Raw genomic sequence first — 55,057 nt, forward strand, 5'->3', positions numbered from 1 at the left:
CCGCCACGGCCGATGCCTGACGGGCGCTCCGCGGCGTCGCGGCCTTCACACACGACGGAGGCCGCGACGGGAGCCGGAGCGACCACGTACGAACCGTCGTCTGCGTCACTTGCGTCCGCTGGATCAGGAATCTCACGCAACGGTCCACTCGTTCGTCTGAGCCGCGAGCTCAGCCGGTCGCGTTCACCAGGGAGGGCGGGACCCCGCCGGGAGGTCCCGCCCTCCCATCTTCAATGGGTTATGCGGAAATGGACCACGCGACCGGGCTCAGAAACGGTCCGGGGCACGCTCCGGGAGCGGAGACCCGGGGAGCACGTCCCGCTTCTGGTTCTTCCGTGCCTCTGCGTTCGAGTCGGCCGTCGCCTTGCAAGTCACGTCCTTCGCCGGGAGCTTGCCGGTGAGCAGGTAGGCGGTGACCGTGCCGTCCGTGCACGCGTTGCCGTTCGGGTAGACGCCATGGCCCTCGCCGCCGAGGACAGTGACCATTTTCGAGCCCTTCAGGTCGGCGTGCAGGGCCTGACCGCTGGGCAGCGGAGTCTGCGAGTCCCACTCGTTCTGGACGACCAGGGAACCGACCTTGTTGTTCACCTTGGTTGCCGGTTCCAGGGACTTGTCCCAGAATGCGCAGGGCTTGATGCTGGACGCAAAGTCACCGTAGAGCGGGTAGCGGCCCTTGTCTTCGATGGCGTCCTGCCGGTAGCTCTCAGGATCGCGGGACCACGCGGCCGAGTTGTCGCCGCACACCACGGCCCAGAAGCTCGCCGTCATGTTGTCGGACGGCACCTCGGCGGCATCGGAGACGCCTGAAGTCCCGGTCCCCTCGGATCCGGCGAACGCCGCGAGCTTCTTCGCGGAGGCGGGCTCGCCGGCCGCGGCCTTCTTCAGCTCCACGAACCCCTCGGTGGCGTACTTTGGGCTGAAGACCGCCCCGCGCATACCGCTCCGGATGTCATCACCATTGATCGGCTGCCCGTCCAGCTCGATGGGCTTCTCGTCGGCCTGCGCGACCAGGTCCCAGAAGGTCCGGTCGACCTGCTTCGGGGTGTCACCGAGGCCGTACTTGTCTGAACGCTCGGCGGCCCACGCAGTCCACCGGTCGAACGCGGGCTCGGCGCCCTCCGCCCACCACTGGATCATCCCTCGCCAGGCGCGCGCCGGATCGACCGCGCTGTCCAGCACGAACCGGTCGGCCCGGTCCGGGAAGAGCTGGGTGTAGACGGCGCCCAGGTAGGTGCCGTACGAGTAACCCACATACGAGATCTTCTTCTCACCGAGGATCGCCCGGAGCAGATCCATGTCGCGTGCGGTGTTGCGCGTGGTGATGTGCGGGAGCACGTCGCCCGCTTTCTCCTTGCACTTGTTCGCGACATCGCGTGCCCAGGCGACGTCCTTGTCGAACGTCTCCTCCTTGTACGGCCGCAGCCAGTTCTCCTCCTCCGGATCCAGATCGCAGGAAACCGGGCTGCTCTGTCCCACACCGCGCGGGTCGAAGCCGATGAGGTCGTACTTCTGCTGTGCGGACTCGGGGAGGCTCTCCTGCATCCCCAGCGGCATGTAGAGCCCCTGTCCCCCCGGGCCGCCGGGGTTGGAGAACAGGACACCGTGCCGCTTGTCGGGCGCGGTGCTCTTGATCCGGGATATGGCTAAGTCGATCCGCTTGCCCCAGGGAACCCGGTAGTCCAGCGGAACCTTGATCGTGGCGCACTCGAACTCCGCCGGAGAGGCGGCCTCGCACCGCTTCCACTGCGGCTTCTGCTTCACATACCGGTTCAGCGCGCCCGTGGCGGCGGACGAGGAGACGGTCGACGGGGTGGCGGCCGGAGCGGCGGTGGCCGTCGAGGTGGCGAGCGCGGGAGCCAGCGTTGCCATGACACTCACGGCCAACAGGGGTGCGAGACGTCGTCTGCGCATGATATCGATCCTTCCGGTCGAACGTTCGGACAGGAAAGATCTTTCAGGAACCGGCCACGCATGCGGATCCCTCGCCGGGCTGCATCTCTCCTCCACCCTGGGGATGACACAACAGCCTTGGGTGGTCCCGGAGTTGTAGGAGAGGAAGCTCTCTCAGCGATCCGCCAGCCGATCGGGTGCCACCCGGGCGACCCTGAGAATTCGGCCCCCGTGCCGAACTTGGTCCTCAGGAAAACAACCGCTCGACCTCGCCCAACCCGCTCGCCGCTACGCCATACCCGGCAACCGCTGTGTCCCCGCATGACACCGTCCTGTAACCCGAGCTGCTCCTGGACGTGCTGTTCGGCATGGCGTGCTCGGGAGGTCGCGGGCGCAGCGCAGCATCCTCACGGTCAGGCGGCACACGACTGCATGCGGCTCAAGGGCGGAGCCTGGTTGAGCTCGTCGAAGTCGGCGGACCGCAGCTTCGGCGTGTACGCGGCGGTCACTTCATCAAAGCCGATGCCGAGGACGTGGGACGAGTTGCCCAGCCGACCGCCGACCGCCGACCGCCGACCGTGTCGGCTGCGCCGCCGGACATGTGCTCACCGCTCGTTACCAGGCCGCTCGTTATGGTCCGCGAGGAAGTGTTCTTCGCGCTCAGCATGTCTCATGAGACAGAAGGTCGGTCACGAGTCAAGCGCTCGACCTGGAGGTTAGTGACGTTGACGAGGGCCTGGGGAGCACAGGGCCGCAACGGTCGGCTGACACAGCTTGATGTCGGCCCTTTGAGGACCGACATCACTGGTATCTCCATGCCGTCTTACTCGTCCTGGCGCTGCCCTTCATCGCCCGCATTCAGCAAGCGAGTCCGCCCGGCCCAGGTGCGCGAGCCTTGATGTGAGGACTGGTGAGCCCGCGCCAGGAGGCGGATTGGGACGTGCGGATGATGTCCAGGTCGGTGGCGAACGCACCCTTGCAGAAGGCGCGGTCCGCGACGCGGCACCGACGGCCGGCGTGATCGACTCGCAGTCCGTCGAGGCGGACGCCGTCGTCGGGTCGGACGGCCACCGCGAAACCCCAGGTCAAAAACACAATCTGAGATCTCTACCGAACCCGGGGCGGTTCACGTAGACGTGCGGCGGCATCTGGACTGGTTCGCCGCGAAGGGGGCTGGCGGGCTCCTGTTCGTCGGCGGGCGCGATGCGCCCTTCCGCCGCTCGATCTTCGACCGGACGTGCGCCGGCAACACCCTGTTCGAGAGGTCGCTGCCCTGACCGGGTTCAGCCGGGGCTGACGGTGTACGTGAACGTCTGCGAGGAGTCGCTGCCCCCCGTGCTGGTGACGGTGACGGGGACCGTGCCCGTGCCGCCCGGGGAGTAGGCGACGATGGTGGTGTCGTCGATGACGTTGTAGGAGGTCGAGTCGGGGCCGTACGACACGTCCACGACATCGCTCAGGTTGGTGCCGATGATGGTGGAGGCCGTGCCGCCGTAGTCGGGTCCGGTGGTGGGGGTCATGCTGGTCACCGTCGGAGCGCCTACATAGGTGAAGGTGAGCCCGTTGGTGGTACCGCCAATCGTCGTGACGCTGACTCCGACGGTCTGCGGAGTGGTCACGGGCGGCACCGTGACGTTCAGTGTGGTGTCGTTCACGACCGTGGGAACGACGGAGTTGGAGCCGAAGGACATCGACGTGGCGGTCGTCAGACTCGAACCGGTGAGGGTGATCGGGATGCCGTCGAGCGGTCCCATGGTCTCACTGAGGCTCGATTTGGACGGGAACGAGATGTAGTAGTACCAGGCCGGGGCTGACGTTCCGGCCGGCGTGGTGACGATGACCTGGACCGCGGCGTTGTTCGATGGTGCGACAGCGGTGATCTGGGTGGCGCTGTCGACCGCGAAACTGGCCGACTTGGTTCCGAACTTCACGCTGGTGGCGCCCGTGAAGTTCGTTCCGGTGATGACGACCTGGTTACCACCTGAGGTGGGTCCCTGGTGCGGGTTCAAAGTGACCATGAGGCTTCTCTTTCGCGCTGGGTGCTTTCTTCTCCGGGAAGGCCGCCCCGCATGAGGGAGCAAGAATGGGCCTATTGGGCCTCGGCGCCATTTCAATGAAGATGGATTCTCGTGCAGGGCACCCTTTGTATTAGAAATTGAAGCAGACGTTCCATGGATGGAGCAGGGCTCATATGATGCACTGAGTGGTGAATATTATGATATGAATTGCTTCCTGGCGACCAAATGAGCGCCCGCGTGCTCCGGTTGACCACTTACATCGAGTCGCGGCAGATGGAACAATCCGGGGACACGTGGAATCCACTCCTGAAATCGCGAGCGCCAGGCTATTGAATCTCAGGGCATGAAATCCTCAACTCGCTCTGACACTCACCGAATTCGGGAGTCCGGTCGAAAGGAGCCAGCATGTCCGTCAGCAAAGCCCCGCCGGCAGTCCAGGAGCTCGGGAGTTCCTCGTCCGCCGCCCTGTCCTTGGTGGCCGACGCCGACACTATCCCGGTGGGACCGGCACCCCACTCCATCGCCATGCGGCCCGACGGACTGCGCTCCTATGTGACCAACTCGGGTAACGACACGCTGAGCGTGATCGACACCGCCGCCGGCGCCGTCGTCACCACCATCGGGGTGGGGCTCGGCCCGTGGGCCGCGGCGGTCGCCCCCGACGGCCGGTACGTCTATGTGACCAGCCCCGGCTCGGGGACCGTCGGCATTGTCAGCACGGCCACCGACACCCTCGTCGGTACCGTCAGCGGCCTCACCGCGCCGCGCGGGCTGGCCGTCACCCCCGACGGAGCCCGCCTCTATGTCGCGAACTCCGGTGCCAACACGGTGAGCGTCGTCAGCACGGCCACCAACACTGTCACCGGCACCATCACCGTGGGGAACAGCCCCCAGGCGATCACCATCCGTCCCGACGGTCTGCGCGCCTACGTCAGCAACTCCGCCGACGGCACCGTGAGCGTGATCAACACGGTCAGCAACACCGTCGTGGCCACCGTGACCGGGCTCAACGTGCCCCTAGGCGTGGCCGTCACCCCCGACGGGGCTAACGTGTACGTGGCGAACTCCGGTGCCAACACGGTGAGCGTCATCAGTACGGCCACCAACACCGTCACCGACACGGTCACCGTTGCGAGCAGCCCGGTCTATCTGACCGCCTCCCCTGACGGGACGCTCGTCTACGTGTCGATGACCGGCGCGGACTCGCTGACGGTGATCAACCCGAGTAGCAACAGCGTCACCGAAACGATCCCGGGATTCGTCGAGCCCCACGAGGTGGCGACCACACCGGACGGGGGTTACCTCTATGTCGTCGACCACGGCGACAACACGGTCGGCGTCCTGAGAAGGCCGGCCAGCATCTCCCCGAGCAGCGGCCCCCGTGGCGGCGGAACGACTGTGACCATCAAAGGCAGGGGCTTCCTCGGGACCACCGCCGTGCGCTTCGGTATCCGGCCGGCCAGGAACTTCACCGTGGTGAGTGACACCACGCTGACCGTCGTCACCCCTTCCGCCATCCGATCTGCCGTACCGGTGACCGTGACTGCCAGCGGCGGAACAGCCATCATCGGTCACTTCTACTACCGTCGGCTGCCCGTCGTGAACCAGATCTCGTCCTCTTCCGGATCGGCGAACGGGGGAAACGTCGTCACCCTCACCGGACTCAGGTTCATCGGTGTCAAGTACGTACGGTTCGGCACCGTCCAGGCGGCCGCCACCGTCCGGTCGGACACCGAGCTCACCGTCACCGTCCCACCGTCGGCCCTCGCCCGCACCGTCCCCGTCTACACGGTCAACGCAGGAGGCGTCTCCAACAGCCTCGCCTTCACCTACGTCGGCGACCCCACGATCACCAGCATCAGCCCGGCCTCGGGGCCGCGGACCGGAAGCCGTATCGTGAACATCAACGGCACATTCCTGTCCCAGGTCACCACCATCACCTTCGGCGGCGTCCCGGTCCTCTCGTTCAAGGTCATGTCCGCCATCAAGGTTCAGGCGGTAACACCGCCGACGTCCACCCCCGGGCCCGTGGCCGTGGCCGTTCAAACCTCCACCGGCGCCACGGCCTCCTCCCCCGTCCCGTACACGTACACCTGACAGCAGCCGACCGAGCGGGCTCGGGGCTCGCCAGTCCCGCCGCCACGGAAGCAGTGCGCCGGACGCTGCGCCTACGGCGTTCACAAAGCTGCGGTGGCCTTCCAGAGTATGGAGTTGCCCTCCGGTGGTCAGGTTCCAGACGATGGCAGTCTTGTCGGCGCTGATGGCAATCGCCACAGGATGGGTATCGGGCAAAACTCCCGCGGCAACGGCATATGACTGAAGGGGGCGGCCTGGTCAGTGGGCTGATTCAGTTGCATGGAGGGTAGCTGTCGCCCAGCTCTTCGACCTCGTGGCTGGCAACTGGACCGCCGTCGTGTCCGAGCGGCGCCCTTCCGCCTGGGTCTGGGAAAGACACCCCCGCGCCGTCGCCAGCCTCAACGCGCAGCACTGCCTGCCTCCGCACGGCGGCAGTCTGACCCGCTGCCCGCTGTTGCTGGCCCGGTCGGGATCGTGAGCTGCCGACGCGGGGCTGCGCCCCGACCGGGCCAGCGTTGACGGCCGGGGAACTCGCTGCTGTTGAGACTCTCGGCTGCCATGAGGTGGGTTGTCGGCAGGCTCCGGGGAGGTGTCCCACGAGTGCCGCTGCGGACCCAGCTGTCAGCGACCCCGCCGTATCATGCACCCGCGGTGCGCAAGGACGCCCAGAGCGGCCGAGGGTCACTCGACGGAGCTGTCCTGTCGCAGTGCATCTGTCAGATGGCGAGCCGTTGACCTGATGGGGTGCCATGCTGATTGAGAACGCTGGCCCTCGGTGTTCTCAACTGACATGGCTTTCACGGAATCGTGCTGACGGGCGGGACAGCTGACTCAGCCGTCTTGCTCTTCGGTGAAGCTGCCCATTGAAGCTTCCCCTTGATGTTGGACACCTGGAGACTGGGACGTGAGGTTCCTGCTTATCTAGACCCGTACTTCGCGGGTCGTTGATTCGTATGGTGTGACCGGTCCGGGGGTGTCCCGGGCCGGTGGTGTGGCGTTGGGTGGGGTGTGTCGAAGTCTTCCCGGTCCCCGCGGCCACGGTCCCAGCGTCAGCGCTTTGAAGTAGCGGTGACCTCCGTGGTGGAGAAACGTCTGGGCGCTCTGCCTGTCGTTTCCGAGTTCACTCGCCGGCTGGATCTGTCCGGGATTGTCGATGAGGTGTGTCCGGGCGGTGCGAGCGCGCTGGTGACGCACGGGCAGGTGATCGAGGCGCTGGTGGCCAATCGGCTGACCGCGCCCGCACCGTTGGTGCGGGTCGGGGACTGGGCCCGCACCTGGGCGGTGGAGGAGGTCTTCGGGATCGAGGCCGGCCTGCTCAACGACGACCGGCTTGCCCGGGCCCTGGACGCGATCGCCCCACATCTGGAGCACATCGCCGGGACCGTCGGGGCGCGGGCGATCGGCGAGTTCGGCATCGATGTGTCCCGCCTGCACTGGGACATGACCAGCATGTCCGTGCACGGCGCCTACCCGGCCGAGGGTCAGGACGAGGGCTTCCCCGTCATCGGCTACGGGCATCCCAAGGACCGGCGCACGGACCTGAAGCAAGTCCAGGCCGGACTCGCGGTGGCGGCCGATGGCAGCATCCCGCTCCATGCCCGGGTCTTCGACGGCCCGGCGGCTGAGGTCTCCCAGATCGTCGGCGCGATGAAGGATCTGCGCACGATGGCCGGGCCCTGCGACTTCCTGATGGTCGCCGACTCCAAGCTGGTGTCCTACGCCAACGTCACCGCTCTGCTGGCCGCCGGAGTGCAGTTCGTCGCTCCGGCACCGGCCGCGCAGGTCAGGGGCGAGGTCTATGCCGCCCTCGACCTCGAGCAGGCGAGCATCGTGGACTGGGTGCCCGACCGGGACGCGGACAAGCCGGCCGAGCAACGGGAGAGCTACCGGGTGCTGGAGGACACCCACACCTTGAGAGGGCCGCGGAAGAGTGATCCCGTGCTCACCGTGCGGCGAATCCTGGTCCACTCCACCGCGAACGCCGCGGGTCAGCAGGCCGCGAGGGACAAGCGCCTGGCCAAGGCCACTGAGGAACTGAACAAGCTCGCCGGATCGGCCGGCGGACGGCACTACAAGAGTGCCGAGAAGATCATCGCCCGCGTCGGTGTGATCACCTCCAAGCGCCGGGTCACCTCCTGCCTGCGCTATCACGTCACCGAGGACGACAGCGGCGTTCCCGCTCTGGAGTGGCACTTCGATGACGGCGTCCTTCAGGCCGAGGCCGCCGTCGACGGCTGGTACGCGCTGCTGACCACCCTGCCCGCCGAGCAGGCCGATCCGGGCCAGGTCCTGATCCACTACAAGGGGCAGGGCGCGGTCGAGCGCCGCTACCACGACTTCAAGGGGCCGCTCGCGGTCGCACCGGTCTTCGTGCAGCACAACCGGCGCGTCGCCGCCCTGATCCAGGTCATCTGCCTGGCCCTGCTGGTGTTCTGCCTGATCGAGCGGCAGGTCAGACGGGCCCTGGGACCGGAACAGACCATGACCGGGCTCTATCCCGACAACCGCCGCGTCCGCCCCACCGGCCGTATGATCTTCTATCACCTCGGCGAACTCACCCTGCGGATCGGCCATATCACCGACCCACCCACCGTCCAGATCACCCGTGGTGTTCAACTCCACCTCCTCGATCTCCTCGACACCGACATCGGACAGACCCGCTGGCCACCGACCTGAAACGGTGACCCGCGCGAAGTCCGGGCCTAGACGACTGCACGCCTCGGTACACATGCCCCGCATCGGCTGCGGCCTGGCCGGCGGCACCTGGGACCGCGTGGAACCCCTCGTCACCGATGCGCTGTGCGCCCGGGACGTCCGTACGGTCGTCTACGACCGTGCGTAGCCGTGCCCACGGGGCGGCGGGCCGGTCAGCGGACGTCGTCGTGGAACACCGGTTCCCCCGCCAGCAGCCGGTCGAACAGCTCGTACCGGTCCAGGCGCAACTCGTCATCACCGTCGCTGTCGTCGTCCTTGGTGAAGACCTCGTCCACCAGCAGCGCGCGCAGCTGCTCCCGCAGGCCCTCCCGGTCGTCCCATCCCAGGCGGTAGGTGTCGTAGTCGAGGTGGATACCGGCGTCCACCGTGGCAGCCCCGCGATCCCCCGGGTCCTCCTCCAGGACCAGCCGCGCCCGGACGGTGCCCGTGGCGGTCGTACGGGGGTCGAGGCAGACGCAGGAGACGATGTCCGCTCCGAGATCGCCCCGGACCAGCAGGTCGCCGGCGCTGAACACCGCGCGCGCCGTTAGGTTCCCGCCGACGACGATCCGGGAGCCGTCCTCGCGGTCGGACAGGCAGCCGCCGACGGTGAGCGAGCCGGTGACCACGATCGCCGTCGGCACATACAGATGGCCGGTGACGACGAGGTCGCCATGGTGGAGCAGCGGCTCCCACAGCTCCTGATCGCCCGTCAGGGGCCGGGCTGAGCCATGATCGCTGCGCACCTTGGTGCCGCGCTCCAGCAGCCGCCAGAACGCGTCGGGACCGCCGTCGTGGTGATTCAGATCGGTGAGGATCTGCCCGACACCCCGGGTGGCGGTCGGCAGCTCCCGGCCGCCTTCCGCGCCCCGACGATCGGGATCGCTCTTCATCGGGTCAACGGGGTCAACGGGGTCAACTGCCATGCGGAGCAGGGTAGTGTCCTGCACTGACAACCGGCCCGACGTGGACGAGGCAGGCGAGGCCGACTGTCACAGGCATCTCCTCCCGTCACGCCGTCAGCCGTCGCCCTCCCGCCAGCCGAGCGCGCCGCCGATGACGAGCTCCCCGTCGACGATCACATAATCCGGCCAGTGCGAAGGTGTGCGTTCGGAGTCCAGCTCGCCCCGGACGAAGACCTCCTCCACCGCCCAGGTGCGGGCCCAGTCCCCGACCCGCACCAACGGTGCGGGCGCGGTCAGCCGATTGGCCACCAGCGCCTCGATCACCTGCCCGTGCGTCACCAGCGCGCTCGCACCGCCCGGACACACCTCATCGACAATCCCGGACAGATCCAGCCGGCGAGTGAACTCGGAAACGACAGGCAGAGCGCCCAGACGTTTCTCCACCACGGAGGTCACCGCTACTTCAAAGCGCTGACGCTGGGACCGTGGCCGCGGGGACCGGGAAGACTTCGACACACCCCACCCAACGCCACACCACCGGCCCGGGACACCCCCGGACCGGTCACACCATACGAATCAACGACCCGCGAAGTACGGGTCTAGAGTTGTCAAGGGTCTGCGCAGCTCAAGGGCCATCCTGAGTGTCAGGTACGTGAGGCACGTATTGCTGCGGATCACACGGCTCCTGAACTCCCACGGCCTACGGTGTGTGCATGAACGAACGTTCCACTGATGTGTCGAGCGAGCTCTATCCGGAGTTGGCTCTGCCAGGCGGCCTGGGAGAGGCGTTGGGCCTCGAGGCGGCTCGGCGCGGGGGTGGTGGCGAGCCGATGGATCCCGTTGAGGGGTTCGATCCCGCGGTCGTCGCATGCTGCGCGCGTGGGGAGGCACGGTTCACTGTCTATGCGACCAACATCGACGAACGCGAGTTCCGTATCGAGATCTCCGGGCCCTCCGGCTGGCGGTGGGGTGCTTTCGGCAGCACCGATGACCTCGCGGTGGTTGCCGCGATTCTGCATGCCTGGCGTGATGGCGCGTCCATCGCTCAATTGCGACGCGAGTGGACGTTGCTCGCGGCGACCCCGCTGGACGCGGCACCGCCTGGAAGGGTGGTGTCGACCGCTTGGCGGCTGACTCTGGAACGCTCGCCGGTGATCAGGCTGGGCAACGCCGAACTGGCCGAGGCCCTGTATGCGCAGCCGGCCCTGCGCGTGTTCTTCCCGTGGCCGTCGCACGGCCAGTTCAGCCTGCTCAGCAGTACCGCGGACCCGTTCCACGAGGAGGTTCCACGCGTGATTCCGACTGGAGATGGGTTGTGGAGCGTGGTGGTCACGCCGTCGTCACCGCAGACACCGTCACGGGTCCTCGGTACCCGCCTCAGCGCTCGCGATGCCGCAGCGCTGATGGCCGCGAATGTTCCTGCAGGCAGTGGCCCGGCTATCGAGGGAGGGTGGCCGACCGGCGGAAGTACGGTCTGACCTGTGCTCGCGCGAACCTGGCTGTCGAGGTCCCACTCCACGAGATCGGCAAGCCAGCCGCTGTCGTCGGCCTCGAACGTGGCGGCCCGTTCGACCCGCATCACCTCAACGGTCCGCCGGATCGCGGCCATATCGATGGGCAGGGGGGTGTCGCCGTTCTTGTTGTGTGCCATGACGTTCGCCTTGTCTGTGATCAGGGAACGGACCGGTGTGGCCCGCCCGTCGGGGTCACCCGCACCAGCAGGGGTGCGAGCAGCAAAGACGCGAACCGCAGGCTACCGGCCCCGCTGCAAGCCGAGGCCGTCCGGGGGTTGCGGCGGCAGGCAGGTGGCCGGGAGCGCTCTCGGCGGCTCTGGAGGGAGCTGCACACGCGCCGTCCCGCGCGGGCATCCGTAGAAACCCTCAATGCGGTACTGAAGCCGGGCTGTGCAGGTCCACCGGCAATTGGCGTCATCGGCGTGACCGGAACGCCAGAACCCCAGTACCTCTCCAGGGAAAGCACGCACATGACCATCAGGCCGTTTGCGTTGGTAGTACGCCTTCGTTGCCGGGCAGCTCTTCAGGCTCGACAGCGAGGAGAGGTAGAAGGCGCTGAGCAGGCCGCGGTGGAACCGGCGTGGTCGGCGCAGGTTGCCGCTGACGCGGCCGGAGTCGCGTGGGGCCGGTGCCAGGCCGGCCGTAGCCGGCGAGCCGGTCGGCGATGACGAAGGCGTCCTTGGCGTCTGTCTTGCCCTCGCCCCGGTAGGAGGCCGAGGCACGGTGCATGGTCAGGCCGGTGATGTAGACCATCGGCTGGTCGTGACCGAGCAGCAGCCCGATCAGCAGGGCGGCACCACCGTGGTTGAGATCGACAGCCCACAGCACGTCGCTGTCGAGAGCCAGGACATCCCCGCGGCTGACGGGCATGTGGCCCGCCGTGGTGGTAGCCCGCGTGGATTCGGTGGGGCGCCCGCCGTGGCGGCTTCACGTGGCTTGACCGGCATGTAGTTAGCTGCCATATTAGTTTTATGAGTGACGAGGATGCGAACCCCGGCGCTGTGCCCACGCTTGATCAGGCGCGGCGCCAGATCGCGCGGTATGGGCTTGATGCCGACCCGCAGGCGGTGCTTGTGGCGGTGCGCCTGATGGCTGCCGGGGTGCGGCTGGATCGTGCGTCCGAAGTGCACTTCTCTCGTTTTGGGCTGTCGACCGGGCGCTACCGCCTCCTGGTGGACCTCGAGGACGGCGACGGAGAGAAGTCGCCGTCGCGGCTCGCGAAGAGCCTTGGTGTCTCGCGCGCCACGGTGACCGGCCTGGTGGATGGGCTTGAGCGCGAGGGCCTCGTGATCCGCCGCGCGTCCACGGAGGATGGGCGGGGCGCAGTGGTCGTGCTTACGGCGCACGGTGCCCAGCGACTGCGTGATATGGCCGCTGACCACTTCGCGCGCCTCCAGGCGCTGGTCGGCGGACTGACCGCCAGTGAACGCGGGCTGTTCCTGGACCTGCTGGAACGCATTACGCAAGGGATCGGTGCGCTGACCGCCGAGTAGCGTCCCGCACCGCACGAGAAGTGGCCGCCTTGTCTGGGTGGCAGTCCCTCTCTGCCCAAATAGTTAGGTCCCTAATAATTTTTTTGAGGAGTGCACGTGAGCCTTACCCGCGACAAGGCCGCCAAGCGCGGATTCGCTGCACGCCCGTTCACGCTCTGGAAGGAAGTTGCAGTCTCTTACCTGGCCCCCGCGCTCACAGCCGGGCTTGGCGGAGTCCTCAGCGGGCAGCCCGAACTGACGATGGCCGCCTTCACCTCCATCGGGGCCACGTCGGCCGTGGTGGCCTTCATCGTCGGCGGGTGGCTGCACCGCCGGGGCCGGCCGCGCCGGTGGACGACGTCGGTGCCGCGTCCGGTGATCACCATCGGACTCGGCACTGCCGCTGCCGGAATCGCGGGCCTGGCCGGGTGGTTCGCGTCCGGCTGGTTGCCGTCACACACGTCGGTGCCCGATGCCGGGTGGCTGGAGCGGCTGCGGATCGACCTGCCGTTGTCGGCCGCCCTGGCGACCACGATCGTCACCTGGCGATGGCGCGGCATGGCACCCCGGCAGCAGAAGTGACCCGGCCGACTTCCACCCGTTTGCCTGGACCCACCAAAACCACGAAAGGCACACTGTGATCACCATCATGGGCGCGACCGGCGCCACCGGCGGCGCGCTGCTCCGGCGCCTGATCGAACTGAACATCCCCTGCCGTGCCGTCAGCCGTACTCCGGACAAACTGTGCGCCGCGATTGGTGTGGAAACGCCGGTCGAGGTCGTCGGTGCGGACGCCGCGGATCCCCGCGCGCTCCGCACCGCGTTCGACGGCTCCACACAACTGTTCCTCGCCATGGCCAACAGCCCGCGTCAAGTCGCGCTGGAGATCAACGCGATAGACGCCGCAGCCGCGTGCGGGGTACGGCACGTCGTCAAACTCTCTGCCCCAGCAGCCGAGCCCGACTCACCGGTCGCCGTCTCGCGCGGGCACTGGCGGGTTGAGGCACACCTTGCGGCAACCGGCATGGTGGCCACGCTGCTTCGGCCGTATGCGTTCATGCAGAAGCTGCTCCTGAACGCTCCGGCGGTATCCCAGGGCGTGCTCATCGGGGCGATGCGCGACGTGCCCTGCAACTACATCGACGTCCGGGACATTGCCGACGTCGCCGCGGCGACCCTCCTCCGCCCCGGCCTTGACGGGGCCACGTACGCGCTGACCGGCCCGCAGGCCTTCAGCCATCCGGAACTCGCTCATCTTCTCGGTGAGCTGACGGGTCGGCCCGTCCGCTGCATCGACCTGCCACCGGACGATTTCCACGGCCATCTCGTCCGAACCGCGCACATGCCGGACTGGCTCGCAAGCCATGTCGTGGAGATCCAGCAACTGGCCATCGCGCGTCCGGAGTCCCCGAACGACACCGTGGAGACCGTCCTAGGCCGCCCCGCCCGGACACTCGACGCCTTCGTTCACGAGCATCGCGCCATGTTCGCGCCAGTCGCCTGACCGGCATCTGCTGGCGGCCGGGTGCCTGAGCCGCAAGCAGCAGCGCCCCGGACACGGGCCCGGGGCGCTCCTGTGTCTGCTGCACGGTGCAGTGAAGAGGACGGCGGTGATGCCTGGTGATGCCGGAGAGCGTTGACACTGCCAGGCCGGCGCCCAGGCAGCACACGGGCGCTGCTCGTGCAGCGGGCGGGTACTGCAAATGCAGCGGTGTGGTGCAGTGACCGGTTGTCGGCTTGTCGCACGGCGCAGCAGCCTTTGCGAATCGGTGAACGGTTCTCGTAGAGCCGGTTCTTCCATGTCCGTGTCTGCCGCCGCGTACCGCGCGTACGGTAGCGGTACCACTCGCCAGGAGGAGCAGCCGATGAGCGCGCAGCCCGAGGAAGCCTCCACCCCGCCAGCCCCGGCCGCCGCCGCCCAACTGCGCGCTGACCGCCGCGCCGACGCCTGGGTGCCGGCCCTCGAGCGGGACTGGGCCAAAGCACTGGAAGACTCCCGCCACACCTACAGCCTCACCCCGTTGCACGACGTCGTGCGTACCTGGCAGCTGCGCGTCGCCGCGGCCCCGGCCGTCGATGCCTACATGGACTCCGGCCGTGACGAGTCCGGCTTCGTGGACCTGGACGACATTCTCGGTGCCCGCCGGTGACCGATAGGCCGTGGGGGTGCGCCTGTCTCAGCAGGCCGTGAAAACGCTCACCGAGCTCCCCGAGCACGCAAAGGAAACGGTCCGCGACGTCCTGGACATCGCGGTGCGGTCCCCGGGGGGCTGGCCCCAGTGGAACGCCGGCAACCTGACGGGGAAGACGTCCGTGCCGCATCCGTCGGGCAGCTGTCCGTCGTCCAGGTGGTCAATCGCCTCACCCGGCACCTGTCCGTCCTGGACATTGCCTGGATCGGGTAGCCACCCGTGGCCGCACTCGTCCTCGACGGCGCACTCCTGATTGACATCCGGCTGCTCCTCGTGCCGCCCCGTTCCCAGGCGTCCCCGACGGTGTTGTCGACCTCGCCCGGGTCGCCGAGGAGACCCGCACAGCGCTGGACGGGAAGACCTTCTCTGCACCAACGGCTCGGTGATGGTCAGGTCAAATCAGTGCGTGGGTCGATGATCCAGTGATTGGTGAGCAGAACTCGACCGGCGAACTCCAGGCTCTGTTCTTCAACGAACGTGAAGCCGACAGCGCGGCAGATGCCATTGGAAGGCAGGTTGCTGGTTGCGGGGAAGGCGTGAATGAGTCCCCAGCGGCCGTCCTCCCTGGCCATCTCAAGCAGTGTCCGCACGGCTCGCTTGCCGTAGCCCTGGCCTTGGCAGGCGGGCAGGACCATCCAACCGATCTCGGAGATGTGATGGTCGTCGGCTTCGTGGGACCACAGCGTCACAGTTCCGGCGACGGCCGTGGGGGCAGCCGCTTCGGGGTGATCATTTTGGTCCAGGCGGTGTCCTCGGCAGCCCGGCGGACATCGCGCTGCACCTTCTCATCCATGCCTTCTCGCGGCAGCGGACCCCCGAGGTCTTTCATCATGTCGGGATCGCATCGCATCCGGATGTAAGCGTCGACATCATCAAGCACCACATTGCGCAACAGCATTCTGTGCCTCCTGGTTGGCAGCGATTGTCCAATGTGATCACGCAGCCTGCACTGCTGGCGTCTGCGCTCCCCTCACCCTTCTGTGAGCTGGGACTTCTGATGTGGGACGACGGGAAGCCCGAGCGAGACCGGGCCACTTCGCTGGAAACGGCGGGCCTGCTCGCGCTTGCTGCGCAGGAAGGTGAGGGTGAGATCGAGTCCGTCGATCTCACCCCGCCAGTCCTCGGCGACAGCGCGCTCGCGGCGGGCGAGGAGGGTCTCCTCCAGCTCGTCCAGAGGGGCATCTTCGGGTTGATGCTCAGCATCGGACAACGGATGCAGGCTTCTCCGAACTTTGGGGTCGTTCCGTCCCAAAGCCTCTGATCTGCAGCTCTCTGAAACCGAATTGGTGATGCCAGAGGACTCACAGCGAGATGTTCCGGAGAGCGAGAGCCGCTCCGCCTGCCGCCTGAGTACTGTGACTTCGCATGACCGACACCGAGATCGAGATCACCGCAGACCTGGTCCGCGACCTGTTGCAGGAGCAACATCCAGACCTTGCAGGGCTGGCCATCCGCGAGGTGGCGGGCGGCTGGGGCAACCAGATGTGGCGCCTCGGGGACGAGTTGGCCGTGCGCATGCAGCGCATGGACCCCACCCCGGAGCTCCAGCTCAACGAGCGGCGGTGGCTACCCGTGCTGGCCCCGCGCCTGCCTCTCCCGGTGCCGACCCCGGTGCGGCTCGGCGAACCGTCCGAGCGCTTCCCCAAGCACTGGACCGTGATGACGTGGGTTCCCGGCGAGCCGCTGGACCACGGCTCGATCAACCGCGGCGCCCACGCGGCCGACACGCTGGCGGGCTTCCTCCAAGCGCTCCATGTGGAGGCGCCCGCCGAGGCGCCGATCACTACGGACCGCGGTGCCCATCCCAGGAACTGCACGGACGGCTTCGAGAACTTCTTCCAGGCCGTTGCCCCCGAGGACATCGCTGCCGACGTCCGGGCCGTCTGGGACGACGCCGTTGCGGCCCACGCGTGGGAGGGCCCGCCGGTGTGGGTACACGGCGACCTCCATCCCGCGAACGTCGTCGTCTCGGACGGAACGCTCTCGGGCATCGTCGACTTCGGTTGCATGTTCGCCGGCGATCCGGCGTGGGACCTCGCCGCCGCATGGGTGCTGCTACCCGCGGGCACGGCCTCACGGTTCTTCGACATGTACGCGCGTGCAGACGAGGCGGCGATCCGGCGCGCCCGCGGGCTGGCCGCTATGAAGAGCCTCTTCCTGATGCTCATGGGGCAGAACGGAGATCGGGGCCTTCCCGGCGGCAAGCCGAACTGGGGACCTGCAGGCCGGGCGGCACTTGATCGTGTTCTGAAGGGTGTTTGATGCAGGCATGGGGCGAGATGCCTCACTCAGGGGCTGTTAGGACGGACTTCTCCGAACTAACCCTCCATGAGTCAAACACCGCCCCCGGCGGGTACCCGCCTTCGCGCCGTCCGTGCCGTCGCGGGTTGCGGGCCGACCGCAGCCAGCCGACCATCGCGACCGCCTCGGCCTCGCGTAACTCCGGCATGTCAGCGGACTCACGTCCCCCAGTAGACGGTCCCGGAGGTAGCTGCTGACCGGCTCGACCTCACGTCCCGCACCATCCACCAGCAGCCACGGCAACGACATCGACGTACCGGCAGCAACAGCCCCGATCCTCGACAGCCGTACACGGCCGTCCATCAGATCTCGATGTACAGGGGATAACTCATGCGACAACGACATGCCCAGATGTTCCTGACGTACCACCGCCAAGTCGAGCCGATCACCGAGTTGGTGCAGTCAACTGGCCGTCGTTGTCTGGTTAGGGTCGCGGCTTGGGTTCGGTGACGACGAACTTCTCGCCGGTCCAGCGCACGACCAGTTCCCGTTCTCCGTCCGGCCCGCTCTGGGCCGCCCGGGACAGCTCGATCCGGCCCGCCATGCTCCAGCCGTGCTCCGCCCAGTACGGGTGGGAGCTGATGAGGCAGGACAGCCGGATCAGCTCCCGTCGCAGTTCGGTCGCCCCGACGGCGGGGCGCAGAGCGAGCCGGTTGTAGATGCGGATCTGTCGGCACCTGATGGCGATCAGGTCGTCAGGGAAGCGGAATGGCGTCACTCACTTATTAGGGCAGACGTTCGAATTATCGGTTGGGGGGTGTCGTGTGCCGCCGAAGGTTGATGGCCGGTGGTTGGCGTCATCCAAGGTTGTGCGACCGGAGTCTCTGGCAGTGCGCGCCTGGCCGGCCTGCTGTCGTACTACCTCGACGGCGTCCACGGCATCGATCTGCGCAGTCTGGTCGAGGCTCTGGAGGGAGTCCTCGCCGTGCTCGGTGGTCGACTTCAGAAGTTCCTCAGGGCTTGACGGTGAGTCAGGTCTATGCAGGGCCGGTCTGTGTGGTCGGCGACAGCTGGTGGCAGACGGGGGTTGCCCCTGATCCGCGTCTGCCGCAGCGCAGGCGGAGGCGGTGACGTGGGTTGTCTCCGGGCCCTGGACACTCCCGAGCTCAATGGACACCTGTCCATGTTCTATGGACACCTGTACATAAAATTGAGGGAGTGGAACACTGAAGCTCCCCCTTGATGTTGGACACCTGGAGACTGGGACGTGAGGTTCCAGAGGAAGTAGTGCCAGGTGGGAAGCAAGAGCAACCGCAGTAGGCGGTATACGGAGGAGTTCAAGCGCGACGCGGTCGCGCTGGTCCGGTCCTTCGGCACCCTACGGGCCGCCCGCCGCTACCACAGCGAGCACGGCCACCTGCGGGCCCCCGACCGGCACCATCATCGACGGCACCGACCTGACCGTATGGCTGTCCCGACAGCGCTCCGCCCACCGGCGCGGCACCCTCGCCCCGGACCATGTCTCGGCCCTGGACGATCTCGGTATCGACTGGACACCCGGCCACGGCATGGCTGAGTACGGACCGAACGCGCGTGACAGAACCGGCTCGCCGACGCCCGCCAATACCACGCCATTCACGGCCACCTCAGCCCACCCGCCCACACCGTCGTCAACGGCCGCCGACTCGATGCCTGGCTCAGCGTGCAGCGCGGCCGCCGCCATCAGGGGCGACTCACACCGCAGCAGATTGCCGCTCTTGACGAGCTGGGGATCCGCTGGTGAGAGTCGGACTGTGCAACGTCCGCCTGACAGGGGCGGTGTGCCGACTTGCTAGTTTCCGCCCGGGGCGGGTCTATCCGGTGAGGTTGGCCAGGTAGGAGGTGCCGGTGTTCCACGGAGTGAGTTCGACGCCGAAGCCGGTGTGGTCACCGTTGTGGAGATGGACGAGCTTCCAGGCCACGTGCACGGTGTCGCCGGTGCGGAACGTTCCGGTGTACGCCCCGAGGTAGGAGCGCAGGTGACCGGTGTCTTCCGGGACGGCGGGCCGCCAGAGGGGACGGCCCGCCGCACTCACGGGGTCAGCCGACTCATCACACCGGGTCGATCACCCAGCGGGACGCCGCCCCGATGGTGGACTGGAAGACGACCTGGGCCCCGACCTTTCCGTTTGCGTCCAAGTACTTGCCGCTCTGGGTGTGCCTGATGGACTTCGGACTGCCGGACGTGGTCGTCCACTTCTGAAACTTGCCACCGTTGCACGGGAATGTGTAGACATCCGCGCCGTTTCCGTCGAGGCAGTGGCCTGATGCCGGGTTCCTGAAGATGCCGCCGCTGATCTGCCACACCTGCTTCGCGCTGCGGTCACAGTTGCCGAGGACGAGGTTTCCCTTGCCTCCCGAGATGTTCACCTGGAGGCAGGAGTTGCTGCTGTTGCCGTTGATCACCTGGTAGTTCACCGGCGCTGCCTGCGCCGAGGTCGCGGCGCCGACCAGCAGCGTCGAGCCGAATGCGATCGCCGCGCCCGCACCGGCGAGTCGAATGAGGTTTCCCTTGAGCTCCATGATTGATCCCCTCGAGTTCAGATTATTGGCGCGCCGCCTGTGGCGCCGCCCGTCATTCAGGTTCCCTGCCGCCGCAGTTCCGACAATGCCTTCCCGGTATTGCATCGACGTTCTGCTTCATGGGATGTCAACGTCGATCGTGGGCCGGATTGTGCTGGGCGCTGTGGCAGCACTTCTGGTCCACCACGTGCCCCTGCCCTCCACCGCGCAGTCGCCGTCGGCCAGCAGACTGCGCCGGGGCAACTGGTTGTATATCCCCTTGGACATCCGCTTGCCGTTCACCGACAGCGTCTTGATCGTGACCGTGGATTCCGCGATTGCCAGCTTCATGCCCTGAAGAACGCCTCCGGCCTTATGGACGACGCGGCCACGGGGCCCGGTTCGCGCGTTTGGCCCAGACCGGTGACTCAGCTACGCGCATCCTCCGGAGCGAGCAGGCTGGTCAGCGCACAGCGCCTGGCCCGTCATCCCCACGAACACGGCTACGCCATGGCCCACCTGGACAACGAATGCCCCACTCCGGACTGAGTGGAGCGCCAGGGTGAGGTTCCCCCGGTGTGTGGGAGGTGCTGATCAGCTGGTCAGGGCGGGTTGACGGACTTTCAGGTTCGTTCGTTCGGCCGTTGCCTGGTCGGCGTAGTGCTTCTCCTCGAACTCGACCGGGCTGAGGCAGCCGAGTCGTTTCTGGATGCGCCGGGAGTTGTGGAAGCCGTCGGTGTGCTCGCGGGGGCGGCGCAGGGCAGCAGGAGGAAGGGCATCCGGCATCACCCGGCGGCCGAGAGCACAGGTGGCGACCGCCGCGAGGGTGGAGCGCACTGCGGCGGCACTGTCCAGCAGCACTCCGTCCAGGTCGAACAGCGCCGCTCTGCGGGGCCCGGTCACCGGGCACCGTCCAGGTCCCGGACCAGGGCGCGCAGGACCATGTGGTGGTCGGCGAGCAGGGTGGCGGCGCCCGCGTCCCGGTCCAGGACGCACACGGCCGTGCCGACCCGGGCGTCGCCCATCCGCAGCAGGCGGGCACTGCGCAGGAGACTTGTGCCACTGCGGGCGGTGTCGTCCAGCAGGACCGTTTGCCGGCCGCCGAGGTCGGCGCCCTCGATCTGCTGCCACGTGCCGTGGCGTCGCTCCAGTTGATGAACAGCTGATAGCGGCCGTTGTCGCTGTAGGTGCGGGAGTCGCTGAAGCCGGGCTGGAGCGCGTCGATGGTCCAGCCGAAGTTGGGCGAGCCGAGGCACCCCGGCCTGACGAACGGTCCGGAGGGGAGTGCTCCGGGCGTCTGCAGGGCTGCCGGCCGGGGAAGCGGCAACGTGGCGGGTCTTGTCGCCGACCGGATCGATGCTGGTGGCAACGGTCCCGGTCAGGACCTCGACGGGAGTGCCCAACACCCGTGATGGTCAAGGGATTCCCGGCAGGCAGGGATCCGATCGTGTCCGCGATGCCGGGGAGCGACGGAAAGCAAGTTCCCACCTGTTGCCGCACCACCACGACAACTACTCACGTACTCAAGTACGCGTACTCATGTGCGGCCGCAGGGCACCCCCCAAAGATGTGCTCATGGTGCGAACCTTCGGTGAGGAAACGGCGAATGCCCACCTCCGGCGAGGCGCGTTCCGGCCTTCTCCTCCCCCGCTCGTGGCGGGCCCGGCGTCCAGTCGTCGCCCTGTTCGCCACAGCTGTTCCTCAGGGGCAGAGTGCCCGGGCCAGTCGGCCTCCGTACCCCCAAGGGGACCCCCCCTTTGCCGAAAGAGACATGCATGAGTCGCGACCTGCACATACGAGCTGCCACTCCCGAGGACCTGGTCTGGATCCACGAGTTGAGGCACCGCGTGTACGCCCAGGAGCTCGGTCAGCACACGCCGCAACCGGACCGACGGTTGTACGACGCACTGGACGGCGACAACGTCTACCTCGTCGCGGCCCGGGGGCCGGTCCGCATCGGCTTCGTCAGCCTGACCCCGCCGTGGCTGGGCCACTACGGCCTGGACAAGTACCTGACCCGCGACGAACTGCCGCTGTTGTCCGAGGGGGGACTCTTCGAGGTACGCATCCTCACCGTGGAGCCGTGCTGGCGCAGCACCGCGGTGGCACCACTTCTGATGTACGCGGCCCTGCGCTGGATCTCCTCCCGGGGAGGCCGCACGGTGGTGGCGATGGGCCGCACCGAACTGCTCGACATGTACCTGGCGGTCGGCCTGCGGCCCGTCGGACGCACCGTCCGCAGCGGTGCGGTGACCTTCGAGGTACTGACGGGCGAGGTGGCCGGGCTGACGCAGGTTGCCACCACCCGGTATCGCACCGTCCTGGAGCGGTTCGGCTCCGTGGCTGACTGGCAGTTGGACATGGAATGGGCGCCCGGGCCGGACGGCTGTGAACACGGCGGCGCCTCCTTCACCGCTATTGGAACGGACTTTCGCACCTTGCACCGGCGCCACGAGGTCGTCGCTGCCGACGTGCTGGACGCCTGGTTCCCGCCCGCTCCCGGGGTAGGTGCGGCGCTCACGGAAGACCCGGCCTGGTCCGCCAGAACCTCGCCTCCCACCGGCGCCGAGGGCCTGCTGTCGGAACTCGCGAAGGCCCGGGCGCTGCCGGTGGAGACGCTCGTGGCCGGGGCCGGCTCGTCGGACCTGATCTTCAGAGCGTTCGACCGGTGGCTGACCCCGGAGAGCAGGGTGCTTCTGCTGGACCCGGGGTACGGCGAATACGCCCATGTCACTGAGCGCGTGATCGGGTGCCGGGTGGACCGCTTCCGGTTGCACCGGAGGGACGGGTGGCGGATCGACTTCGCCCGACTGGCCTCTGTCGTCGGGGCGGGTCGTTACGACCTGGTGGTCGTGGTCAACCCGAACAACCCGACCGGACGCCACGCATGCGCCGCCGAACTGCGCACCCTGATCGCGGCCGCCCCGGCCGGGACCCGCTGGTGGATCGACGAGGCCTACCTCGGCTACGTGGACCTGGCGGAGTCGCTCGCCCCACTGGCCGCGGTGGACCCGCGGGTCGTGGTCTGCACCTCGCTGTCCAAGATGTACGCGCTGTCCGGCATGCGGGCGACCTTCCTGGTGGCCGAACCCGCCACCGCGGCACTGCTGCGCCGGTGGACGCCGCCCTGGGCGGTGAGCCTTCCCGCACAACTCGCCGCCGTGGCCGCCCTGCGGGACCCCGCGCACTACCGCTCCTGCTGGCTCCGCACCCACACCCTGCGCCGTCAACTGGCCGCCGCCCTCGCCCGGGTGGCCGACACCGCCGTGGTCGAGGAGGGCGTTGCGAACTTCCTCAACATCACCCTGCCGTACGACGGACCGAGCGCTGCCCGCCTGGTACGGGAGTGCCGCCGGCACGACGTCTACCTGCGCGACCTGTCGCCCCTCTCGCCGCAGTACGAAGGGCGTACCGTACGCGTCAAGGTCAGGGACGCGGCGGAGAGCGCGCGCATCGTAGCGGCGTACGGAGCCGCGCTGGAGACGCTGCGACCCGGCTCGCTGTCCCCGCGGTCGAGACCGGGGGGCAGGGCGCGGCCGGGCCACCGCCCGTAGTCCGATCCTGGTGCGGGACGGTGGTGATCGCATCACGGAGACGTGGGCCGGGGAGGTGAGTACGGCGTGGTTCCCGCGCGCGTGGCGCGGGTTTTGGGTCCCGGGGTGTGTTGTCTGTGTGCTGCCACCTCCCCGAGGGGTGATGAACCCGAGGAGAGGTGCTGTGTCGCGATGGGACCTGGTGGCGATGTGATCGCGGAGCTCGCGGCCGATCACCGTGAGCTGGAGGCGTTGTTCTCGCAGATCGAGTTGCAGCCGGTCGACCACCCTCGGCGGCGGGAGCTCGCGGACCGGCTGACCGCGGAACTGGTGCGGCATACGGTCGCCGAGGAACTGCATCTCTACCCCGTGGTCCGCGAGCACGTTCCGCTCGGTGCGGCACTGGCGGACAAGGAACTCGCCGATCACGCCAGAGCCGAGCGCATGCTCAAGGAGCTCGAAGACCTGAGCGTTGATGACCCGCGGTTCAACGACACGATCGCGAAGCTGAAGTTCGAGGTCGCCTCCCACGTGCGCGAGGAAGAGCACGAACTGTTCCCGAAACTCGCAGCCACCCTCCCGCCCGAGAAGCTGGACGAACTCGGCCGGCTGGTACGCCGGGCCAGGGAAACGGCGCCCACCCGCCCCCATCCCTCGCTCCCGAACACCCCGCCCGCCCACAGACTCCTCGCTCCGGGCGCCGGGCTGGTCGACCGGGTACGCGACCTGCTCCGCAACCCCACCCGTTGAAACCCGCGCACGGCCTGACATCCATCACGCACCCGCAGGAGCACCGAATGCCAGCCCTTGAAGGAACCGTGCCGGTGGCCGGTGCGCCCTGCTGGGTGAGCCTGATGGCACGGGACCTGCGCGCGGCACAGTCCTTCTACTCCGGTGTCATGGGCTGGACGTTCAGGCCCAGCCCGCTCGGCAGCGAGTTCTCGGTGGCTCTGGCCCATGGTGAACCGGTTGCCGGGATCGGATGCTGCCCGGGCGGTGGCCATCTGGCCGTCTGGACCCCGTACTTCGCCGTCGGGGACGCGGACGAGACGGCGGCCCGGATCAGTGAGCGCGGCGCCACGCTCGCCGTCGGCCCTCTGGTCCTGGGCGAGGGCCGTGCCGGGATCGCCGCGGACCGGGACGGCGCCGTGTTCGGATTCTGGGAAGGCCCGGCCCTGACCTGGCCGGTGGGACGGGGCAGGGCCCCGGTGAGGCTGGACCTCCAGACCCGTGACGCGTTCGACGCCGCCATCTTCTACGCGGAGGTCTTCGGCTGGGCCCAGCCTCCCGGCGGCTGCACGGTCGACTACGCCCAGGACCACATCATCGTCCAGGCCGGGGGACGCACCGTCGCCACCCTGCGCGGCGGAGGCGACGAAACCGGCCCGGACCCAAGAGTTCGGCCCCGGTGGAACGTCGACTTCCGGGTGAGGTACGGCGAGCAGGCCGCGGCGGCCGCCGTCACGGCCGGAGGTGAATCCTCACCGGTTCCCACACCGGCCGGTACCCCGGACAGCGCGTTCCTCATCCGCGACCCCGATGGCGCCCTCTTCACTCTGTCCGGCGCCTGACGACAGCCACCCCAGCCGCGGCCTACATGCCGCAAATGCTCGATGGCCTGCGCGTTCACTGCTTCCACTCCGGTCCGTACCGTCCGAGCGGTCGGAGGGCGGACACAGCAGGATATGGATACGGGTACGTACCCGTATCCTTGGGGGATGGGAAGGAGCACGACGATGTCCGATGCCAATGTCCGTATCCCCGAGGCGGCCAGGGACCGGCTGGCCGCGATCGCGGCCGCCGAAGGCCTGTCGCTGCGCGCGTATCTGGCCCGCCTGGCCGAGACCATGCTCACTCCGGCCGAGCGGGCCGAGCGTGTGGAGAAGGCAAGGGCCGCGCTGAAGGCGTGGAACGGCTACGCCCCCACCGGTTCCGAGGAGGAGGACCTGGACAGTGAGCTGGACCGGCGCCTGGCCCGGGTGACGGCCCGGTGAGCGATGCCATGCACATCGTCCTGGACGACACGGCGATGACCGCGGCCGGCCAGGGCAACGTCCTCGCCTGCCGTCTCATCCACCGCGCCCATGCCGAACACGGGTGGTTCCTCTACGCCCCGGCGTGCGCGCTCGTCGAGGCCGACCGGGGGCGGCCCGGCACGGCCGAGCACCTGGCCGCGCTGCCGGGCATCACCGTTCTGGCCCTGGACCTGGCCGCCGCTCTGGCTCTCGCCCGGCAGGAGACGTGGGCGGCGGCCCACAGCCAGTTCGCGGCGCATCCCACCCCCGACCGCCCGGACGGGGCGATCATTGCCACCACGGCGCCGAAGCGGTGGGAGGGCGAGCCGGTGCGCGTCCTGGACCTCAACACCTGAGCCGCGTCTCCTGCCAGCCGCCGGCCAACGACGCGGGCTACACCATCACGCGCCGGCGGCGGGCTCCAGCGTCATTGCGCGGACTTCGTCGGGCGTCAGCCGGGCCGTGATGGCGAAACGGCTGACCTGTGTCGGGGTCAGCCACGTGGACAAGGCGGCTCTGGCTCGGCCGAGTCGGTCCTGTTCGGTCAGGCCGGTCAAACGGGCCAGCTCGGCAGGGGCGACGCGCAGGCGGTGGGAGAGGCGCAGGATGAAGCCGACCAGGGACTCGCCGTCCAGCGGGTCGAGGCTGCGGCCGATGGGCCGCAGCCCGATGCTCGTGGTCGTGTCAGTCACCTGCGGCCGATCTGTTCCCGCGGTCGTCGAGGACCGTGTTGCGTCCGCGCCGGCGACGGGGCTTGGCCTGGGCGGGCGGTGCCACGTCCTGCGGGATGTCGGGGACCTCGCCGGCCCCGGGGTCGAGATCGTCGAGGTTGTTTCCTCGGGAGCGCGCGCTCGGATCGCGTACGTAACGGCCAACGCCGGGACGGTCAGCAACCTTGGCCAAGGGTTTTCGGAGAATCCTGGCAGTCCGTTTCCGTCGCTGGGACGGTGGTGCTGTCGCTCGGGGCGGCAGGCCACTCGCGGCGTCCCTCGTCGTGCCAGAGCGGGCGTCGGTCGACCCGTAGGCCGAGGATCTCCGGGCGCGCGTAGTGGCCGCGGGAGTCGACCCAGACCTTGACGGCGTTGATGTCGGCGAGGTCGATTTCGGCGGTGACGAGCTTTTCCTCGAGGCCGGTGTGCGGGCCGGCGAGGTACTGGTTGAAGGGGTGGATCACGGCAGACCAGCCGCCGCCCGCGGTGATGTGCTTCTGCGGTCCGATGGTGGACTCCATCCACCGCAGGCACGTCTCGTCCACCGGGTTTCCTGCGGAGACGACGAATGTCTGGGCCGTGAGCGCGTGGGTCTTCATCATGGCGTCGATCTGGATGTCGGCGACAGCCTCGAAGCCGGTCATGGTGGACAGACCGGGCCATGCGGCGGCGTGGATCTGCTGGCCCTGGGTGATCAGGGACTGCCGGGCCAGGTTCATGGTGTGTTCCCAGCAGGCCAGGCCGCCTATCCGGCCCAGCGCGCTGTCGAAGACCCTGAGGGTGGCGCCGCCGCCCTGAGCCCACACGATCCGTTCGGCATAGGTGGGCTGGAGCTTGCGATGCACGCCGAGGAGAGTCCCGTCGGGTTCGATGAAGACCTGGCTGTTGAAACACGTGCGGGTGCCCGCGAGCCGTTCGCTGACACCGAGGACCGTGCCGACCCCGGTGCGGGCACAGGCGGCCTGGACCCGGGCGATCTGCGGGCCGGGCACCTCGACGGACGCCTCGGCGTAGGCGGCGTTGGCGGCCTGCTGATCCAGCGGGGCGTACGCCTCGATCCAGTAGGGGTAACCGGGCACGAAGGTCTCGGGGAACACCAGCAGATCGATGCCCTCCCGGCCGGCCTGTTCGATGAACGAGATGACCTTGCCGACGGTCGCCTCGGTGTCCATGAACACCGGGGCGGCGTGCACCGCCGCGACAGTTCGTTTCGTGGAAGCGGGAGATGGCATCGGAGCCCTCCTCGGAGGCGGGGTGCACCGGCGGGGATCAGCCGTCGAGTCGAGAGGTGTCCGGGGTGCATGGTCCGGATGCGGATGAACAAGATCCGAGCACGTACGACATCTCCGCGCAAGGGCCCATGGCGCCGTGCCGGATCGATGCCGCCGTGATTACGGGGCTCACGCTCTCACGATGTTCTGGTCCGCACGGCCCGGACCCGTGCGGCTGCCGCTCGGGTCATCTCGGACTTCCGCGCCGCGAACGGTGCGCGGCACGGAAGCTCACACGCGCTTCTCTGCCCGCCCGGCCTGGATCACCGACGCCATCACGGCCACAGACCGCGTCAACCGGACACACGTCGAGGATTCCGTCGCCGGGACCTGAACACCGGTCCACTGACGCCGCCGTCACCCGCCTGTGCCGGGCTCCTGCTGGCGGACGGGATGGCCCCTGAGACGGCCCGACGCCCAGTCACTATCCGTCACCGGCCGTCGTGTGGTGGTATGACCGGGGGACTGGCGCACGAGGGAGGGCGGTGCCATGGGAGGTCTGCTCTCCGAGCTTGGCAAGAAGCTGGCAGAACGGTGGTTCTCTCTGCTTGTCCTGCCAGGGGCGCTCTACCTCGCTGTGCTGGCAGTTGCCCAGACCCTCGGTCACACCCACCCCTTCGACGCGCTGCGCCTCGCCGGACGATCCAGCAGCTAGACCAGATGAGGCAGTCGGACTCGGCCGACACACAAGTCATCGACACGAGTGACCAGCAAGTCAGCGACACCGCGAATCGGATCATCAGCGCATGGCTGGACAAACCAATCGCGCAACCACAGGCGGCAGCGTAAGAAGGCCACCCGGTTGTCGGACGCGGGGTCGATTCCCGGGAAGGGGTCGAAGTAGCCGTACTGGGCTATGCGTTGATAGTGCGCCCAGTCCCATTGCTCCCAGCGGGACAGCCATGGGGCGGGTGTCCTGGCGTCGGATCCGGCAGGGGACAGCCAGGCGGTGCAGTAGGCGACGAGCCACAGCCCCAGACGCGTAACAGGTAGAGCCGGAGCCCCCGGAGGTCCGTGAGGGTCAGTCGGTCGAGCAGTCGCCGCTGCTCGGGGGCGCCGGTGGGGTTCCGTACGGGACCTGGATTGCGTGCAGGATCACGGTGTGCCGGACTCGAGGCCGACTGCTTGGCGGTGGGCAGGGCCGTGGTCATCGGGCATCCATTCCTGGGTCCGTCGGTTACGGGACGCCGAGTTCGAAAAGGCCGTAGCCCGCGTACGAGCCGGAAGCCAGGGCCGCGATGCCGAGGAGCATGAGCTGGTGGGTCAGGCTGAGGCGGCGCAGGGCGAGGGCGAGCGGGAGAAAGAGCGGGAAGAGGGGGAGCAGATAGCGGGAGACGTTGCCGAATATCTGCTGGCTGCCCAGGATGAGGACGAGGGTGAGGACGGTGTAGACCGTCAGGACGGCCGGGGGACGCAGCCGGATCAGCAGCGGGAGCAGTGCGAGCGCGAGCAGGACGACACCGATGCCGATCAGGTCCGCGAAGGGCCAGGCGGAGAGATAGTCGGAGTGGCCCACCGGGACGGATGTGAGGACGTCGAGGGTGTGCTGGCCGTAGTCCCACTCGTGGGCCCAGGCACCGGACTGAAGCCTGAAGTAGCCGCCGTAGTCGCCCATTTGGTGACCCACCCAGCCGAGATAGGCGAGGAGGCCGAGCGGGGCGACGGCCATCGCGGCCACCGGACGCAGGATGCCGTCCCGGCGACGGTAGAGCGCGAGCAGGGCCGCGACGGCGACGGCGGCGATCAGCGCTATGGCGGTGGGCCGGTTGAGCCCTGCCACGCAGGCGAGGAGACCGGCGGTGAGCCAGCGGCCGCTCAGGACGGCATGGCAGGTCCAGACGGCCAGGGCCACGTAGAGGGAGTCGGAGTAGACCGCCCACTCCACGCCGGAACCGGGCCAGACGGCCCAGAGTCCGGCCGCGGCCAGCCCGGCCCGTCTGCCGCCGAGGCGTTCGGTGATGGCGTAGATGCCCAGGGCGGCGGCCAGGGAGGCGACGACGGAGACCAGCAGGCCGGCGCCGTACACGCCGAGGCCGGTGAGCTCGGAGACCAGCCGCATCAGCGCCGGGTAGAGCGGGAAGAACGCCGCCGAGTTCCCTTCGAGGGTGATCGGGCCGGTGGCGCCGGGGATCGGGACCAGCTGAGGGTCGTACCCGTGCACGGCGATCTGCTGGTACCACCAGCCGTCCCAGCTGGCCAGGACGTCCCACGGGTGGGCGCCGCCGCCGAAGCGCGGGTTCTTCGTGCGGTAGTCCCCGGCGGAGTGCAGCAGCCACATGAAGGCGGCGAAGCCGATGAACTTGAGCGTGCCGTAGACGGCCAGTACGGGGCCGTAGTACTCGGCTGTGCGGCGCAGCCGGCGCCGGCGGTCGGGGCCCGTGGTGGCGGGCTGCTGCGACAGCCTCGCGTTCCAGCTCAGGGTGCTGGTCGCGGTCGTACGGGCGGTGGTCCTGATCATGCGCGGAACACCCACGCTCGGAAGGACAGGAATCGCAGCAGCGTCGCGGCCAGGTTGGCGGCGAGGAGTACGGCGAGTTCGGTGGCCTGCCCGGCCGAGGGCACCGCGTGGTGCAGGGCGGCGAGCGAACCGCCGGTGAGCGCCAGGCCGATCAGGAGGACGACCAGGCCCCTGCCCTGGTGGCGCAGCACACCGCCGCGGCCACGGAGGCCGAAGGTGAGCCGCCTGTTCACGGCCGTGTTGGCGACGGCGCAGACCAGCAGCGCGAGTGCGTTGGCGGCCTGGGATCCGGCCACCGGGCGCAGCGCCGCGTAGAGGAGCAGGTACGCGAGGGTGCTGACGGCTCCTACGGCGGCGAAGCACATGAGTTGGGTGGCGAGCCTGCCCGGTGCGTCGGCGCCACCGTCGCGGAGCGACCCGCCCGGCGGCAGCGTGTCCCGTGCCAGTGCCCTGCCGATCCTGGCGATGCCGCGCAGGTCGGCCAGTGCCGTGGCGAGGATGTCGACCCGGGTATCGGGATCGTCCACCCAGTCGACCGGCACCTCATGGATGCGCAGCCCGGCACGCTCGGCGATCACCAGCAGTTCGGTGTCGAAGAACCACTCTGAGTCCTGTATGAGGGGCAGCAGTCGCTCGGCCACATCACGCCGCACTGCCTTGAATCCGCACTGCGCGTCGGAGAAGCCCACGGCGAGGACGGAGCGCAGGAGGGCGTTGTAGCAACGAGAGGTGATCTCTCGCTTGGGGCCGCGCACCACCCGGGAACCGGGGGCCAGGCGGGTGCCGATGGCGATATCGGAGTGGCCGGAGAGCAGCGGGGCCACGAGCGGCAGCAACGCCGTCAGTTCCGTGGACAGGTCCACATCCATGTACGCGAGTACAGGGGCCGACGAGAGCGACCAGGAGGTACGCAGCGCCCGGCCGCGCCCCTTCTCGGCCAGCCGAAGCCACTGTGCTTCGGGCAGTTCGTCTGCCAGCCGAGCGGCGATCCGCGGGGTGCTGTCCGTGCTGGCGTTGTCGGCGATGGTGATACGGAACGGATAGGGGAAGGTCTCGCACAGGTGCGCGTGGAGCCGTCGCACGCTCGGCTCCAAATCTCTCTCCTCATTGAACACGGGGACGACTACGTCCAGGACGGGCTCCGGGTGGTGCGTCGCCACCGGTGCGCGGTGCGGCAGTCGGCTCAGGTCCTTCAGGGCAAGCGGCCCTTGACTTCTCATGTTTTGTCCTTTTTGTGACCTGGTACGGGGCAGGCCGAAGACACTCGGGGCGACGGAGCGCTACGGCGTTACGGGATGACGAGCGAGGGCAAGGTGATCGACAGCTAGCGCCGCGCGGTCGCCGTACCCGAAGGCGGGGCCGAGGTCGAGGGCGGCGACTCGCCCTCCGTGCTTCCCGGCCGGGTTTCGGTGGCCGTGGCCGTACTCCCGGTCGTGGCCGGCGGCGTGATTGCGGCGGTCCCGTCCGGGGACGCGGGTGCAGTGGAGGTGCCCGAGGAGGGGGGTGCGCTCGGGGGCGCGTCGGGTGTCGTGGGCGGGGCGGAGGGCGACGGGCTCGTCGCGGACTGTGGGCCGGGGTGGCTGGGCTCGACCCGAGTCGCATGGCCGGGCAGCAGGAACAGTCCGACACTGAGGCCGACGACGGCCAGGACGGAGCCGACTGCCCTCTGCGCGGCCCGTTTCCGACAGCGGACACGCACGCCTGCCCGGAGACGTTCCCGGTGCTTCGGCTCGAACGGTGCGGGCGCCTCGGTGTCGCGCATCATCTGTGCCAGCTGCCGCTCGAAGTGATCCATGGGGTTCTCCTTCACCGCACCGGCTCGTTCACATTGCCCAGGAGCTGCCTCAGTTGCGCCACTCCGCGTGCGGCGTGGGACCGAGCCGTGCCCACCGGGCACCCGAGCGCCTCCGCCACCTGCCCCTCGGGCAGGTCCTGGTAGTAGCGCATCACCACCGCCACTCTCTGCTTCGGCGACAACTGGGCCAGCGCGGCCTCCAGCCGAGAACGCTCCACCACGTCCGCGGATACATCGCCGACTGCCGCCGCCTCGGGCAGCTGTTCGACGGGACGTTCACCCCACCAACGCCGCTGTCCCGAGCGTGCCGCCGCACGCACCATCACCTTGCGGAGATACGGCTCCGGTGCGTCATCCGCGACCCTGGGCCAGGCAAACCAGAGCTTGACCAAGGACTCCTGCAACAAGTCCTCGGCCCGATGCCGATCGCCTCCGACGAGCAGACGGGCCAGGTGGACCAGCACCGACCAGCGGGCAGCCACGAACTCATCGAACGCGCGGGCTCGACTCTGCTCCATCCGCACTGTCCCTGTTCTCGCCGGTCGCCTACACCCTGTAGAAGGCACTGGCACGCGGCCCACGATGCACCTGCGGCCCGTGATCTGGATCACAGGGCAAGTCGACGACAAGCGCGAGACGCTCCTCCGTCCCGTCCCGTCCAGTCAGCGACGCCGACGACGAGGACGCGGTTCGACGGCCCCGGCCGACGGCCACCCGCCCGACGGGAAGGGCACCGCCGTCGAAGAACAATGGTGCCAACCCCTTCGGCCGCAGGGGGATTTCCGTACCTCCAGGTGGGAGGACGGCCCCGGTCGTCCACGAAGCGGTGTTGGCAGCAGCCGCCGAGCGGCTCGAGACCCCGGGCAATGCGAGCTACCTGTTCCGCCCGAACTGCTACAGCCGCGGAACGGACACAGTGACCAACTTCTGAGCCGGACCAAGCCCAGCGATGACGCTCCCCGCCTCGTCATGGGGCGCCTGCGCTCCACCTGGCTGGTCGATCTCTTCGAATCCCGAGTCCCGATCACTGTGATCGTCGCGGCGGCAGGCGTGGACACGCTTCACGGATTCTCCCGCATCCTGCCGTTCCTCCGCGGCATCCCGGCCGACGAAGCTGCCGCACTGCTGCGAGGCGACTAGGCAGTTTCGTTTGGATCTAGTGATCGTTGGGTCGATGTGCCGTTGACTGATACGCAGTGGGCGAGAATCGAGCCGTTACTGCCGGTGCAACGCGACTTCACCGCGAACGTGCCGAACCGGCTGCGGGCCACCGACCTGACCGTGATCGCGACCGAGGAGGGCCCGCTGTGGCTGTCCGCGATCCGCGACGCGTCCTCCCGCCGGGTGGTGGCCCGGGAAACCTCCGCCCGCGCGGACGCCGACCTGGTCCTGACCACGCTGGAGTATGAGACCGAGACCAGCGAGGGCGACGACAGCACCACGTACCCGGTCGAACAGCTCTGGCCACCGTGCCCCATCCCCGCCAGCGGGAGGGCGGCGCCAACCCTTGCCTTCGTGCTGGCGCTGGCCGAGTGCGCGGTACTCGTGAGAAGTGAGTTGGATGCCCCGTTCGCAAACGATGTCTGCGTTCCGTGAGGAGGCCGGCGAGCCGTTGCGGTAGTTCCTCGGTCGCTGACTGACTGCCGAAGGATGCCTGGGCGGCGAGGCGTGCCGCTTTTGCGCGACACGCTGAGTGATGGCATTGTTACAGGTGGTCACTGTGAGGGCAGGTGGCGGATCTCATCCTCTGCCCGGAGTTGTGACAAATCCCGTGCACTGCCCGCCCGCTCGCACGTGATCAGGGATGGGCTGTGGCGGGCCCGTGAACAACACCTACGCAGAGGCGGTAGCTGTCCCATGTCACAGGAAGCCAGGATCGACGTCGAACTGACGTGGAAGCAGGCCGAGGAGAAGTCCTCGGCGGACAAGGTGGCGGAGTTCGCCAAGAACCTGCCGCAGGGCCCTTGGTTCGGCACCCCGACGGGCGCGGCGCGCGACAGCGACCGGCAGCCGAAGCACACCTGGCCGCTTCGGTCCGCCCGACCGTACCGGCGGGAGGTGGCCCTCGGCGAGGCTGCGGTCTACCTCGCCGACGGCCACGACGAGCTGGAGCGGCCGTTCATCTTCGCGGACGGCTTCAACTACGGCCGCAGTGACCTGCCGGGGCTGTTCGCCCACTTCAACGCGCCCTACCCGGGCAGCAACGTGGGCTTCCTCGAGCAGCTGCTCACCGCGGGCATCGACGTTGTCCTGGTCGGCTTCGAGGAGCGCCACACCTACATCCAGGCCAACGCCGGGGTGGTGATCAGCGCCATCAACAAGGTCATCCAAGAGAGGCAGGGCGGTGAGCCATTGATCGTCGGCGGGGTCAGCATGGGCGGCATCATCACCCGGTACGCCCTCGCCGAGATGGAGAACCAGCGCCAGGACCACGAGACCGCGACCTACCTCTCCTGGGACTCCCCACACAACGGCGCCTGGATCCCGCTGATCCTCCAGCAGATGGCCTACTTCTTCGAGTCGCTGCCGGCCAAGCCCGGCAAGGTCAAAGAGGCCGAGCTGATCAGGAGCCCCGCCGCGCAGCAGCTGCTGTACGCCTGGATCCCGGACGCGAAGTACGAAGGCCCCGTCGCCACCTCCAGCGAACTGCGCACGCAGTTCCTGGCCGAACTGCGCGACCTCGGCCAGTTCCCGCAACGGCCGCGCAAGCTGGGCGTGGCCAACGGCACCGGCAACGGCACCGGCCGCGACCTGCCGGCCGGCACGGAGGTGTTCAAGCGGCAGGTGCCGCTGGTCGTCTACGCCCAGGCGAACTTCCAGCCCAACGGCGGAACGCGCAAGCCGATCGGTGAGATGCGGGCCGTCGGCCAGGTCCGACGGGGCTTCACCTCGTACGTTCCCGGCCTCGACGGCACGCCCGGTGGCACCCTCGGCTCCTTCGGCAAGATTGCCGCGGCACTCGGGGCTGACATCCCGGAGAAGTACAAGTTCAGCTGCTTCGTCCCCTCCGTGAGTGCGGTCGCGCTGGACTACGACCCGGCCAAGTGGGACGTCAACCCGTACGAGAAGGTCGAGGAAGCCGACGAGAAGAGCGCGCTCGACGAGTTCAAGTGCGACAGCGAGAACACTGAGCACAGCCAGGTGACCAAGCCACTGGTCGACTGGATCATGGAGCGAATCGTCCACTGATACCAACGACTTGGACAGTCCGGCATGCCAGCGGCGGTAGCGCAACAGCCCCGGATCGAGGAAATGCTGCGCTCGCGGGAAACCTTCGTGGAGGATCTCTTCAGTACGCTCCTGGACGAGTTGGGCTTCCCCAAGACCACCGAGCCCTCGCCAGAGCCAGAAGACACCGCTTCCAGTCTCTGACGCTCAAGACAGTCGCGGGACTCGCAATGTCTTGAGCGCTCTTGACATCGAACCTAGTCGTCGCTGGTCAGCCCATTCTCAGGACAACCGACGCGCAGTGGGCCTCTTCGACGACGCGGACCCCGCGGTCGACCGCCCGAGGATGGGTGGCCAGCAGCGTCTCGCCGCTGGCCCCGCGACGGTGGAATGCAGCATGCCCTGCGACTTCGTGGCCCGGCTCTCCACCAGCTGACGCGGTCGGACCCTGCGGGTCGGCACCGACTAGAGGTTGCCGCCGCAGGCGACCAGGCAGATTTCGCAGATGGGCCAGGAACACTTTGGCGCCTCCGGCGCTGTCAGTGCGGATGAGGATCCCGGTGCCATGGCGATGGGCATCGGGGATCTGGGCGAGGGCGGCGTCCAAGACGGTCATGTGGTCGCTCACGGTGTTCGCGCCGGCGTTGCCCGGCCGCAGCAGGGAAAGCCTTGTGCTCGAGCCTGGAATGCCGGCTCAGAAGGGCTTGCCGACGGGACGCATTGCTTCAGGGGCTCGACGGCGGTGGCTTGTATGCTCAGCCCATGAGAGAGCCTCATCCGGTCGAGCTATCCGGGACGTTTGTCACCAGGGGTGATGATCGTTGGCGCGATGATCGTTGGTACGGGCGGTTCCGGTTGCGGTTTCCTCAAGTGTCGCCGTGGCCCGACCTGTCCACGACGTTTGTTCGAGTACGTCCGGGATGGCGGTCCTTGGCCGAGGAAACGCTGGCACTGGTGACTGCCGAGATGCCCAGGCAGAAAACCTGGCCGGTCCATCTGCTCAACCAGAAGGTCCATGGGAGAGGATGGGAATTCGACCTGGGGCCACCGGAGGCTGACTACCTCTGCCTGGAGCAACTGTCGGACATCTGCTACATCGACATACGCAACCTTCACCAGCTCATCGACCTCCTGGCACCGGCCATGGAGGACGCGCACTTCTTCGTCTACTCGATGGGCGACGGCCTCGACCAGTGGGTTGACGAGGCGCGCATCCACGACGGGCGCAGCAGCTTTGCGCGGTGGGCCGTCGCGGGCGAGGCGTGGGCCGAGTTCCCTGCGCTGTGCGCGGAGCTCGGCGACAGTCGCGCCGGGGACGAGACCTTTGGTCGTTTCGTCACGTTGATGAGTGATCGGCGAGTCGTTTAATCGGCAGGCGCGAGGGGGCCGCGGGTCGGAGGGGCGGATCTCCAGCCGTGCCAGGCAGAGCTCGGCCGGGCGGTGCGGTCATGCCGCCACGTCGGCGCGCTCGACTAGGATGCCGTTCTCGAAGCGGGCGCCCGTGCGCACGAGGGACACGAGGTGGTCTGCGGTGATCGCGCGCCATCGGGCCTGGGGCGGACTCGACCAGTTTGAACACCATGGCGAGGCGTGGGGCTCGTAAAGTCATCGCTGCTGGTCAGTACCCGCCTCCAGGGTCGTCGGTGGGGACTTGTCATGCTGCCCTGATGATCGTGTCCCCGCTCTACCGCACCGCCCGTGCGCTGCTGTCCGTCCCCGCGGTCCTACTGTGCCGAGACACCGCCAAGGATGCGAACTGCTGGTGCCGCGGCACGAGAATGCCATCCTGCGCAGGCACGTGAAGGGCAGGGTGCGCTATGAGCCGGCCGACCGATTCTGGCTCGCCGCCCTCAGCTCGCTGATACCGCGTGGCCGCTGGGCCACCGTCTTCCCCGCCACCCCCGGCACTTTGCTGACCTGGCACCGCAAACCGATCGCCAGGAAGCGGGACTACTCCGCCGCGGCTCCCGCACCGGACGGCCGCCGACGGCAACCGCACTCGAGAGTCCCGCGCTGCGCCTGGCCGATGAAGATCCCCGCTGGGGCCACCGCCGCATCCAGGACCAGGGGCTTCACCCCCATTCCGAAGCGATGGGCCATCGAGCGGGCCTATGGCCGGCTCATGCTCCACCGCCGCCTGGCCCGTGACTCGAAACCCTGCCCACTCGCTCCGAAGCCATGATTCACCTCGCCATGACCGACCTCATGGCCCGCCGCCTCACCGGCGAAGCCACCATCTCCTGGCGCGACCCGACACCACAGACCAAACAGTAGATCCCGGGATAAAACACTGGGAGAAAACGACCTCTTAGGCCAGCGCCTCCGCCAGAACGCGGGGCAGAAAGGTGGAGGTCGGGACACCGACCTCCACGCAGAAGTCGGACAGTTTCAGTCCCGCGGCGTCGGTTTCGAGCTTCCGGTTCTTATAGATGTGCTGCTTCATCCGGTATCGGCCGGTCGGTGCTTCCTCGACGGGGATCGATCCGGCGTATCCGTCCAGGGTGAGGGCCCCGTTGCCGACGCGGCTGTAGGCGGGCAGATCGAATTCCATGTCCTCACCGGTTTCCCGGGCGTTGGGCAGGAGTCCGGCGAGCGACACCTTTTCCTTCGGGATGACTGTTTCCTGTGCGGTGTTCAGTTTGATGTAGATGAACGAGCCCTTGATCTCCATGGGGTGGATCGGCTCACCGTAGTAGAAGAACTTCGTCTTCTCCTTGTTCTGGGAGATCCCTTGGTACCTCCCCTTCTCGATCTCGTCCATCCGGATCATGAAGTAGGTGTAGTCCCGCATGTGGTCTCTGCCCAGGGCACCTGCCAGCCGGTCCACTTCCTCCATCGAGGTCACCTCGGTCCAGGCCCCGGCGTCGAACGGATGCGGGGAGGCGTTCACGGTAATGCTCAGGATTTCACGCAGAAGGCGAGCCTGTTTCTTCTTGTCCTTGGCCGCGTTCGCGGCCTTCAGCTCGTCTCCTAGAGTGGTGAGATTTGTGAACCGGTCATTTTCGAGCGGAGAGAAGTACCGGCCGTCGTAGTCCGTGTCGTCCCCGCTCTTGGTCGGTTCCGCGCGGAGGCTGGTGCTGGGGCCGAGGAACTGATTGCCGCCCTGCCACTCGTAGAAGGCGTAGCGGATTTCATTGAGGTTGTTTCCCTGAAATTCGGCCGTGTCGCCCCCGCCCGTCTTGACCAGCGCGGCGCGGAACCTTTTCTTGAAGTCGTCCCGGTTCATGTGCGGCGGAATCTCGACCTTCAGATTCTCCAGCATCTTGTCGGTGATCACCTCGGGAACCGCTTGGCGCAGCAGGGGCGCCCGCTGCCCGGGGTCCATGGATTCCAGCGCGCCGGTCAGCTGGGAGTGGGCAACGATGTGGTGCGCGGTCAGTTCCCACCCGTTGTGCGTGTCGCCGGCGGCGTGGGGGTTATCGCTGCGCATCCGCTGCACGTATGGGTCGCCCGAGCCGGGCGCGGGGGCCGTCGCCTCCGCTGCTTTACGGGCCGGGGCGCTGGCGGACAGGACGCGCGTCGCATGCGTTTCCGCCTCCCGTTCGAACCGGTCGGACGGGTCGGAGACCCGGAGGCCGCCGCCGTTGTCGGTGCCGCTCACCGGGCCCTGGCGCTGCTGGATGACGTGGGTCAGCTCATGGGCCAGGGTGTGCCGGTCGCCCCCGCCGTCGCCCAGCACGATGTGGTTTCCCGAGGTGTACGCGCGAGCGCCGATCTCGGCGGCGGAGGCGCGGGCGGCGCCGTCGTTGTGGACGCGTACGTCGGTGAAGTCGGCGCCGAACCGGGCCTCCATGTCCGCACGGGTTCCGCTGTCCAGGGGCTGTCCGGCGGAGTGCAGCACCTCGTGCGCGGCGGAACGTTGCACCGTGGGCTGTCCGTCCTGCTCATGCCCGCAGCCCGCACCGTGCTGGTGCGTCTCCTCGGCCCAGGGGTGGCCCGCCTGCCGCAGCATCTGGACCACGACCGCGTTCCCCGTCGTGCGCTGAAGCGCGAACAACCCCTGCGGGGCGGAGCTCCCGGCTCTCTCCGGGGCACGTGGAGGCTTGCGCGCCGTCGCACGATCCTTTTCGGCGCCGTCGTGGGCGGGATTGTAGGCGTGTGGGCGCATCCGTGTGGCCTTCCGGGCTGGGCGGAGTGAACCTTCCCTGCATACCCGGGATATACGGTGCGGGCCCAGGCCCCCGAGGGCAGAGAGCGTTGCCCGATGGGGCGGCTGGGGCGCCGGGGCCACTGCATGTGAGGGCCCCTCCAGCGTCGGGGCTCCGCCGCAGACGCACGGGCGTACCGTGCGACTGTGGACGTGGGCGCGTGGGAGATACAACACCGGGCGATGTACGGGTGCGGGGCGTGGGAGCGCGCGCAGGACCAGGCGCAGACCTACTGGGACTGGTACTTCCAGCGGGACCTCGGCATCGACGCGCAGGGCACAGGCGGCCAGGCGGTGGTCCTCGCCGGAGTCCCGGACGCCCTGGCACAGAGCGGCGGCGACCTGTACGGCGTCATCGTCAACGTGGCGGTCAACGCCTGGATGGCCGGCCACATCCACGGCGAGGACGGCTGCACCGGTTGCGACGGCAGCCGAGGTCCGGCCGGCCACGACTGGGAGGCCATTTCATCCGGCTTCTCGCCCGGCTCGAGGAATACCGGCACGATCAGCGTCGCGAGTTTTCCCCGCCCGGGACGGGTCCGCAGGGCACGCCCGACCATTTGCACGATGTCGACCATCGACCCACGCGCATCCGCGAAAAGAACCGCATCACACTCCGCCGTATCCATCCCTTCCCCGAGCACCTTCACGGAACTGAGAACACGCAGCACAGCAGGAATATCAGAAGTGCCACCGACGAAATCGGAGGCGAATTCGTCAAGGATCTGGCGGCGGTGGGCGGGGGAGTGCTCACCGTAGAGCCAGTCCGCCCACACCCGGCCCGCAAGCGGGTACAGCTCCGGGTCGTCCTGGCCAACGCGGCGGCGGCCGCCGGCACCCCAACAGCCATCGCCTCCGCTTCCCCCACCCGCGAGTGAAACGAGAGCACACGCCGGATCAGCTCCTCGGCCGCGGCTCGCATCAACCCGGCCTGGATCGCCGCCATCCGCGCCGGACTGGAACAGGCCCGGGACCAGCTCGGCGAGGACGGGCCGGCAGGGGTCGCACGCCTCGCGGACCTGACCGACGAACGCGCCAAGCAGGCGGCACGGGCGGCGGCCCTGTTCGATTCGTACGACCTCAAGACGGCCCCCGACCCCGGGACCTGAACCCCCGGTGCGCCTGCCGCGGGCCGCGCCTGCCTCCGCGGCAGGGCACGGCCTCTGACGGGCCATACGCCGGGAACGTGCCGGGGTTGTGTGTGGGTCAGTAGGCGTAGGTGGTGTTGCCGCCGAGGGAGGCCGTGACGCTCTTGATCGCGGAGCCCTGGTCGAGGTCCTTCACGGTCTCGTAGCGGGCCACGGTCGTGCCGTTGCCGAGCTGGCCCTCGCCGTTGTGGCCCCAGGTGTAGATGCCGTCGGCGGTGACGGCCACGCCGTGGCGGGCGCCGGCGGCGATGTGCTGGACACCTTCCAGGCGGGGGATCTCGACGGGGGCGGTGCGGTTGGTGCGGGAGATGTTGTTGTCGAACGTCTCGTCGGACTCCAGGAGCTGGCCGTACTGGTTGTTGCCCCAGCCCCAGATCTTGCTGTCGCTGGTGATCACGTAGTTGTGGTGTGCCCCGGCCGCGAGGGTGGTGATGCCCTCGATCCAGTCGACGTCGACCGGAACGGTGGCGGACTTGGTGGTGGAGTTGCCGAGCTGTCCGTAGAGGTTGTAGCCCCAGGACTTGACCGTGCCGTCCGCGGTCAGCGCGAGGCCGTGGTGGCCTCCGGCGGCGATGGCGGCGATGTCCTGCAGGCCCAGGACCTGCCGGGGTACGGAGCTGGTGGCGCGGCTGCCGTTGCCGAGCTGGCCGTGGACGCCGCGGCCCCAGGCGTAGACCTTGCCGTTCTCCAGCAGGGCGAGGCTGAAGTCGACGCCCGCCGCGATCTGTTTGACCTTGGGCATGCCCTGGACTCGGTCGGGGACGGTGCGGGAATCGCCGGTGCGGTTGTTGCCGAGCTGCCCGTAGGCGTTGTCACCCCAGGAGTAGACCTGGCCGCTGGTGTCGAGGGCGAGGGCGTGCTGCCCGCCGGCCGCGATGTCCTTGATGCTGCTCAGGCGCGGGAGCGTGGTGGGCACGGTCTGGTTGGTGTTGCCGCCGTTGCCGAGCTGGCCGGAAGAGCTGTGGCCCCAGGCCTGGACCGTCCCCCCGCTCAGGGCGAGGGCGAAGGAGTCGCTGCTGTTCGTGCCGCCGGCGGAGAGCCGCACGACGTCACCGCGTGCCGTGCCGGTGACCTGCGCGGGCACCAGGGAGTCGACAGTCGTGCCGTTGCCGAGCTGTCCTGTCCGCCCCGCACCCCAGCTCAGGACGGCGGTCTCGTTCTCGGCTGTACGCAGGGACTCGGTCATCAATGGCCCTTCCAAAAGGTGATCACGTGCTTACCCGCCCACCTTCTCCGCCCGGACGGGAAGAATTCCCCGGAACGATCAAGATGATCAGAAGCGGTCGAATGGCGATAGCGTGTGATCAGATTTCCCTGCCACACAACACGGCCACAGACAGCAAGACCACCGGAATTACGGCACAACCCGCACGCCAGACCAGGGCCCTCCGCGCGGTGCGCAGATGCGTGCTCGGATGCCGGACTGTCCGGGAGTCCGCAGCCCATCGGTGATACCGGGTGTCACCCCCACAGCGCCGATCGTGATCCATCGGCCCGACGATGAGGTCTCCTTCTCGATCCTGATGCCGGTCCGCCTGGAGGACTGACGGCACGTTCACCCTGATCCGGCCCGCCGCGAAGGAGGTCTGGGACTACGAGCGCTACGCCGGGCCTCGGCCCTTGACACGCTCACGACGTTCGGGAGCGGGCAATGCGCCGACGACGTACCGGTTCAGGGGTTCTGCACGGTCCAGGCTTTGTGCCGGATGTCGATCACGGGCATGGTGGCGGCGAGGGCTGCGGTGACGCCTTCGTCGGTGTTCTCGAATGCGAGGCATCGGCGGGGTGCCTGGTTCAGTTGGGTGGCGGCGAGGAGGTAGGCGTCGGGGTGGGGCTTGAGGTGGGTGACGTGTTCGCGGGCGACGAGTACGGGGAAGAGGCCGGCGAGTCCGGCCGCATTGAGTCCTGCCCGTACGACGTGGCCGTCGTTGGCCGAGGCCACGGCCGTGGGTACGGCCGCCGCCAGGTGGCGTGCGAGGGCGGTTACGCGTGGGACCGGTTTGACCAGGATGGTGCGGGCGAGCCAGTGGGCGCGGGCGCGGTGCACGAATTCGGCGTCCGTGCAGGGCAGGGGCAGGCCGTGGTCGGTCTGTAGCTGGTGGCGTAGTGCGGTGAGGTCGGCCAGGGGGGCGTGGCGGAGCCAGGGTTCGGGGACGGTGAGGCCGAGGTCGGCGAGGGTGGCTCGGGCTGCGTCGGTGTTGATGGTGCTGGTGTCGACCAGGGTGCCGTCGAAGTCGAAGACGCAGGCGCCCGGTCGGACGGTGGCGAGGAGGCCGCGGGCGTACGCCGCGGCGTCGGACGGGGTGTCCGTGGGTGCCTGGGGCTGGGTCATGGGGTTGCTCCGTCGCGGCTTTCGATGGTGGTGAGGGCGTGGCGCAGTCCGCGTGCGGCGAGGGCGTGGACCTGTGTGGTGGTGCTGGTGAGGAAGGGCCTCGGCCCGTACATGACGGGGCGGTCGTTCCAGGTGCCGTCGTCGTTCTGGTTGTCGATGAGGAAGCGCAGCGCGTGCCGGAGGGCAGCGTCGGGCAGTTCGAGTCCGCTGGTGGTCAGGGCTGTCAGTGCCAGGCCGGTGGCGGTCGGGCTGGAGTACGGCTCGCCGGGGATGCGGGGCCAGCCGCCATCGTTCCGCTGAGAGCCCAGGAGTGCCCGGGCGGCGGCGCGGCGCTGCGGTCGGCGGCCGATTGCCGCGCCGATCTCGGCGGCGCCGTAGGCCGGCGGGATGTACCAGTCGGAGTTCCAGCCGCCTTCGGTGGCCAGGGAGGCGAGCCAGCTTCGGGCCGGTGCGAGGTCGATGCCGGGCAGGGCGGCGGCGTGGATGCCGGCGGCCATGTGGGCCACGACGTCGGGGGCTGGGCTGTCGTCGCTGGAGTGCCATGTGGTCCACAGGCCCTCGGGCGTCTGGTGCCGTAGCGCGTAGTGGGTGGCGGCGGGGCGGATCTGGCCGGCCCGGTCGGTGCCGGCCAGTGCGAGGAGGCTGTTGCCGGTGGTGTCGTTGTCGGAGTCGAGGGGTGCGGTGCAGGCCCAGCCGCCGTCCTCCTTCTGGGCCGAGGCCAGGAACTTCAGGGCGGCGGGCAGGGCGGCCGTGTGGAAGAGGGGGTGGCCTCGCAGGGCGCGGACGAGCAGACCGGTGTCCCATACCTCGCTGACCAGGAAGCGCCAGGTGCCGTCGGGCTGCTGGCCCGCCAGGAGGCTGGTGAGGCATCGGCGGGTCACGTGATGCTCGGGGGCCATCCGGCGCAGGGCCAGGTGCAGCATGCCCGTTACCAGGGGCATTCCGAAGAAGGATCCGTCCGGGGACTGTGCGCGCTCCCATTCCTGCAGCGTGTGCGGGGGCACCGGCATGCCGAGGACGGAACAGGCGATGGCCTCGAAGGCAAGGAGCATGGTGCGCTGCCAGGGCTTGATCCGCCGACCCCCATCAGTGCCCAGGGCTGCTCGGGACTGCTGCAGCAGTAGGCGGGCATCCGTCCCCGCGCCTGCGACGGCGCAGCCGAGCGCATGGAGGTAGAGGGCGCGTCGGGCATGCGGTCCTTCGCTGACCGGCAGGGACGGGACGACCGTCTTCGCGGTGGAACCCGTACGGGTGAGCTCAACGAGCCATCGATCGGCGGCTGCCACAAATGGGTCGTGCTGCTGCGGGGCGGCGCCCTCCAGCCAGCGCACCGCCCTTTCCCGAGCGGCCCGCGCCTCCTTTACGCCCGCCAGGGAGCAGGCGACGACGGCGTTCTCCAGAACGCGCGGCTCCGACGGGAAGCACCAGGCCCCGTCGCTGGTCTGCGACTCGACGGCGAACTCCACCGTCTTCGTCAAACACCGAGCTGCCTCCGCGTCGACACCCGAGGAGGTGGACCGGGCCGCCGGTACCAGCCCCGGGCCTTGCACGCGCGTGATCGTCTTCATGGTGGGAGAACGACCCGGCTCGGTGCAGGGGCACGGCGGGAGACCGTGCGCGTGCCGTGCTTGCCAGGGGCGCCCGGCCTTGCGTACGGCTCCGGATCCTGGAAAGCACGCACAGCCCAGACTGCCAGTACGAAGTACGCAAGATGCGAGTGATTCCCTAATCGTGCGTCATGAGCCTTATAAATGGCATCTGTTGCCACGATCGCTTTGTTCCGTTTATGGCAATCTCCGGAGAGGGACGCAACTCGACGAGAGCGGCCGCCGGCTGCTGTCGCGACGCGTCGCCAACGACGAGCCCGAACTGCTTGAACTCCTCACCGAAAACCCGGTCTGCAACAAAGTCGTCCTGCTGCTGCTCGGTGCCTCCGGGGCGCTCAGCTACTGGGCGCCTCTGCAGCCGCTGGTGGCTCTCGCCTCTGCCGCCCTGCTCGCCGAAGCCGCGCTGCGCCGTTTGTCGGCACAGGTTGCGTGCCCCGTGCCGGCTTCCGTCTGAGGCGTATGGTGCCTCCGAGAGCCCGGTTCGGTCACGGAACGGGTGCGCAAGGCGTCGGCGTCTGCTGGTACGGGAGCGGCGGGCGATGCCGGCCGTGATCGCGGACCACTTTGCTGGATGAGGGCCCCTGGCTACACTGCGGGGTCGACCATGGGGCTGACCGCAAACGGGGAGCTGGGGGAGGCTGGCGTTGACCGCTGGGGGAGAGACGTTCGGGGCCGGCCGTGGGGCGAGGATCCAGCCGCTGGAAGAGGGCGATCCGACGGACCTCGGCACGTACACGCTGCTCGGACGGCTCGCGGCAGGCGGTATGGGGCGGATCTACCTCGCCCGGTCGCGAGGTGACGGATCGCTGGCTGCGGTCAAGACGCTTCTTGCCGAGGGGTACATCGGTGATGTGGACCGGCGGCGGTTCGCACGCGAGGTGAAGGTTGCTCGGCGCGCGGAGGGAGTGCGCACCGCCCGGGTGCTGGACGCCGATCCGGAGGCGGAGCGGCCGTGGATGGCGACGGAGTACGTGCCCGCGCCGTCTGTCTCCGAACTCGTGCGCCGCGCCGGGCCGTTGACCGGGACGGCCGCCCGCTGGGTGACGCGCGGCGCGCTGGAGGCGTTGGTGGAACTGCACCGGCAGGACATCGTGCACCGGGACGTCAAACCGCAGAACCTGCTGCTGGAGCTCTCCGGTCCACGCCTCATCGACTTCGGAATCTCGCACGCGGCGGATCTGACGCGTACCCAGCTCACCCTGGGCACCATCGCGTTCACGTCCCCCGAACAGGCGCGCGGTGAGCCCTCCACCGCAGCGTCCGACGTGTACTCGCTCGGCGCCACCCTCTTCCACCTCGCCGTCGGGCGCTCCCCTTATCCGCCCGATACCGAGATGCTGCTCCTGCTGACGTACGTGGCGGAGGCGGACACAGATCTGGCCGGGCTGCCGGACGAACTCGGGCCGGTGGTCCGCGCCTGCCTTGCGCTGTCGCCGGAGGACCGGCCGAGCGCGGAGGAACTGCTGGAGCGGTTCGCCTTCGAGCTGGCCGAGATGCCGACGGCGCCGGACGCGGGCGGATGGCTGCCGACGCCGTGGACGCGGCTGATCGAGGGTTACGCACGTCAGGGCCGCGCCCTGACCGCCGACCCGCGTGCCGAGGCGCCGGAGGATGAGGCACGGACGCGGGTGCTGCGCGAAAAGACGCAGGACGGGACGGCGGCGACGCAGGTACTCCGGGAGGCGCCCGAGACCGAGACCGCGCACGGGGACCCGGCGCGTACGGAGGCCGAAGGGCCGTCCCGTACGGGAGTCGCAGCGGAGGCCGAAGCCCCCTCCCGTACAAAAGCCGCCACCCCCACACCCGCCGACCACCCCGGCACCAGCGGAGGTGCCCGTCTCCTGGTCCGCTCCGTACAGGCCGTCATGGCCTCCTTCCTCCTGCTCCTCGCCGGCGGCGCCGCGTACGTCTACTACCAGTACAGCCAGGCGGACAACTCGGACGCCACCGACCGCGCCTTCGACGCCGTGGCGACCGGCGACTGCGTCACCACCGGCCTCGACCTCGAACACGGCTGGACGGACGAGGCACCCCGGACCGCCGACTGCCGCACCGCGACCAATGCGCCGTGGAGGGTGATCGCGCGGGAGAAGGGCGGGCTCGTCGAGCGGTGCATGGGCGGTGACGGGGCGATGGCGTGGACGCGACAAAGCGGCGCGGGCATGGTCAGCCTGTGTCTGGAGCGCAGGTTCACCGACGGGGAGTGCGTGCTCGGGCCTGAGCCGATGGGCAACGCCGTCCTCCAGGTCACGCCGATCATCGGGGACACCGTCTTCGCCACCACCGTCGACTGCTCCGGCACGCCTCCCCGGGGGCGGGCGGTGCTGCGGGTGGTCACCTCCGCGCAGGTCGAGCGGGGCTGCCCCGAAGAGGCCGTCGTGCAGTACCGGTTCACCGAACGGGGGCGCCTGCTGTGTCTGGCCCTGGCGTGATCCCGAGCCCGCTGCACCGGTCCGATCCGCCGGACCTCGGACCGTACCGGCTGGTGGGCCGGCTCGCCGTCGGCGGTATGGGACGCGTCTACCTCGCCGTGCACTCCGTCACGGGCGAACTGGCGGCGGTCAAGACGCTGCTGGCAGAGAACGAGATTGGCGACGCCGATCGGCAGCGGTTCGCGCGGGAGGCGGCCCTGGCCCGGCGGGTGCCGGGACGGCATACGGCCCGGCTGCTGGACGCGGCCCCTGAGGCGCGGCGGCCGTGGCTGGCGACGGAGTACATACCAGCGCCCTCCCTCGGCGAACTTGTCGCCCGAGGCGGGCCCGTGGACGCCGTGACCGCCGCCTGGCTGGCCGCCGAATGCGCGACGGCTCTGACGGCGCTACACGCGGCCGGTGTGGTCCACCGCGACCTCAAACCGCAGAACATCCTGCTGCCGGCCGACGGCGTCAAGGTCATCGACTTCGGTATCTCGCACGCCACCGATCTGACCCGGACGCGGCTGACGCTGGGCACGCTCGCGTACATAGCCCCGGAGCAGGCGCGCGGCGAACCGGCGACTCCGGCGGGGGACGTGTACGCGCTCGGCGCGACGCTGTGCACCCTGGCGACCGGCCGGGCGCCCTACCCCGACATCGGCGATCCCATACGGCTGCTGGGGCTCGTGGCACGCGGTGCTGTTGACACCTCAGGAGTACCGGAGCCGCTGCTCGGGCTGGTGTCAGCGTGCCTCGCGGCCGATCCGGCGGACCGGCCGCGTCCGGGGGAGCTGCGGGAGCGGGCGGAGGCGATGGGCCGAGCGGGCGCGTCCCGGATGCCGGACCGCTGGGCGGGGATCGTCCTGGCGTACCAGCAGCAGGGGCGGGAACTGGCCGAGAAACACGCGGGAGACCCCGCGCGGGGAGCCGAAGGCCCCGCATACGACGAAAGCCCCGTGCACGACGCCGATGCCCTGTACGGCAGGAGCCCCGCGTACGCCGAGAACCCCCCGTACACCAGAACCCCCTCCCGCCGCATCGCCGGCCTCTCCCCCCAGGGCTGGCGCGCGGCAGGCAGCTTCGCCGCGAACTGCGCGGGCCTGGGCCTGTTCCTCCTCGGCGGACTGGCCGTCCTCGCCACGATGATCGCGATCGCGGTCGCCGTGGCCACTGATTGACCCCGACCTCTCTACGGCGTTGGGAGATCGGCGTGTCATTCTCCCGCCGGATGTTCAGCCCGTCACGCCCTCGCCCGCAACGATTGACCCCGAGTGCTCCCGTTCCTGGGAGACACGGTGTGATCGGAGCTGCCGTACCGGCGGTCACTCCTCGCCGGTGCGCGCCGCGCCCCGCGAGCCGGTCGACCCCGCCCGCATCGGCCGGCGCTGGGTGCGCCGCCGCGCGAAGGGCATGGACGCCGACGCCGTCGCGGCGGTCCGCGAGGACGCCCGGTTCGACGCGCGGCAGGACTCCCGGCACGAGCACCTGGCCGACGACGACCGCGGGCCGCGATGCGGGCGGCTTGGCGCAGCTCGGCTTCGCGGGCGGCGGCGGCCGCGTCGTCGGCGGCGAGTTCGGCCAGGACGAACTCACCCGCCGAGCGGGCGGGTACGTCCAGGCCGATGTTGGCGCCTGGCTCGCGCACGACCCGGCCGCGCGCCTCGGGCACTACCGCGACCCGGCCCGCGAGGCCGCCCGAGAGACCGGCATCAGTGCTGCGACAAGCTGCCGAGGCCTCGCCCCTGAGCGTGCATCCTCCAGGGCGCGACGTGCGAGTCCTGGGGGGTACGCTCACACGTCGCGGCGCCACGACAAGCACGGCGAGTGCGACCGCGATCAGCGGCAGAGCACACCGATGAGGAACAGGCCCCGGCCTCAGCTTGACTTTCGGTGCCCAGGAGCGCCACTGGCACAGATCGGCCACAGCCTTGACCGAAGTCGTCGACAACAGCCTTTTCGGGAAGCAGGCCCCGCGCTCGCCGTCGTGCCCGCACCGCGCACCGAGCGGCCGATCCGGATCGGGTACGCGAGGACGTCGACCGCCCGGCAGGAGCTGGCGAGTCAGCTCGAAGCCCTGCGGCGGGCGGAATGCCACAAGGTTTCCTCCGAGCAGATCAGCACCCGGATCAAGGTACGGCCCGAACTTGAGAAGGCGCTCGCGCTGGCCCGCCAGTTCAAGGGTTCACGCCGACCGGTCTCGCGCGCCCCGCATCAACGCCGTCAGCTCTCCGGTCCGTCGCCGGTCCGCCGGAGGACGGCCTGTGCCGAGGTGAGGCGTTCGGATTCGTTGCGGCCCGTGGTCCTGTCGCCCGCGATGTCGTCGGCCCAACCCAGCAGCCGGTGCAGCTGTGGGTCGGTCGAGGACGCGGCGATGCGGGGCTCGCCGACGACGACCTCTCCGCCCGTTCCGTCAACGGCGATGAGGGTGCCTTCGGGCAGGGTGCGTCCGCCTGCCCGGACGCAGCCGTCGGCGGCGTCGACGGTGAGGTTCGCGGCACCCACGACGGCGGGTTTCCCCATCGACCGCGCCACCACGGCCGCATGACTCGTCGGGCCGCCGCGAGCGGTGACCACCCCGGCGGCAGCGGCCAGGCCGTGCATGTCGAGCGGGGAGGTTTCGGGGCGCAGCAGGACGACCGGCCCTCCCGCGGCGAGCCGGGCCGCGCTGTCGGCAGTGGTCGCCACTTGGCCGACAGCGACCCCCGGGGAGGCGCCCAGCCCTCGGGTGAACAGGTCGCGGGGTTCGATCGCCGTGATCCGAGGCGTACGTACGTGGGTGAGGTGCTGCGGTGAAACGCGGAGCAGCGCCTCGTCGCGCCCGATCGTTCCCGCGTCGGCCAGGTCGACCGCGACCCGGACTGCGGCGCGCCCGACGAACCGCCCGCGGCGCACCTGCAGGATCCACAGTTCGCCCGCCTCGAAGGTGAACTCGACGTAACACGCGTCGCGGTAGTTCTCCTCGAGCCGGGTCAGGGCGGACAGCAGGCGGGTCCACACCTCGGGTTCCCGGTCGGCCAGTTCGCTCAGGGGCTCGGTCAGTGACGAGCCCGAGACGATGTCTTCGCCTTGGCGGCCGAACAGGGCCTCACCGAAGGGGACATGCTCGCCGGTGTTGGGATCACGGCTGAACGCGACGCCCGTCCCGCTGCGGTGGTCACGATTGCCGAACACCATCGCCTGTACGGTCACGGCGGTGCCGAGGTCGTGCGGAATGCCGTGCAGTTCGCGGTAGGTCTTCGCGCGCGGTGTGTTCCACGACGAGAACACGGCCTCGACGGCGAGCTCCAACTGGCGGGTGGCGTCCTCGGGCACGCTGTCGCCGGTGCGTTCTGCGATGAGCTGCTCGACGTCTTGGATCGCCTCGGCGAGGCGGCTCGTGTCGGTGTCCTGCCCGGCGAGCGCACGGTCGATGACCGCTAGGCTCTCCGGGCCCACGCCGGCGACCTCGGAGGCGAAGCTGGTCAGAAACCTCAGCCGCGAGTCGAGTGCGAACCGCAGGTCGCCCGTCTCGTCGGCCAGGGTGGTGGTCGCCTCGGTGGTAAGCCCGAGGTTGAGGACGGTGCTCATCATGCCGGGCATCGACACGCTGCCGCCGGAGCGAACGGACACCGCAAGCGGCCGCCGTGGACCGCCGAGTCTGCGTTGCGTGGCGGCTTCGAGACCGGCGACGGCGGCCGCCATTTCGGTGTCAAGGCCGCTGGGCAGCCGTCCGGTACGGAGGAAGGCGCGGCACGCCTCCGTACTGATGACGAAGCCCGGCGGCACGGGCAGTCCCAGACGGCGGAGCACGACGAGACCAAGTGCCTTGCTGCCGAGGACTTCCGCCGTCTCCTCGACCTCAGCCGAAATAGGGTGAATCCAGGTCATCGCGTGGTCATCTCTGCGTCGCCTTTGCTGATTCGGCTGCGGGTCCTGCGCCATGCGCGGGGTGGCGGGCGGCGGATTCAATGGCGCGGGATGCCGAGGGTGGCCAGCAGGTCCTCGTGCAGCTGGAACCACACGGTGTGATATGAGGACGTGCTGTCCGTCACGTACTCCAGAGCGCCGACCCTCGCCCGGGCGAGCGCGTCGGCGAGCCGGACGGGGTAGCGCTGGAAGCGGAGCAGCGCCGCGGACAGTTCGGCGCAGAGGGGCTCGGCACGCTGGTGGAACTCCGTGAACCGGTCGAGCACCCGGGCGTCGTAGGAGGGGTCGCTGTGGTCGTTCATCGTCATGGGGCCGTCTGCGGTGCGGGTCTGCCACGCCGTGCAGAGATCTAGCAGCTCGGGGTTGAGCACCAGGAACCGGTCGAACGCTGCGGTCAGTCGGGCCCGGGCTCCGGCTTCCTCCAACTCGTCGGCGATCCGCTCGGCGTCCGCGGCTCGGCCCTCCTCCGTAAGGCCCCATCCGCCGAAGTCGCCCGCGGCATGGGTGACGAGTCCGGCCACGGCGAGGTCGATCAGTTCCGATTCGACGTCGGACTCGGGGAGTCCCGACGCCCTGGCCACCCCGGAGAGACCGGAGAAGCCGATGCAGCGGAGGGTGTGAAGCACCAGGAGGTCGGTGCTGGTCGCGTGGGACGAAACAGGCTGGGTCATGGCGCGGCCCCATCAAATGTGGTGTGGGAGACATCTGCGGTCGTGAGATCGAAGGTGGCCGGTCCATGGGCGGCACCGGGTCCTTGGGCTCGGGCGACGATCGTGCCGTGCTGCACGCGTACCGCGTACTGGGTTGCGTCGTCGGCATCCGGTACGCCGACGGCCGAAGCCAGCAGACCGCGCTCGTCCAGGGCGAGGCGGAGGCGTGGCCAGGCGCCGGGTTCGAACACGCGCCGCAGGCACCGGGCGAAGTCACCGGCCCTCAGCTGCACGAGGCGGCCGGTCTCGGCCGGGTCCGCCGTCGTGACGACCACGGTGATCCGGTCGCCGGTCCGTGCGGCGCGGGCAGCCCCCTCGGCGGCTTTCAGGCGATTGGTGCCGAGGAGCGTGATCACCCCGTCCTCGGCGAAGCCGACGGGGCGGTGCGTGATGAGATCCGGCAGCTCCTGCGGCGGGGACCAGCGGTCCCGGCAGGCTCGGGCCGACGGGACGTAGGGCAGGTGCGGAGGGTTCCAGGTGTCGGCGAGGGTGAGCCCGCCCAGATGCGCGCAGGCTTGAACGATGTCGAAGGGGTCGCCGAAGCCGAGCGCCGGATCCGCCGAGGCACCCGGGCCCTCCAGCAGCCTCAGGACCAGCTGGGCCCGCCGGACTTGACGCACGGACGGGACGTCGGCGGGCGCGTGCGACTCGAGCGTGAGTGCCAGCAGCAGAGCCTCGAGGTGGGCCACCTGTCCGAACGCGTCGCGGATCGGCTCGGCGTCGAGAACCCCGACCGGCGAGCGGAGATGCACCCGGCCCCAGGAGGGGGTGCCGTCGGCCAGGGGCATTCGTTCGAGCCAGGTCCGGGCGAATGCGCCCAACGCGTGGGCGATGGATCCCGCAGACGGTGTCGGAGGCTGCGGGACCGCGCTGGTGGTGTCAGACTCCGCGATGGCGTTCCGCTCCGTCGCGCCGTTCCGCTCCGTCGCGCTGCTCCGCTCCGCGGTGCCACTGTGCTCAGCCGTGGCGGCACGCTCGACCATGTCGACCAGCACCGCCAGATAGAGAGCGCGTTTTGCCCGGGAAGTTCGAGTACACCGCGCCACGCGTCAGCTCGGCCTGCTCGGCGATCTCGTCCACCTTTGCGTGCGCTCCTGCTGCTGAGCCCGGGACAGACGCACCATCCGCGACACCTCCCTGTCCGTTCGCCGCCATTCACAGCAAAAGATACACAGAGCATCCTGATGATTAGGCCATCCAAGTCCGGGACGACGCGAAGCGGGACGGCTGCCGGCCGACCGGTTCAGGCTGCCGGTTGCTCAGGCCCGTAGGGGGCCGGCCGGGCGCGCCGTCAGAAAGCGCCGACCACCGATGAGCCGACGGTGCGCGCCGCGGTCCGCCAGGCCGTCCGCGACATCCGCCCCGGACCCAGCCCCTGCCTGCCGCCGATCCGCCGGCAGATCCCGCTCTCGCCGCGCAGCGCCGCGTCGTCGACGACCTCGCCGCCAGCACCTACGCGATCGGGGAGCTGATGCTCGAAGTCGCCCCGGCCTACCTGTCCGAACCGCGGCCGCCGAGGTGTGGGCACACGGCGAGCGCGCGGTGGCCGACCCGGCGCCATGCCTGGGTGGTCTGTACGAGCAGACCACCCCGACCTCAGCCGCAAGCGTTGCCGTAGGTGCTCGGGCTCGAGATGTAGGGCCATCGGCCTGCGCTTCCACCTGCTGCGCTTTCCAGATTTTGATCCGGAGCGGCGGGGCATCAGGAAAAATTCTGTCCGAGGGTGTCCGAGGTCCTCTGACCCCTCGTAGAGCCAGGTGCAGCGCATCCGCGCTGCACTCGCCTCCCGGCCCACCTGCCGGGCCGGCAAGTGAATGGGGAAGCCGTGGACTCCACGACGTCTCTGTGTACGACCCGTTGCCTACTTGGAGCCTCCCTTGGAGTCTTCGCTTCCTTGTCTGGGGTGGTTCTCGGTTCGGTGTCCGGTCCTGGGTGCTGTGGACCGGGCTGATTCGGTTTGTTTCATGGGGTGTTGAGCGTTGGTGGCCGGGCGATGGTGTTGGACAAGTCGTGAGGATTAGCTGGTCACTGGGTGAGGATTACTTGGTCAGGGGAGTGAGAGGGCATTCTGAACCGGTATGACCGATTCCCGCAGTTGGCTTGTGCCAGGCACCGTCCTGGCGGTCACGTGGTCCTTCGGCGGCTTCTACAGTGTCCCGAGGTAAAGGGGGCGGGCGGGGACGGTAGATCAGAAGGGCTGACTCAAGAACGTGGTACGGATCGAGCGATTGGCGGACCTGAAGCCCGTTCACCAGCGTCAGGCGGCCGTCCTGGCCCTGTGGCGGTGGCGCGCGCCGATACTCGCGTTCGAATTGGATGCAGAGTGGGGCGTCGACCAGTCCGTGCTGGAGTCGCTGTTCCGACTGGCAGCATCACCCGCTGGTGAACAGTCGGATCGCGCATACCGGCGAGCAATCGCCGAGCTGTGCAGGGCCCCGCTCTTCACGTCTGAAGTCGACCCGGCCACGGTCCAGCTCTTCCAGTTGGAGACCATCAGCAACCTGCTGACCTTCGGCGAACTGCTGGACAAGGCTGGCGTGGACGAAGTCGAGCGAGTGGTCGAAGCCTCGGCCGGCCTGGCGAACTACCTTGACGGTCTCGTCGAGGGCTCCTTCTACTCTCACCCCGCGGAGGAAGCCCACCGCCAGTACCTCGCCAACCTGGCGGACCGGGCGAGCGAGGGCTATTTCGCGTCGCGCCACATCGCCGTCGAGACCGCCTGCCATGGTGCTCTCGGGGTTCTCCCCGATTCCGCAGGGCTGCTCGACTCGTCCACGGGTCGCGAGTTGCTCGCGCTCTGCGAGGACTTCGGCGAAGAGCTCGTCACAACGATGCAGTGGCTCCGCATGACGGGTCACTAGCGTCGTGAGCCGGATGGCGAGTGCGGCAGCCGTGACGGACGGGTGACCTGGAACGGAGGGCTGCTACGGGCGGCGCTGGAAGAACAGGCCCGGTTCGGTCTCGGCGAGGACGCCCAGGCTGACCAGGCGCTTGAGCTTGTGCCGAGTGCTCTCGATGTTCTTCGGCTTGAGCGGGAGGTCCAGGGCCTGGCACAGGTCGCGGGCACGCATCGGTCCAGCAGCGTCGACGAAGACGTCGAGGATCTGCTGGTAGGCCGGGTGGGCCGGCAGGACAGGCGGCTCCTCGGCTGGCTCCGGGGTCGCCGGCGGGAGGGCGAGGAGCGTCTTACGGGTCACCGCCAGGCTCTCGATCTCCTCGTCGAGTTCACGCAGGCGCACGGCGAGCTCGTCCATCTGCGCACGGATCTGCACTGCATCGCCGACGAGCTCGCGTTCGCGTGCGTCGATCCGCTCCAGAAGCGGCGTGACCTGGTCATCCATGCCTTCACCCGCGCCAGGTGGGCGTGGTCTGGCCAGTGAGGCGGCGCGCTATCACGTCGATCATTGCCCAGCGCACCCTGGACTCCGAGGACTTCGGCCTGCTCTCGTAGTCCCGCACGAGCCGCCGAAACAGCATGAGGATGCCGAGCGTCTGCTCCACGATCCACCTCTTGGCCTGCGGGACAAAACCGACGCCCCTGTCGGTTGGGTTGCGTTCGACGATCTCGACGTCGATGCCAACCGTGGTGCCGTGCTCGACGACGGTCTTCTTGAAGCCCTGGTCCACCAGCGCCTTCTTGATAGTGCCGATGGGGGCGACCTGGCCGAGGAGCGCGATGCCGAACGCGTTGTCGTGGGCGCTGGCAGCCAGCACGGTCACGGCGATGACCAGGCCGAGGACGTCCACCGCCAGCCCGCGCTTGCGGCCCGGCACCCTCTTGGCCGCGCCCTTCCCGGTCGTGGTGGTGGGCACGTTCACCGCCGCGTGGACGCTCTGCGTGTCGATCACGACCAGGCTCGGGTCCTCCGACCGCCCGGCCTTCTCGCGGACCTGCCAGCGCAGCAGGTCGTTGATCTTCACGTCCGTGCCGTCGTCGCGCCAGGCCGCGAAGTAGTAGTAGACGGCCGACTTCGGCGGCAGGTCGTGCGGGAGGTAGTCCCACTGGCAGCCGGTCCTGCCCTGGTACAGGATCGCGTTGACGATCTCCCGCATCTCGTACCGACCCTGATGCCCCGTCGGGGACGGGTGGTCGGCCTTCCACGCCGAGATCACCGGCTCGATCAGCGCCCACCGCTCATCGGACAGGTCGCTCTTGTAAGGCTTGCGGTCACTCACCCAGACAGCCCAACAGGACCAAGCAGCCCGACCGGCCCGAACCGCCCAAACCCACACGATCAGGCGACCACAAGACCGCCATACCGGCTCAGAATGACCTCTCAGAGGCTGGGCTCTGTGGGGC

The 55,057-nt window shown here is 68.8% G+C and carries 55 protein-coding genes and 10 pseudogenes (2 of these 65 only partly in view); 31 read left to right on the forward strand and 34 right to left on the reverse strand.

From position 1 onward, the window contains the following. Nucleotides 1-20: the final stretch of a hypothetical protein gene (locus tag OG978_RS48655; protein ID WP_442817888.1), read on the forward strand. It extends 418 nt beyond the left edge of the window; the window shows 20 of its 438 coding nt (coding positions 419-438); the start codon falls outside the window, past its left edge; its stop codon occupies nt 18-20. Between the two features lie 247 nt (nt 21-267). On the opposite strand, the gene OG978_RS44270 is transcribed toward OG978_RS48655, so the two are convergent. Beyond that, a complete protein-coding gene (locus OG978_RS44270; RefSeq protein ID WP_326770726.1) occupies nt 268-1,911 on the reverse strand; it encodes an alpha/beta hydrolase in 1,644 nt (547 codons plus the stop codon). A gap of 1,115 nt (nt 1,912-3,026) precedes the next feature. On the opposite strand from OG978_RS44270, the gene OG978_RS44275 reads away from it, so the two are divergent. After that, entirely contained in the window at nt 3,027-3,167 is a 141-nt protein-coding gene (locus OG978_RS44275) for a hypothetical protein (protein WP_326770727.1), read from the forward strand. A 6-nt stretch (nt 3,168-3,173) separates the two neighbouring features. Here OG978_RS44275 and OG978_RS44280 read toward each other — a convergent pair whose 3' ends face one another. After that, nucleotides 3,174-3,908, reverse strand: a complete 735-nt coding sequence (locus tag OG978_RS44280; RefSeq protein WP_326770728.1) for an IPT/TIG domain-containing protein — start codon at nt 3,906-3,908, stop codon at nt 3,174-3,176. Between the two features lie 405 nt (nt 3,909-4,313). Here OG978_RS44280 and OG978_RS44285 point away from each other — a divergent pair, with 405 nt between their 5' ends. From OG978_RS44285 to OG978_RS44295, 3 genes and pseudogenes are all read left to right on the forward strand, one after another. Beyond that, complete coding sequence (locus OG978_RS44285) at nt 4,314-6,005, forward strand: IPT/TIG domain-containing protein (RefSeq protein WP_326770729.1); 1,692 nt, start codon at nt 4,314-4,316, stop codon at nt 6,003-6,005. Nucleotides 6,006-7,061: 1,056 nt separating this feature from the next. After that, entirely contained in the window at nt 7,062-8,660 is a 1,599-nt protein-coding gene (locus tag OG978_RS44290) for an IS1634 family transposase (RefSeq protein WP_326770730.1), read from the forward strand. 34 nt (nt 8,661-8,694) lie between these two features. Continuing rightward, nucleotides 8,695-8,826: pseudogene (locus OG978_RS44295) on the forward strand (Appr-1-p processing protein); the annotation flags it as partial. 25 nt (nt 8,827-8,851) lie between these two features. Here the strand turns inward: OG978_RS44295 and OG978_RS44300 are convergent. After that, nucleotides 8,852-9,604: a hypothetical protein gene (locus OG978_RS44300; protein ID WP_326770731.1), complete on the reverse strand. Its 753-nt coding sequence runs from the start codon at nt 9,602-9,604 to the stop codon at nt 8,852-8,854. Between the two features lie 93 nt (nt 9,605-9,697). Then, on the reverse strand, nt 9,698-10,030 hold the full coding sequence (locus tag OG978_RS44305; protein WP_326770732.1) for a DUF4277 domain-containing protein: 333 nt from the start codon (nt 10,028-10,030) through the stop codon (nt 9,698-9,700). Nucleotides 10,031-10,296: 266 nt separating this feature from the next. On the opposite strand from OG978_RS44305, the gene OG978_RS44310 reads away from it, so the two are divergent. After that, nucleotides 10,297-11,061: a DUF6193 family natural product biosynthesis protein gene (locus OG978_RS44310; RefSeq protein ID WP_326770733.1), complete on the forward strand. Its 765-nt coding sequence runs from the start codon at nt 10,297-10,299 to the stop codon at nt 11,059-11,061. A 509-nt stretch (nt 11,062-11,570) separates the two neighbouring features. Here OG978_RS44310 and OG978_RS48660 read toward each other — a convergent pair. Together OG978_RS48660 and OG978_RS48665 are read right to left on the reverse strand one after the other, a co-directional pair. Further along, nucleotides 11,571-11,772, reverse strand: a pseudogene (locus OG978_RS48660) (transposase); the annotation flags it as partial. Beyond that, nucleotides 11,749-11,949, reverse strand: a pseudogene (locus OG978_RS48665) (IS110 family transposase); the annotation flags it as partial. The pseudogenes OG978_RS48660 and OG978_RS48665, both read right to left, overlap by 24 nt. 119 nt (nt 11,950-12,068) lie before the next feature. Here OG978_RS48665 and OG978_RS44320 point away from each other — a divergent pair. The 4 genes from OG978_RS44320 (at nt 12,069) to OG978_RS44335 (ending at nt 14,719) form a co-directional block, all read left to right on the forward strand. Beyond that, a complete protein-coding gene (locus OG978_RS44320) occupies nt 12,069-12,590 on the forward strand; it encodes a MarR family winged helix-turn-helix transcriptional regulator (RefSeq protein WP_326770734.1) in 522 nt (173 codons plus the stop codon). A 96-nt stretch (nt 12,591-12,686) separates the two neighbouring features. Continuing rightward, nucleotides 12,687-13,151, forward strand: a complete 465-nt coding sequence (locus OG978_RS44325) for a hypothetical protein (RefSeq protein ID WP_326770735.1) — start codon at nt 12,687-12,689, stop codon at nt 13,149-13,151. Nucleotides 13,152-13,206: 55 nt separating this feature from the next. Beyond that, a complete protein-coding gene (locus tag OG978_RS44330) occupies nt 13,207-14,073 on the forward strand; it encodes an NmrA family NAD(P)-binding protein (protein WP_326770736.1) in 867 nt (288 codons plus the stop codon). 361 nt (nt 14,074-14,434) lie between these two features. Then, the gene (locus OG978_RS44335) at nt 14,435-14,719 is read left to right on the forward strand and encodes a DUF6247 family protein (RefSeq protein ID WP_326770737.1); all 285 of its coding nucleotides are present in this window, start codon (nt 14,435-14,437) and stop codon (nt 14,717-14,719) included. Nucleotides 14,720-15,150: 431 nt separating this feature from the next. On the opposite strand, the pseudogene OG978_RS44340 reads toward OG978_RS44335, so the two are convergent. Both OG978_RS44340 and OG978_RS44345 read right to left on the reverse strand, forming a co-directional pair. Beyond that, nucleotides 15,151-15,659: pseudogene (locus tag OG978_RS44340) on the reverse strand (GNAT family N-acetyltransferase). 72 nt (nt 15,660-15,731) lie between these two features. Beyond that, on the reverse strand, nt 15,732-15,971 hold the full coding sequence (locus OG978_RS44345; protein WP_326770738.1) for a hypothetical protein: 240 nt from the start codon (nt 15,969-15,971) through the stop codon (nt 15,732-15,734). Between the two features lie 155 nt (nt 15,972-16,126). Between OG978_RS44345 and OG978_RS44350 the strand changes: the two genes are divergently transcribed. Then, nucleotides 16,127-17,023, forward strand: a complete 897-nt coding sequence (locus OG978_RS44350) for an aminoglycoside phosphotransferase family protein (protein ID WP_326770739.1) — start codon at nt 16,127-16,129, stop codon at nt 17,021-17,023. 463 nt (nt 17,024-17,486) lie between these two features. Here the strand turns inward: OG978_RS44350 and OG978_RS44355 are convergent, their stop codons facing one another. Further along, nucleotides 17,487-17,780 carry a hypothetical protein gene (locus OG978_RS44355; RefSeq protein ID WP_326770740.1) on the reverse strand — a complete coding sequence of 98 codons (294 nt, stop codon included), beginning with the start codon at nt 17,778-17,780 and terminating at the stop codon, nt 17,487-17,489. 69 nt (nt 17,781-17,849) lie between these two features. On the opposite strand from OG978_RS44355, the gene OG978_RS44360 reads away from it, so the two are divergent. Both OG978_RS44360 and OG978_RS48670 read left to right on the forward strand, forming a co-directional pair. Next, nucleotides 17,850-18,026 (forward strand): hypothetical protein, encoded by a 177-nt coding sequence (locus OG978_RS44360; RefSeq protein WP_326770741.1) that lies wholly within the window; start codon nt 17,850-17,852, stop codon nt 18,024-18,026. A 585-nt stretch (nt 18,027-18,611) separates the two neighbouring features. Beyond that, nucleotides 18,612-18,785, forward strand: a pseudogene (locus OG978_RS48670) (helicase associated domain-containing protein); the annotation flags it as partial. A gap of 70 nt (nt 18,786-18,855) precedes the next feature. Here OG978_RS48670 and OG978_RS44365 read toward each other — a convergent pair. Beyond that, on the reverse strand, nt 18,856-19,077 hold the full coding sequence (locus OG978_RS44365) for a hypothetical protein (protein ID WP_326770742.1): 222 nt from the start codon (nt 19,075-19,077) through the stop codon (nt 18,856-18,858). Nucleotides 19,078-19,093: 16 nt separating this feature from the next. Then, entirely contained in the window at nt 19,094-19,564 is a 471-nt protein-coding gene (locus OG978_RS44370) for an RICIN domain-containing protein (protein WP_326770743.1), read from the reverse strand. 124 nt (nt 19,565-19,688) lie between these two features. Between OG978_RS44370 and OG978_RS44375 the strand changes: the two genes are divergently transcribed. Beyond that, the gene (locus OG978_RS44375) at nt 19,689-19,901 is read left to right on the forward strand and encodes a hypothetical protein (protein ID WP_326770744.1); all 213 of its coding nucleotides are present in this window, start codon (nt 19,689-19,691) and stop codon (nt 19,899-19,901) included. Between the two features lie 236 nt (nt 19,902-20,137). Here the strand turns inward: OG978_RS44375 and OG978_RS44380 are convergent, their stop codons facing one another. Both OG978_RS44380 and OG978_RS44385 read right to left on the reverse strand, forming a co-directional pair. Beyond that, nucleotides 20,138-20,446 carry a hypothetical protein gene (locus OG978_RS44380; RefSeq protein ID WP_326770745.1) on the reverse strand — a complete coding sequence of 103 codons (309 nt, stop codon included), beginning with the start codon at nt 20,444-20,446 and terminating at the stop codon, nt 20,138-20,140. After that, nucleotides 20,443-20,946, reverse strand: a complete 504-nt coding sequence (locus OG978_RS44385) for a hypothetical protein (RefSeq protein ID WP_326770746.1) — start codon at nt 20,944-20,946, stop codon at nt 20,443-20,445. Before OG978_RS44385 ends, OG978_RS44380 begins: the two co-directional genes overlap by 4 nt. A 372-nt stretch (nt 20,947-21,318) precedes the next feature. Between OG978_RS44385 and OG978_RS44390 the strand changes: the two genes are divergently transcribed. The 5 genes from OG978_RS44390 (at nt 21,319) to OG978_RS44410 (ending at nt 25,447) form a co-directional block, all read left to right on the forward strand. Then, a complete protein-coding gene (locus tag OG978_RS44390; RefSeq protein ID WP_326770747.1) occupies nt 21,319-23,097 on the forward strand; it encodes a histidinol-phosphate transaminase in 1,779 nt (592 codons plus the stop codon). 171 nt (nt 23,098-23,268) lie between these two features. Beyond that, entirely contained in the window at nt 23,269-23,826 is a 558-nt protein-coding gene (locus OG978_RS44395; RefSeq protein WP_326770748.1) for a hemerythrin domain-containing protein, read from the forward strand. A gap of 47 nt (nt 23,827-23,873) precedes the next feature. After that, nucleotides 23,874-24,647, forward strand: coding sequence for a VOC family protein (locus OG978_RS44400; RefSeq protein ID WP_326770749.1), 774 nt, complete (start codon nt 23,874-23,876; stop codon nt 24,645-24,647). A gap of 165 nt (nt 24,648-24,812) precedes the next feature. Next, the gene (locus OG978_RS44405; protein WP_326770750.1) at nt 24,813-25,070 is read left to right on the forward strand and encodes a hypothetical protein; all 258 of its coding nucleotides are present in this window, start codon (nt 24,813-24,815) and stop codon (nt 25,068-25,070) included. An 8-nt stretch (nt 25,071-25,078) separates the two neighbouring features. Further along, on the forward strand, nt 25,079-25,447 hold the full coding sequence (locus OG978_RS44410) for a hypothetical protein (protein ID WP_442817910.1): 369 nt from the start codon (nt 25,079-25,081) through the stop codon (nt 25,445-25,447). A 45-nt stretch (nt 25,448-25,492) separates the two neighbouring features. Here OG978_RS44410 and OG978_RS44415 read toward each other — a convergent pair whose 3' ends face one another. From OG978_RS44415 to OG978_RS44425, 3 genes are read right to left on the reverse strand one after another with little or no spacing between them, the layout of a single operon-like run. Beyond that, the gene (locus OG978_RS44415) at nt 25,493-25,783 is read right to left on the reverse strand and encodes a TniQ family protein (RefSeq protein ID WP_326770752.1); all 291 of its coding nucleotides are present in this window, start codon (nt 25,781-25,783) and stop codon (nt 25,493-25,495) included. Continuing rightward, complete coding sequence (locus tag OG978_RS44420; RefSeq protein WP_326770753.1) at nt 25,776-25,994, reverse strand: hypothetical protein; 219 nt, start codon at nt 25,992-25,994, stop codon at nt 25,776-25,778. Before OG978_RS44420 ends, OG978_RS44415 begins: the two co-directional genes overlap by 8 nt. Next, nucleotides 25,978-27,033 (reverse strand): carbon-nitrogen hydrolase family protein, encoded by a 1,056-nt coding sequence (locus tag OG978_RS44425; protein ID WP_326770754.1) that lies wholly within the window; start codon nt 27,031-27,033, stop codon nt 25,978-25,980. Before OG978_RS44425 ends, OG978_RS44420 begins: the two co-directional genes overlap by 17 nt. A gap of 529 nt (nt 27,034-27,562) precedes the next feature. Here OG978_RS44425 and OG978_RS44430 point away from each other — a divergent pair. Continuing rightward, complete coding sequence (locus tag OG978_RS44430; protein ID WP_326770755.1) at nt 27,563-27,727, forward strand: hypothetical protein; 165 nt, start codon at nt 27,563-27,565, stop codon at nt 27,725-27,727. A 522-nt stretch (nt 27,728-28,249) separates the two neighbouring features. Here OG978_RS44430 and OG978_RS44435 read toward each other — a convergent pair. The 4 genes from OG978_RS44435 to OG978_RS44450 all read right to left on the reverse strand — a co-directional run bounded on the left by OG978_RS44435 (nt 28,250) and on the right by OG978_RS44450 (nt 31,843). Continuing rightward, nucleotides 28,250-29,530 (reverse strand): glycosyltransferase family 39 protein, encoded by a 1,281-nt coding sequence (locus tag OG978_RS44435; protein WP_326770756.1) that lies wholly within the window; start codon nt 29,528-29,530, stop codon nt 28,250-28,252. Further along, complete coding sequence (locus OG978_RS44440; RefSeq protein WP_326770757.1) at nt 29,527-30,750, reverse strand: glycosyltransferase; 1,224 nt, start codon at nt 30,748-30,750, stop codon at nt 29,527-29,529. Before OG978_RS44440 ends, OG978_RS44435 begins: the two co-directional genes overlap by 4 nt. 104 nt (nt 30,751-30,854) lie before the next feature. After that, nucleotides 30,855-31,325, reverse strand: coding sequence for a hypothetical protein (locus tag OG978_RS44445; RefSeq protein ID WP_326770758.1), 471 nt, complete (start codon nt 31,323-31,325; stop codon nt 30,855-30,857). Nucleotides 31,326-31,336: 11 nt separating this feature from the next. Further along, entirely contained in the window at nt 31,337-31,843 is a 507-nt protein-coding gene (locus OG978_RS44450; protein WP_326770759.1) for a SigE family RNA polymerase sigma factor, read from the reverse strand. 451 nt (nt 31,844-32,294) lie between these two features. Between OG978_RS44450 and OG978_RS44455 the strand changes: the two genes are divergently transcribed. From OG978_RS44455 to OG978_RS44470, 4 genes are all read left to right on the forward strand, one after another. Continuing rightward, nucleotides 32,295-32,465 carry a hypothetical protein gene (locus tag OG978_RS44455; RefSeq protein WP_326770760.1) on the forward strand — a complete coding sequence of 57 codons (171 nt, stop codon included), beginning with the start codon at nt 32,295-32,297 and terminating at the stop codon, nt 32,463-32,465. A 42-nt stretch (nt 32,466-32,507) separates the two neighbouring features. Further along, complete coding sequence (locus tag OG978_RS44460; RefSeq protein WP_326770761.1) at nt 32,508-32,921, forward strand: hypothetical protein; 414 nt, start codon at nt 32,508-32,510, stop codon at nt 32,919-32,921. A gap of 261 nt (nt 32,922-33,182) precedes the next feature. Further along, nucleotides 33,183-34,514, forward strand: a complete 1,332-nt coding sequence (locus tag OG978_RS44465; protein WP_326770762.1) for a hypothetical protein — start codon at nt 33,183-33,185, stop codon at nt 34,512-34,514. 24 nt (nt 34,515-34,538) lie between these two features. Next, nucleotides 34,539-34,697, forward strand: coding sequence for a hypothetical protein (locus tag OG978_RS44470; protein ID WP_326770763.1), 159 nt, complete (start codon nt 34,539-34,541; stop codon nt 34,695-34,697). 289 nt (nt 34,698-34,986) lie between these two features. On the opposite strand, the pseudogene OG978_RS44475 reads toward OG978_RS44470, so the two are convergent. Further along, nucleotides 34,987-35,154: pseudogene (locus tag OG978_RS44475) on the reverse strand (IS1380 family transposase); the annotation flags it as partial. Nucleotides 35,155-35,423: 269 nt separating this feature from the next. Here OG978_RS44475 and OG978_RS44480 point away from each other — a divergent pair. After that, entirely contained in the window at nt 35,424-35,861 is a 438-nt protein-coding gene (locus tag OG978_RS44480; RefSeq protein WP_326770764.1) for a hypothetical protein, read from the forward strand. A 78-nt stretch (nt 35,862-35,939) separates the two neighbouring features. Here OG978_RS44480 and OG978_RS44485 read toward each other — a convergent pair. Beyond that, nucleotides 35,940-36,093 (reverse strand): annotated as a pseudogene (locus OG978_RS44485) (IS256 family transposase); the annotation flags it as partial. 462 nt (nt 36,094-36,555) lie between these two features. On the opposite strand from OG978_RS44485, the pseudogene OG978_RS44490 reads away from it, so the two are divergent. Beyond that, a pseudogene (locus OG978_RS44490) lies at nt 36,556-36,767 on the forward strand (IS5 family transposase); the annotation flags it as partial. Nucleotides 36,768-36,801: 34 nt separating this feature from the next. Here OG978_RS44490 and OG978_RS44495 read toward each other — a convergent pair. The 5 genes from OG978_RS44495 to OG978_RS44515 all read right to left on the reverse strand — a co-directional run bounded on the left by OG978_RS44495 (nt 36,802) and on the right by OG978_RS44515 (nt 43,598). Continuing rightward, on the reverse strand, nt 36,802-38,445 hold the full coding sequence (locus tag OG978_RS44495; RefSeq protein WP_326771071.1) for an eCIS core domain-containing protein: 1,644 nt from the start codon (nt 38,443-38,445) through the stop codon (nt 36,802-36,804). A 425-nt stretch (nt 38,446-38,870) separates the two neighbouring features. Beyond that, complete coding sequence (locus tag OG978_RS44500) at nt 38,871-39,815, reverse strand: helicase-related protein (RefSeq protein ID WP_326770765.1); 945 nt, start codon at nt 39,813-39,815, stop codon at nt 38,871-38,873. 31 nt (nt 39,816-39,846) lie between these two features. After that, nucleotides 39,847-40,974, reverse strand: coding sequence for an RCC1 domain-containing protein (locus OG978_RS44505; protein ID WP_326770766.1), 1,128 nt, complete (start codon nt 40,972-40,974; stop codon nt 39,847-39,849). 486 nt (nt 40,975-41,460) lie between these two features. After that, nucleotides 41,461-42,120 carry an HAD family hydrolase gene (locus OG978_RS44510; protein ID WP_326770767.1) on the reverse strand — a complete coding sequence of 220 codons (660 nt, stop codon included), beginning with the start codon at nt 42,118-42,120 and terminating at the stop codon, nt 41,461-41,463. Then, a complete protein-coding gene (locus OG978_RS44515; RefSeq protein ID WP_326770768.1) occupies nt 42,117-43,598 on the reverse strand; it encodes a prenyltransferase/squalene oxidase repeat-containing protein in 1,482 nt (493 codons plus the stop codon). The genes OG978_RS44510 and OG978_RS44515 overlap by 4 nt, the downstream gene beginning before the upstream one ends. Nucleotides 43,599-43,851: 253 nt before the next feature. Here OG978_RS44515 and OG978_RS44520 point away from each other — a divergent pair, with 253 nt between their 5' ends. The 4 genes and pseudogenes from OG978_RS44520 to OG978_RS44535 all read left to right on the forward strand — a co-directional run. After that, on the forward strand, nt 43,852-44,181 hold the full coding sequence (locus OG978_RS44520; RefSeq protein ID WP_326771093.1) for a hypothetical protein: 330 nt from the start codon (nt 43,852-43,854) through the stop codon (nt 44,179-44,181). 190 nt (nt 44,182-44,371) lie between these two features. Then, nucleotides 44,372-46,159: a serine/threonine protein kinase gene (locus OG978_RS44525; RefSeq protein ID WP_326770769.1), complete on the forward strand. Its 1,788-nt coding sequence runs from the start codon at nt 44,372-44,374 to the stop codon at nt 46,157-46,159. Beyond that, nucleotides 46,156-47,319: a serine/threonine-protein kinase gene (locus OG978_RS44530; protein WP_326770770.1), complete on the forward strand. Its 1,164-nt coding sequence runs from the start codon at nt 46,156-46,158 to the stop codon at nt 47,317-47,319. Before OG978_RS44525 ends, OG978_RS44530 begins: the two co-directional genes overlap by 4 nt. Nucleotides 47,320-47,996: 677 nt before the next feature. Continuing rightward, nucleotides 47,997-48,305: pseudogene (locus tag OG978_RS44535) on the forward strand (recombinase family protein); the annotation flags it as partial. Nucleotides 48,306-48,361: 56 nt separating this feature from the next. Here the strand turns inward: OG978_RS44535 and OG978_RS44540 are convergent. The 4 genes and pseudogenes from OG978_RS44540 to OG978_RS44555 form a co-directional block, all read right to left on the reverse strand. After that, the gene (locus tag OG978_RS44540; protein WP_326770771.1) at nt 48,362-50,008 is read right to left on the reverse strand and encodes a pyruvate, phosphate dikinase; all 1,647 of its coding nucleotides are present in this window, start codon (nt 50,006-50,008) and stop codon (nt 48,362-48,364) included. A gap of 77 nt (nt 50,009-50,085) precedes the next feature. Beyond that, on the reverse strand, nt 50,086-50,718 hold the full coding sequence (locus OG978_RS44545; RefSeq protein WP_326770772.1) for a transcriptional regulator: 633 nt from the start codon (nt 50,716-50,718) through the stop codon (nt 50,086-50,088). A 1,001-nt stretch (nt 50,719-51,719) separates the two neighbouring features. Next, nucleotides 51,720-51,837, reverse strand: a pseudogene (locus tag OG978_RS48675) (TetR family transcriptional regulator); the annotation flags it as partial. A 211-nt stretch (nt 51,838-52,048) separates the two neighbouring features. After that, nucleotides 52,049-52,285 (reverse strand): hypothetical protein, encoded by a 237-nt coding sequence (locus OG978_RS44555; protein WP_326770774.1) that lies wholly within the window; start codon nt 52,283-52,285, stop codon nt 52,049-52,051. A gap of 700 nt (nt 52,286-52,985) precedes the next feature. On the opposite strand from OG978_RS44555, the gene OG978_RS44560 reads away from it, so the two are divergent. Next, entirely contained in the window at nt 52,986-53,618 is a 633-nt protein-coding gene (locus tag OG978_RS44560) for a hypothetical protein (protein ID WP_326770775.1), read from the forward strand. A 63-nt stretch (nt 53,619-53,681) separates the two neighbouring features. On the opposite strand, the gene OG978_RS44565 is transcribed toward OG978_RS44560, so the two are convergent. The 3 genes from OG978_RS44565 to OG978_RS44575 form a co-directional block, all read right to left on the reverse strand. Then, entirely contained in the window at nt 53,682-54,098 is a 417-nt protein-coding gene (locus OG978_RS44565; protein ID WP_326770776.1) for a hypothetical protein, read from the reverse strand. Between the two features lie 4 nt (nt 54,099-54,102). Beyond that, on the reverse strand, nt 54,103-54,933 hold the full coding sequence (locus tag OG978_RS44570) for an IS5 family transposase (RefSeq protein ID WP_326770777.1): 831 nt from the start codon (nt 54,931-54,933) through the stop codon (nt 54,103-54,105). 88 nt (nt 54,934-55,021) lie between these two features. Further along, nucleotides 55,022-55,057 carry the 3' portion of a sensor histidine kinase gene (locus OG978_RS44575; protein ID WP_326770778.1) on the reverse strand. It continues 1,200 nt past the right edge of the window, so the window shows 36 of its 1,236 coding nt (coding positions 1,201-1,236); its start codon lies beyond the right edge, outside the window; its stop codon occupies nt 55,022-55,024.

Origin of the sequence: Streptomyces sp. NBC_01591 (assembly GCF_035918155.1) — a bacterium.
Taxonomy (GTDB): Bacteria; Actinomycetota; Actinomycetes; order Streptomycetales; family Streptomycetaceae; genus Streptomyces.

What these genes read in the sequence shown, in the direction of transcription:
- OG978_RS44270 (WP_326770726.1), bottom strand. Translation starts at nt 1,911, where the DNA reads ATGCGCAGACGACGTCTCGCACCCCTGTTGGCCGTGAGTGTCATGGCA.
- OG978_RS44280 (WP_326770728.1), bottom strand. Translation starts at nt 3,908, where the DNA reads ATGGTCACTTTGAACCCGCACCAGGGACCCACCTCAGGTGGTAACCAG.
- OG978_RS44285 (WP_326770729.1), top strand. Translation starts at nt 4,314, where the DNA reads ATGTCCGTCAGCAAAGCCCCGCCGGCAGTCCAGGAGCTCGGGAGTTCC.
- OG978_RS44300 (WP_326770731.1), bottom strand. Translation starts at nt 9,604, where the DNA reads ATGGCAGTTGACCCCGTTGACCCCGTTGACCCGATGAAGAGCGATCCC.
- OG978_RS44310 (WP_326770733.1), top strand. Translation starts at nt 10,297, where the DNA reads ATGAACGAACGTTCCACTGATGTGTCGAGCGAGCTCTATCCGGAGTTG.
- OG978_RS44320 (WP_326770734.1), top strand. Translation starts at nt 12,069, where the DNA reads ATGAGTGACGAGGATGCGAACCCCGGCGCTGTGCCCACGCTTGATCAG.
- OG978_RS44335 (WP_326770737.1), top strand. Translation starts at nt 14,435, where the DNA reads ATGAGCGCGCAGCCCGAGGAAGCCTCCACCCCGCCAGCCCCGGCCGCC.
- OG978_RS44350 (WP_326770739.1), top strand. Translation starts at nt 16,127, where the DNA reads ATGACCGACACCGAGATCGAGATCACCGCAGACCTGGTCCGCGACCTG.
- OG978_RS44370 (WP_326770743.1), bottom strand. Translation starts at nt 19,564, where the DNA reads ATGGAGCTCAAGGGAAACCTCATTCGACTCGCCGGTGCGGGCGCGGCG.
- OG978_RS44375 (WP_326770744.1), top strand. Translation starts at nt 19,689, where the DNA reads ATGTCAACGTCGATCGTGGGCCGGATTGTGCTGGGCGCTGTGGCAGCA.
- OG978_RS44390 (WP_326770747.1), top strand. Translation starts at nt 21,319, where the DNA reads ATGAGTCGCGACCTGCACATACGAGCTGCCACTCCCGAGGACCTGGTC.
- OG978_RS44395 (WP_326770748.1), top strand. Translation starts at nt 23,269, where the DNA reads ATGGGACCTGGTGGCGATGTGATCGCGGAGCTCGCGGCCGATCACCGT.
- OG978_RS44400 (WP_326770749.1), top strand. Translation starts at nt 23,874, where the DNA reads ATGCCAGCCCTTGAAGGAACCGTGCCGGTGGCCGGTGCGCCCTGCTGG.
- OG978_RS44405 (WP_326770750.1), top strand. Translation starts at nt 24,813, where the DNA reads ATGTCCGATGCCAATGTCCGTATCCCCGAGGCGGCCAGGGACCGGCTG.
- OG978_RS44410 (WP_442817910.1), top strand. Translation starts at nt 25,079, where the DNA reads ATGCACATCGTCCTGGACGACACGGCGATGACCGCGGCCGGCCAGGGC.
- OG978_RS44425 (WP_326770754.1), bottom strand. Translation starts at nt 27,033, where the DNA reads ATGCCATCTCCCGCTTCCACGAAACGAACTGTCGCGGCGGTGCACGCC.
- OG978_RS44430 (WP_326770755.1), top strand. Translation starts at nt 27,563, where the DNA reads ATGGGAGGTCTGCTCTCCGAGCTTGGCAAGAAGCTGGCAGAACGGTGG.
- OG978_RS44435 (WP_326770756.1), bottom strand. Translation starts at nt 29,530, where the DNA reads ATGATCAGGACCACCGCCCGTACGACCGCGACCAGCACCCTGAGCTGG.
- OG978_RS44440 (WP_326770757.1), bottom strand. Translation starts at nt 30,750, where the DNA reads ATGAGAAGTCAAGGGCCGCTTGCCCTGAAGGACCTGAGCCGACTGCCG.
- OG978_RS44445 (WP_326770758.1), bottom strand. Translation starts at nt 31,325, where the DNA reads ATGGATCACTTCGAGCGGCAGCTGGCACAGATGATGCGCGACACCGAG.
- OG978_RS44450 (WP_326770759.1), bottom strand. Translation starts at nt 31,843, where the DNA reads ATGGAGCAGAGTCGAGCCCGCGCGTTCGATGAGTTCGTGGCTGCCCGC.
- OG978_RS44455 (WP_326770760.1), top strand. Translation starts at nt 32,295, where the DNA reads ATGGGGCGCCTGCGCTCCACCTGGCTGGTCGATCTCTTCGAATCCCGA.
- OG978_RS44465 (WP_326770762.1), top strand. Translation starts at nt 33,183, where the DNA reads ATGTCACAGGAAGCCAGGATCGACGTCGAACTGACGTGGAAGCAGGCC.
- OG978_RS44470 (WP_326770763.1), top strand. Translation starts at nt 34,539, where the DNA reads ATGCCAGCGGCGGTAGCGCAACAGCCCCGGATCGAGGAAATGCTGCGC.
- OG978_RS44495 (WP_326771071.1), bottom strand. Translation starts at nt 38,445, where the DNA reads ATGCTGCGGCAGGCGGGCCACCCCTGGGCCGAGGAGACGCACCAGCAC.
- OG978_RS44500 (WP_326770765.1), bottom strand. Translation starts at nt 39,815, where the DNA reads ATGGCCCGTCAGAGGCCGTGCCCTGCCGCGGAGGCAGGCGCGGCCCGC.
- OG978_RS44505 (WP_326770766.1), bottom strand. Translation starts at nt 40,974, where the DNA reads ATGACCGAGTCCCTGCGTACAGCCGAGAACGAGACCGCCGTCCTGAGC.
- OG978_RS44510 (WP_326770767.1), bottom strand. Translation starts at nt 42,120, where the DNA reads ATGACCCAGCCCCAGGCACCCACGGACACCCCGTCCGACGCCGCGGCG.
- OG978_RS44540 (WP_326770771.1), bottom strand. Translation starts at nt 50,008, where the DNA reads ATGACCTGGATTCACCCTATTTCGGCTGAGGTCGAGGAGACGGCGGAA.
- OG978_RS44545 (WP_326770772.1), bottom strand. Translation starts at nt 50,718, where the DNA reads ATGACCCAGCCTGTTTCGTCCCACGCGACCAGCACCGACCTCCTGGTG.
- OG978_RS44565 (WP_326770776.1), bottom strand. Translation starts at nt 54,098, where the DNA reads ATGGATGACCAGGTCACGCCGCTTCTGGAGCGGATCGACGCACGCGAA.